General features: G+C 65.3%; 52 protein-coding genes and 1 tRNA gene (1 of these 53 cut by a window edge). 23 read left to right on the plus strand and 30 right to left on the minus strand.

The window, feature by feature from the left end:
* Positions 1-132: 132 nt before the first annotated feature.
* The 11 genes from tuf to GRI59_RS11565 form a co-directional block, all read right to left on the minus strand.
* On the minus strand, positions 133-1,323 hold the full coding sequence (gene tuf / locus GRI59_RS11515) for an elongation factor Tu (RefSeq protein WP_160761291.1): 1,191 nt from the start codon (positions 1,321-1,323) through the stop codon (positions 133-135).
* A 95-nt stretch (positions 1,324-1,418) separates the two neighbouring features.
* The gene (fusA, locus tag GRI59_RS11520; RefSeq protein ID WP_160761292.1) at positions 1,419-3,506 is read right to left on the minus strand and encodes an elongation factor G; all 2,088 of its coding nucleotides are present in this window, start codon (positions 3,504-3,506) and stop codon (positions 1,419-1,421) included.
* A gap of 119 nt (positions 3,507-3,625) precedes the next feature.
* Complete coding sequence (gene rpsG / locus GRI59_RS11525; RefSeq protein WP_160761293.1) at positions 3,626-4,096, minus strand: 30S ribosomal protein S7; 471 nt, start codon at positions 4,094-4,096, stop codon at positions 3,626-3,628.
* Between the two features lie 127 nt (positions 4,097-4,223).
* Positions 4,224-4,595 carry a 30S ribosomal protein S12 gene (rpsL, locus tag GRI59_RS11530; RefSeq protein WP_054118152.1) on the minus strand — a complete coding sequence of 124 codons (372 nt, stop codon included), beginning with the start codon at positions 4,593-4,595 and terminating at the stop codon, positions 4,224-4,226.
* Between the two features lie 927 nt (positions 4,596-5,522).
* On the minus strand, positions 5,523-5,750 hold the full coding sequence (locus GRI59_RS11535) for a hypothetical protein (protein ID WP_160761294.1): 228 nt from the start codon (positions 5,748-5,750) through the stop codon (positions 5,523-5,525).
* Between the two features lie 433 nt (positions 5,751-6,183).
* Complete coding sequence (locus tag GRI59_RS11540) at positions 6,184-6,975, minus strand: LysR family transcriptional regulator (protein WP_160761295.1); 792 nt, start codon at positions 6,973-6,975, stop codon at positions 6,184-6,186.
* Between the two features lie 40 nt (positions 6,976-7,015).
* Entirely contained in the window at positions 7,016-7,429 is a 414-nt protein-coding gene (gene apaG / locus GRI59_RS11545; RefSeq protein ID WP_160761296.1) for a Co2+/Mg2+ efflux protein ApaG, read from the minus strand.
* A gap of 112 nt (positions 7,430-7,541) precedes the next feature.
* Entirely contained in the window at positions 7,542-9,521 is a 1,980-nt protein-coding gene (locus GRI59_RS11550; protein ID WP_160761297.1) for an alpha/beta hydrolase family protein, read from the minus strand.
* Between the two features lie 138 nt (positions 9,522-9,659).
* Entirely contained in the window at positions 9,660-10,280 is a 621-nt protein-coding gene (locus tag GRI59_RS11555) for a 2-hydroxychromene-2-carboxylate isomerase (protein WP_160761298.1), read from the minus strand.
* A gap of 245 nt (positions 10,281-10,525) precedes the next feature.
* Complete coding sequence (locus tag GRI59_RS11560) at positions 10,526-11,743, minus strand: trans-sulfuration enzyme family protein (RefSeq protein WP_160761299.1); 1,218 nt, start codon at positions 11,741-11,743, stop codon at positions 10,526-10,528.
* An 11-nt stretch (positions 11,744-11,754) separates the two neighbouring features.
* Complete coding sequence (locus GRI59_RS11565; RefSeq protein ID WP_237440783.1) at positions 11,755-12,315, minus strand: TetR/AcrR family transcriptional regulator; 561 nt, start codon at positions 12,313-12,315, stop codon at positions 11,755-11,757.
* 75 nt (positions 12,316-12,390) lie between these two features.
* Here GRI59_RS11565 and GRI59_RS11570 point away from each other — a divergent pair, with 75 nt between their 5' ends.
* From GRI59_RS11570 to GRI59_RS11580, 3 genes are read left to right on the plus strand one after another with little or no spacing between them, the layout of a single operon-like run.
* Positions 12,391-12,798, plus strand: coding sequence for a hypothetical protein (locus GRI59_RS11570; RefSeq protein WP_160761300.1), 408 nt, complete (start codon positions 12,391-12,393; stop codon positions 12,796-12,798).
* 42 nt (positions 12,799-12,840) lie between these two features.
* Complete coding sequence (locus tag GRI59_RS11575; protein WP_160761301.1) at positions 12,841-14,175, plus strand: phospholipid carrier-dependent glycosyltransferase; 1,335 nt, start codon at positions 12,841-12,843, stop codon at positions 14,173-14,175.
* Complete coding sequence (locus tag GRI59_RS11580) at positions 14,175-14,543, plus strand: hypothetical protein (RefSeq protein WP_160761302.1); 369 nt, start codon at positions 14,175-14,177, stop codon at positions 14,541-14,543. The genes GRI59_RS11575 and GRI59_RS11580 overlap by 1 nt, the downstream gene beginning before the upstream one ends.
* Before the next feature lie 2 nt (positions 14,544-14,545).
* On the opposite strand, the gene GRI59_RS11585 is transcribed toward GRI59_RS11580, so the two are convergent.
* The 5 genes from GRI59_RS11585 to GRI59_RS11605 form a co-directional block, all read right to left on the minus strand.
* The gene (locus GRI59_RS11585; RefSeq protein ID WP_160761303.1) at positions 14,546-15,640 is read right to left on the minus strand and encodes a glycosyltransferase; all 1,095 of its coding nucleotides are present in this window, start codon (positions 15,638-15,640) and stop codon (positions 14,546-14,548) included.
* 127 nt (positions 15,641-15,767) lie between these two features.
* Positions 15,768-16,826: a 3-isopropylmalate dehydrogenase gene (gene leuB / locus GRI59_RS11590; protein WP_160761304.1), complete on the minus strand. Its 1,059-nt coding sequence runs from the start codon at positions 16,824-16,826 to the stop codon at positions 15,768-15,770.
* 11 nt (positions 16,827-16,837) lie between these two features.
* Positions 16,838-17,437 (minus strand): DNA repair protein RecO, encoded by a 600-nt coding sequence (gene recO / locus GRI59_RS11595; protein ID WP_160761305.1) that lies wholly within the window; start codon positions 17,435-17,437, stop codon positions 16,838-16,840.
* 15 nt (positions 17,438-17,452) lie between these two features.
* Positions 17,453-17,704 (minus strand): accessory factor UbiK family protein, encoded by a 252-nt coding sequence (locus tag GRI59_RS11600; RefSeq protein ID WP_160761306.1) that lies wholly within the window; start codon positions 17,702-17,704, stop codon positions 17,453-17,455.
* 141 nt (positions 17,705-17,845) lie between these two features.
* Positions 17,846-18,394, minus strand: a complete 549-nt coding sequence (locus GRI59_RS11605) for a TspO/MBR family protein (protein ID WP_160761307.1) — start codon at positions 18,392-18,394, stop codon at positions 17,846-17,848.
* Positions 18,395-18,691: 297 nt separating this feature from the next.
* On the opposite strand from GRI59_RS11605, the gene GRI59_RS11610 reads away from it, so the two are divergent.
* Positions 18,692-18,901 (plus strand): hypothetical protein, encoded by a 210-nt coding sequence (locus tag GRI59_RS11610; protein ID WP_160761308.1) that lies wholly within the window; start codon positions 18,692-18,694, stop codon positions 18,899-18,901.
* Positions 18,902-19,111: 210 nt separating this feature from the next.
* On the opposite strand, the gene GRI59_RS11615 is transcribed toward GRI59_RS11610, so the two are convergent.
* Positions 19,112-19,879, minus strand: coding sequence for a TlyA family RNA methyltransferase (locus GRI59_RS11615; protein WP_160761309.1), 768 nt, complete (start codon positions 19,877-19,879; stop codon positions 19,112-19,114).
* 35 nt (positions 19,880-19,914) lie between these two features.
* On the opposite strand from GRI59_RS11615, the gene GRI59_RS11620 reads away from it, so the two are divergent.
* The 5 genes from GRI59_RS11620 (at position 19,915) to GRI59_RS11640 (ending at position 24,215) form a co-directional block, all read left to right on the plus strand.
* Positions 19,915-20,469: a hypothetical protein gene (locus tag GRI59_RS11620; RefSeq protein WP_160761310.1), complete on the plus strand. Its 555-nt coding sequence runs from the start codon at positions 19,915-19,917 to the stop codon at positions 20,467-20,469.
* A gap of 801 nt (positions 20,470-21,270) precedes the next feature.
* Positions 21,271-22,347, plus strand: a complete 1,077-nt coding sequence (locus GRI59_RS11625; RefSeq protein ID WP_160761645.1) for a branched-chain amino acid aminotransferase — start codon at positions 21,271-21,273, stop codon at positions 22,345-22,347.
* A gap of 11 nt (positions 22,348-22,358) precedes the next feature.
* Positions 22,359-22,640: a hypothetical protein gene (locus tag GRI59_RS11630; RefSeq protein WP_160761311.1), complete on the plus strand. Its 282-nt coding sequence runs from the start codon at positions 22,359-22,361 to the stop codon at positions 22,638-22,640.
* Entirely contained in the window at positions 22,621-23,571 is a 951-nt protein-coding gene (gene trhO, locus GRI59_RS11635; protein ID WP_160761312.1) for an oxygen-dependent tRNA uridine(34) hydroxylase TrhO, read from the plus strand. Before GRI59_RS11630 ends, trhO begins: the two co-directional genes overlap by 20 nt.
* A complete protein-coding gene (locus tag GRI59_RS11640) occupies positions 23,568-24,215 on the plus strand; it encodes a glutathione S-transferase N-terminal domain-containing protein (protein WP_160761313.1) in 648 nt (215 codons plus the stop codon). The genes trhO and GRI59_RS11640 overlap by 4 nt, the downstream gene beginning before the upstream one ends.
* Before the next feature lie 71 nt (positions 24,216-24,286).
* Here GRI59_RS11640 and GRI59_RS11645 read toward each other — a convergent pair whose 3' ends face one another.
* The gene (locus GRI59_RS11645) at positions 24,287-25,183 is read right to left on the minus strand and encodes a LysR family transcriptional regulator (RefSeq protein ID WP_160761314.1); all 897 of its coding nucleotides are present in this window, start codon (positions 25,181-25,183) and stop codon (positions 24,287-24,289) included.
* A 131-nt stretch (positions 25,184-25,314) separates the two neighbouring features.
* Between GRI59_RS11645 and GRI59_RS11650 the strand changes: the two genes are divergently transcribed.
* The gene (locus GRI59_RS11650; protein WP_160761315.1) at positions 25,315-26,016 is read left to right on the plus strand and encodes a pirin family protein; all 702 of its coding nucleotides are present in this window, start codon (positions 25,315-25,317) and stop codon (positions 26,014-26,016) included.
* Positions 26,017-26,095: 79 nt separating this feature from the next.
* Entirely contained in the window at positions 26,096-26,692 is a 597-nt protein-coding gene (locus tag GRI59_RS11655) for an FMN-dependent NADH-azoreductase (protein WP_160761316.1), read from the plus strand.
* 72 nt (positions 26,693-26,764) lie between these two features.
* Here the strand turns inward: GRI59_RS11655 and GRI59_RS11660 are convergent, their stop codons facing one another.
* Positions 26,765-27,667: a DMT family transporter gene (locus GRI59_RS11660; RefSeq protein WP_160761317.1), complete on the minus strand. Its 903-nt coding sequence runs from the start codon at positions 27,665-27,667 to the stop codon at positions 26,765-26,767.
* Positions 27,667-29,760: an NAD(+) synthase gene (locus tag GRI59_RS11665; RefSeq protein ID WP_160761318.1), complete on the minus strand. Its 2,094-nt coding sequence runs from the start codon at positions 29,758-29,760 to the stop codon at positions 27,667-27,669. Before GRI59_RS11665 ends, GRI59_RS11660 begins: the two co-directional genes overlap by 1 nt.
* Positions 29,761-29,941: 181 nt before the next feature.
* Here GRI59_RS11665 and yghU point away from each other — a divergent pair, with 181 nt between their 5' ends.
* From yghU to GRI59_RS11680, 3 genes are all read left to right on the plus strand, one after another.
* Complete coding sequence (gene yghU / locus GRI59_RS11670) at positions 29,942-30,814, plus strand: glutathione-dependent disulfide-bond oxidoreductase (RefSeq protein WP_160761319.1); 873 nt, start codon at positions 29,942-29,944, stop codon at positions 30,812-30,814.
* Between the two features lie 86 nt (positions 30,815-30,900).
* Positions 30,901-30,975: transfer RNA gene (locus GRI59_RS11675), tRNA-Gln, on the plus strand.
* Positions 30,976-31,149: 174 nt separating this feature from the next.
* The gene (locus GRI59_RS11680; protein WP_160761320.1) at positions 31,150-32,469 is read left to right on the plus strand and encodes an MFS transporter; all 1,320 of its coding nucleotides are present in this window, start codon (positions 31,150-31,152) and stop codon (positions 32,467-32,469) included.
* Here GRI59_RS11680 and GRI59_RS11685 read toward each other — a convergent pair.
* The gene (locus GRI59_RS11685) at positions 32,466-32,837 is read right to left on the minus strand and encodes a tRNA-binding protein (protein WP_160761321.1); all 372 of its coding nucleotides are present in this window, start codon (positions 32,835-32,837) and stop codon (positions 32,466-32,468) included. The genes GRI59_RS11680 and GRI59_RS11685 overlap by 4 nt on opposite strands.
* A gap of 127 nt (positions 32,838-32,964) precedes the next feature.
* Here GRI59_RS11685 and GRI59_RS11690 point away from each other — a divergent pair, with 127 nt between their 5' ends.
* Complete coding sequence (locus tag GRI59_RS11690; RefSeq protein ID WP_160761322.1) at positions 32,965-33,414, plus strand: MAPEG family protein; 450 nt, start codon at positions 32,965-32,967, stop codon at positions 33,412-33,414.
* A gap of 11 nt (positions 33,415-33,425) precedes the next feature.
* Positions 33,426-33,872 (plus strand): MAPEG family protein, encoded by a 447-nt coding sequence (locus GRI59_RS11695; RefSeq protein ID WP_183363599.1) that lies wholly within the window; start codon positions 33,426-33,428, stop codon positions 33,870-33,872.
* A 21-nt stretch (positions 33,873-33,893) separates the two neighbouring features.
* On the opposite strand, the gene trxB is transcribed toward GRI59_RS11695, so the two are convergent.
* The 3 genes from trxB to GRI59_RS11710 all read right to left on the minus strand — a co-directional run bounded on the left by trxB (position 33,894) and on the right by GRI59_RS11710 (position 37,503).
* Positions 33,894-34,865: a thioredoxin-disulfide reductase gene (gene trxB, locus GRI59_RS11700; protein WP_160761323.1), complete on the minus strand. Its 972-nt coding sequence runs from the start codon at positions 34,863-34,865 to the stop codon at positions 33,894-33,896.
* 56 nt (positions 34,866-34,921) lie between these two features.
* A complete protein-coding gene (locus tag GRI59_RS11705; protein ID WP_160761324.1) occupies positions 34,922-35,737 on the minus strand; it encodes a tyrosine-protein phosphatase in 816 nt (271 codons plus the stop codon).
* A 107-nt stretch (positions 35,738-35,844) separates the two neighbouring features.
* Positions 35,845-37,503 (minus strand): acyl-CoA dehydrogenase family protein, encoded by a 1,659-nt coding sequence (locus GRI59_RS11710; RefSeq protein ID WP_160761325.1) that lies wholly within the window; start codon positions 37,501-37,503, stop codon positions 35,845-35,847.
* A gap of 393 nt (positions 37,504-37,896) precedes the next feature.
* On the opposite strand from GRI59_RS11710, the gene GRI59_RS11715 reads away from it, so the two are divergent.
* Positions 37,897-41,229 carry a TonB-dependent receptor domain-containing protein gene (locus GRI59_RS11715; protein WP_160761326.1) on the plus strand — a complete coding sequence of 1,111 codons (3,333 nt, stop codon included), beginning with the start codon at positions 37,897-37,899 and terminating at the stop codon, positions 41,227-41,229.
* A gap of 64 nt (positions 41,230-41,293) precedes the next feature.
* On the opposite strand, the gene GRI59_RS11720 is transcribed toward GRI59_RS11715, so the two are convergent.
* Positions 41,294-42,460, minus strand: coding sequence for an acyl-CoA dehydrogenase family protein (locus tag GRI59_RS11720; RefSeq protein WP_160761327.1), 1,167 nt, complete (start codon positions 42,458-42,460; stop codon positions 41,294-41,296).
* 241 nt (positions 42,461-42,701) lie between these two features.
* On the opposite strand from GRI59_RS11720, the gene GRI59_RS11725 reads away from it, so the two are divergent.
* The 3 genes from GRI59_RS11725 to GRI59_RS11735 all read left to right on the plus strand — a co-directional run bounded on the left by GRI59_RS11725 (position 42,702) and on the right by GRI59_RS11735 (position 45,371).
* Positions 42,702-43,067, plus strand: a complete 366-nt coding sequence (locus GRI59_RS11725; protein WP_160761328.1) for an ArsR/SmtB family transcription factor — start codon at positions 42,702-42,704, stop codon at positions 43,065-43,067.
* A 13-nt stretch (positions 43,068-43,080) separates the two neighbouring features.
* The gene (locus GRI59_RS11730) at positions 43,081-43,746 is read left to right on the plus strand and encodes a carbonic anhydrase (protein ID WP_160761329.1); all 666 of its coding nucleotides are present in this window, start codon (positions 43,081-43,083) and stop codon (positions 43,744-43,746) included.
* 62 nt (positions 43,747-43,808) lie between these two features.
* The gene (locus GRI59_RS11735; RefSeq protein ID WP_160761330.1) at positions 43,809-45,371 is read left to right on the plus strand and encodes a SulP family inorganic anion transporter; all 1,563 of its coding nucleotides are present in this window, start codon (positions 43,809-43,811) and stop codon (positions 45,369-45,371) included.
* Positions 45,372-45,397: 26 nt separating this feature from the next.
* Here the strand turns inward: GRI59_RS11735 and GRI59_RS11740 are convergent, their stop codons facing one another.
* Both GRI59_RS11740 and GRI59_RS11745 read right to left on the minus strand, forming a co-directional pair.
* Positions 45,398-45,763, minus strand: coding sequence for an ArsR/SmtB family transcription factor (locus tag GRI59_RS11740; RefSeq protein ID WP_160761331.1), 366 nt, complete (start codon positions 45,761-45,763; stop codon positions 45,398-45,400).
* Between the two features lie 12 nt (positions 45,764-45,775).
* A complete protein-coding gene (locus tag GRI59_RS11745; RefSeq protein ID WP_160761332.1) occupies positions 45,776-46,939 on the minus strand; it encodes a hypothetical protein in 1,164 nt (387 codons plus the stop codon).
* Between the two features lie 200 nt (positions 46,940-47,139).
* Here GRI59_RS11745 and GRI59_RS11750 point away from each other — a divergent pair, with 200 nt between their 5' ends.
* The 3 genes from GRI59_RS11750 to GRI59_RS11760 all read left to right on the plus strand — a co-directional run bounded on the left by GRI59_RS11750 (position 47,140) and on the right by GRI59_RS11760 (position 51,893).
* Positions 47,140-49,119, plus strand: coding sequence for an alkyl/aryl-sulfatase (locus tag GRI59_RS11750; RefSeq protein WP_160761333.1), 1,980 nt, complete (start codon positions 47,140-47,142; stop codon positions 49,117-49,119).
* Positions 49,120-49,257: 138 nt separating this feature from the next.
* A complete protein-coding gene (locus tag GRI59_RS11755; protein WP_160761334.1) occupies positions 49,258-50,721 on the plus strand; it encodes a DUF1800 domain-containing protein in 1,464 nt (487 codons plus the stop codon).
* Positions 50,722-50,726: 5 nt separating this feature from the next.
* Entirely contained in the window at positions 50,727-51,893 is a 1,167-nt protein-coding gene (locus GRI59_RS11760; RefSeq protein ID WP_160761335.1) for a DUF1501 domain-containing protein, read from the plus strand.
* Here the strand turns inward: GRI59_RS11760 and GRI59_RS11765 are convergent.
* The 3 genes from GRI59_RS11765 to GRI59_RS11775 all read right to left on the minus strand — a co-directional run.
* On the minus strand, positions 51,890-54,268 hold the full coding sequence (locus GRI59_RS11765; RefSeq protein ID WP_160761336.1) for a glycoside hydrolase family 3 protein: 2,379 nt from the start codon (positions 54,266-54,268) through the stop codon (positions 51,890-51,892). The genes GRI59_RS11760 and GRI59_RS11765 overlap by 4 nt on opposite strands.
* Positions 54,269-54,361: 93 nt before the next feature.
* Positions 54,362-55,561, minus strand: a complete 1,200-nt coding sequence (locus GRI59_RS11770) for an MFS transporter (protein ID WP_160761337.1) — start codon at positions 55,559-55,561, stop codon at positions 54,362-54,364.
* Positions 55,558-56,174, minus strand: the 3' portion of a protein-coding gene (locus tag GRI59_RS11775; RefSeq protein ID WP_160761338.1) for a LacI family DNA-binding transcriptional regulator. The gene runs 475 nt beyond the window's last position; 617 of the gene's 1,092 nt are visible here — the last part of the coding sequence; its start codon lies off the right edge, out of view; it ends in the stop codon at positions 55,558-55,560. The genes GRI59_RS11770 and GRI59_RS11775 overlap by 4 nt, the downstream gene beginning before the upstream one ends.

Genomic DNA, 56,174 nt, shown 5'->3' on the forward strand with positions numbered 1-56,174 from the left:
GGTCGCGCGTCCATACTGAGGAACCCGCAACCACTTTTGCGAGGCATACGCCTCACACAAAAAGGCCCGGCAGCTCAGATGAGCGGCCGGGCCTGCTTTGCGTTCAGTCAGCTCCCAGACGGGAGCAGAACCTTACTTGGTGATCTTGGCAACGACGCCCGAACCCACGGTGCGGCCACCTTCGCGGATTGCGAAGCGCAGGCCTTCGTCCATGGCGATCGGTGCGATCAGCTTGACGCCGATCGAAACGTTATCGCCCGGCATCACCATTTCGGTGCCTTCGGGAAGGATCACTTCGCCGGTCACGTCGGTGGTGCGGAAGTAGAACTGCGGGCGATAGTTGGCGAAGAACGGCGTGTGACGGCCACCTTCATCCTTCGACAGCACGTAAACTTCGGCTTCGAACTCGGTGTGCGGCTTAACCGTACCGGGCTTGCAGAGAACCTGGCCACGCTCAACGTCTTCACGGGCAACGCCGCGGATCAGGGCGCCGACGTTGTCGCCAGCTTCACCGCGATCGAGCAGCTTGCGGAACATTTCCACGCCGGTGACGGTGGTCTTGCGGGTGTCCTTGATGCCGACGATTTCGACTTCTTCGCCCACGTTGACGATGCCGGTTTCGATACGGCCGGTCACCACGGTGCCGCGACCCGAGATCGAGAACACGTCTTCGATCGGCATCAGGAACGGCTTGTCGACCGGACGGTCGGGCTGCGGGATGAAGCTGTCGACAGCTTCGATCAGCGCAATCACCGAATCCTTGCCGATGTTGTCATCGCGACCTTCGAGAGCGGCCAGAGCCGAACCCTTGATGATCGGAATGTTATCACCGTCAAAATCGTACGACGACAGCAGTTCGCGGACTTCCAGTTCGACGAGTTCGAGGATTTCCTCGTCATCGACCTGATCGACCTTGTTCATGTACACGACCAGCGCCGGAACGCCGACCTGACGGGCGAGCAAGATGTGCTCACGGGTCTGGGGCATCGGGCCGTCAGCGGCGTTCACCACGAGGATCGCGCCGTCCATCTGGGCAGCACCGGTGATCATGTTCTTCACATAGTCAGCGTGACCCGGGCAGTCGACGTGAGCGTAGTGACGCGCAGCCGATTCGTACTCGACGTGGGCGGTCGAGATGGTGATCCCGCGCTCACGCTCTTCCGGAGCCTTGTCGATGTTGGCGAAATCGACAGCAGCGCCGCCGTAAGTTTCAGCCATCACCTTGGTGATCGCGGCGGTCAGCGTGGTCTTGCCATGGTCAACGTGACCGATGGTGCCGATGTTGCAGTGCGGCTTATTCCGCTGGAACTTTTCCTTAGCCATTTCTCTGGTGTACCTTCTTGAATGAAACGATGTGTTCGCGGGAAAAACGGCGGTGCCCGCTGAATCAGGCGCCGCCCCTAGACTGCCGAAGCAGCTTAGGCAAGTTTCTCCTTGACCTCGGCTGCGACGTTGGCCGGAACCTCGTCATAGTGCGAGAATTGCATTGAGTAGTTCGCGCGTCCTTGCGTGAACGAGCGCAGTTCATTGACGTAGCCGAACATGTTGGCGAGCGGCACGAAGGCCTCGACCGCCTGAGCATTGCCGCGGGTGTCAGTGCCCTGGATCTGCCCACGCCGCGAGTTGAGGTCGCCAATCACGTCACCGAGATATTCATCCGGGGTGATGACTTCAACCTTCATGATCGGCTCAAGCAGCTTGATCCCGGCCTTCTGAGCGACTTCACGCATTGCACCCCGCGCGGCGATTTCGAACGCGATCGCGCTCGAGTCGACGTCGTGGTACGCACCATCGGTCAGCTTGATGCTGAAATCGATGATCGGGAAGCCGACCAGGTGCCCGCTGGCAGCCTGTTCGCGGAAGCCCTTTTCGATCGCCGGGATGTATTCGCGCGGGATGTTCCCGCCCTTGATCACGTCTTCGAAGATCACGCCCTGGCCGCGTTCACCGGGGATGACCGTGACCTTGACGCGGCCGAACTGGCCCGAGCCGCCCGACTGCTTCTTGTGGGTGTAATCCACGTCAACTTCGCGGGCGAGGTATTCACGGTAAGCCACCTGCGGCGCACCGACATTGGCCTCAACCTTGAATTCGCGGCGCATGCGATCGACGATGATGTCGAGGTGCAATTCGCCCATGCCCTTGATGATGGTCTGGCCGCTTTCCTGATCGGTCGAGACGCGGAACGAGGGATCTTCAGCCGACAGGCGGTTGAGCGCGATGCCCATCTTTTCCTGGTCAGCCTTGGTCTTGGGCTCCACCGACAGTTCGATCACCGGCTCAGGGAATTCCATCCGTTCGAGCACGATCGGCGCATTGGCAGCGCAGAGCGTGTCACCGGTGGTGGTTTCCTTCATCCCGGCAAGCGCGATGATGTCGCCCGCGAAGGCTTCGTCCACATCCTTACGCTCGTTCGCATGCATTTCGAGCATACGACCGACCTTTTCCTTCTTGTCCTTCACCGAGTTCAGGTAGGTGCCCTTGCCGAGCGTACCGGAATAGATGCGGATGAAGGTCAGGCTGCCGACGAACGGATCGTTCATAACCTTGAACGCGAGCGCGCTGAACGGCGCTTCGTCGGTCGCGGGGCGGCTGTCAGCCTCGTCGCTGTCCATCTTGACGCCCTGGACATCAGGAATGTCGAGCGGCGAAGGCAGGTAGTCAACCACAGCGTCGAGCAGGGGCTGAACGCCCTTGTTCTTGAACGCCGAGCCGCAGCACACCGGCACGAACGACTGGTTGAGCGTGCCCTTGCGGATCAGCGCCTTCAGCGTCGCCGTGTCAGGCTCGTTGCCTTCGAGATAGGCTTCCATCGCCTCGTCGTCCTGTTCGACGGCGAGTTCGATCAGTTCGCTGCGATAGACTGCAGCTTCGTCAGCCAGATCGGCCGGGATCTCTTCATAGAAGAATTCAGCGCCCAGCGCTTCGTCCTTCCAGATGATCGCGCGGTTGTGAACGAGGTCGATCAGGCCCTTCAGATCGGCTTCGAGGCCGATCGGAATGTAGAGCACAGCCGGACGCGCACCCAGGCGATCGATGATCGACTGGACGCAATACTTGAAGTTGGCGCCGGTGCGGTCGAGCTTGTTGATGAAGCACATCCGCGGCACGCCGTACTTGTCGGCCTGACGCCAAACGGTCTCGGACTGGGGCTCAACCCCGGCCACGCCGTCAAAGCAGGCCACGGCGCCGTCGAGCACGCGCAGCGAACGTTCGACTTCAATCGTGAAGTCCACGTGTCCCGGCGTGTCGATGATGTTGATGCGGTGTTCCGGACCATCGGCGACCGACCAGAAGCAGGTCGTGGCGGCCGAGGTGATCGTGATCCCGCGCTCCTGCTCCTGCTCCATCCAGTCCATCGTCGCCGCGCCATCGTGCACTTCGCCGATCTTGTAGGACTTGCCGGTGTAGAACAGGATCCGCTCGGTCGTGGTGGTCTTGCCGGCGTCGATATGCGCCATAATGCCGATATTGCGGTAGCGGTCGATCGGATGGCTGCGTGCCATGATGAATTCCTTGGTGTTGGAGAAGCGGCCCGGTCCTGCAAGAGGCCCGCAGCGCGCTCCATATAGTGATGATTGTGACAGCCGGAAGACCCTTCCCCCGGCTGCCCACAATCAGCGTGTTACCAGCGGTAATGCGAGAAGGCGCGGTTCGCATCCGCCATGCGGTGCGTGTCTTCGCGCTTCTTCACCGCGTTGCCGCGGTTGTTGGCCGCATCCAGCAGCTCACCCGACAGACGCGCTGCCATGGTGGTTTCCGGACGACCGCGCGCGGCGGTGATCAACCAGCGGATCGCCAGCGCCTGAGCACGCTCAGGGCGAACTTCCACCGGCACCTGGTACGTCGCACCACCAACGCGGCGGCTGCGCACTTCGACCTGCGGCTTCACATTGTTCAGCGCATCATGGAACAGCTGGATCGGGTCCGCCTTGGCCTTGGCCTCGACAGTCTGGAGCGCGTTGTACACGATACCTTCAGCGACGGCCTTCTTACCATCATACATCAGGTTGTTCATGAACTTCGACAGGATCTGATCACCATACTGGGGATCGGGCAGGATGACCCGCTTTTCGGGACGACGACGACGTGACATTGATTTGTCTCCAAATTCTTGAATTCCCCTCCCCGGGCTTGACCCGGGGCCCCGCTTCTTTCCCGGCGCCCTTGAGAGCGGCTCAGGTAGCGGGATCCCGGGTCAAGCCCGGGACGGCGGAAAGGCCTTACTTCGGACGCTTGGCGCCGTACTTCGAGCGGCTCTTGCGGCGGTCCTTCACACCCTGGGTGTCGAGCACGCCGCGCAGGACGTGGTAACGCACGCCGGGAAGGTCGCGCACACGCCCGCCGCGGATCAGCACAACCGAGTGCTCCTGCAGGTTGTGGCCTTCACCGGGGATGTAGCTGATGACTTCGCGCTGGTTGGTCAGGCGAACCTTGGCCACCTTGCGCAGCGCCGAGTTCGGCTTCTTCGGGGTCGTCGTGTAGACGCGGGTGCAAACGCCGCGCTTCTGCGGGTTCTGCTCCATCGCAGGGACCTTGGACTTGGCCTTCTGCGGAACGCGGCCCTTGCGGACCAGCTGGTTGATTGTCGGCATTAAGTTCTCACTTCACCTGATGAGGGTGGAACGGGTGCCGGACGATGTTGGGGGAGAAGAATAAGCCAATTCGTCATCCCGGGCTTGACCCGGGACCGCTATCCGCAAGCGCATGGCCAGCGGCACAAGATCCCGGTTTTCGCCGGGATGACGAAGAGACTGAAACGCTCCACCCGCATATCCGGCCCTTCGGCCACCGGGTTACTTTGACGATTGCCCCCACGAAGGAGACGCACCGCCAATGTTCAGCTCAAACCGGGAATGACCCCGGAAGATGCGCGCCCTTAGGCGGGTTTGGGTGGGGGGTCAAGGCGGGAGTTGGATGCATCCAACGTCCGCGACGGTGGCACCAAGCGGCGGCCAAGAACGGCGCGTTTGCCACTGCTACGGCGGCGCAGCCGCCGCAAGGCCGACCGGCCGCCGCGCCTTATGGCGCGTAAGCCAAGGTGGACGGACGTCCACCGCCCGGCGCTTGAGGGCGAAAACAAACAGACTCGCGGAGCCACTGCCCCTCGCGTTCGTCACCCCGGCGCAGGCCGGGGTTTGGATTACTTCCTTGGCGAAGGCGGGCTGCTTGGGGTCAAGGGTGTCAGCGATGACCCTCGTCTGCCAAGGGATTGCCCAATCGACCTTTGGTCTTTCGCGGAGCCTTACTGTCACCCACGTAGCTTGTCCCGTCCGGCATCCGCTCCCCCTTCCGTGGGTGAGCTGGCATCTTGGAGGCTTCTTTGATCGCCTTAAGTGCATCAGGATTGCGTCGAAGGTTGGTAACGTCCGTCTCGGCGATCAAGTAAGTATTTTCGACTTGAATAGACCGGACCAGTCCACGCGTAGCCATCGCCTCAACTTTCTTGGTCGTAGAGTTCAGTAGGCCAGATGCGTAGCGCGCGCTAAACCACCACTCTCCTTCGATCTGTTGTATGGCCTTCACAGCAACGTCTGCTGCTTGTCCGCATCGCCCTTGGCCGCAGCCTTCTTGACTGTATCGGTGCGCGCCCAAGGAAGATCGAGTCGACGCGCCGGGCGGCCATTTTCAACGTCGGGGAACATCTCGGCAATGGTCACCACCTGCAACCGATCATATTCGCGTCCGATGGTCGGATGGACATACTTGCCTGCCGCCGTCATTTCATCGCGCATCGCCTTGGTGGGCATAGGCCCCTCTGCGTCTCTCTGCTCCTCTGCGGTCTCTGCGTGAACCCCGCTGCCCCCCGCGCCGCCCTCTTCGCGTCTTCGCGTCTTCGCGTGAAACCCAAGAAAGCCTAGCCCCGGATCGCCGGCCTGCGTCGGGGCAGGCAAGCCCGGGGTGACGAACAAGGGAGGACGGACGCCGCCCTCCCCCCTGAAGACGAGGGGGCTTTGCGGTTTCCTACTCCGCCGAAACCTGCAATTGCCCCGCGCGCCATGACCCGCCAGCCCGCCCCCTCCCCTCGCCTCGCGTCCGTTGCCGAACGGCGCGGCGGCAGCGTTCGCGCGGGGGGCGGTTTTTGGTTTCTGCACCGTGTCTCCTGTGTCTCCAACAGCGCGTCAGCTGAACGGGGCGGAGGCGCGGCGGTAACGGCGCGGCAACTTGGGCCGGCGTGGGAGGTCAGTCGGCGGCCAGATACCCGACCAGCGCGCGCACCTTCTTGGATCGCCATTGCGGCGGGGGGGCGAGCAGCCAGTAGGCGCGGGTGCCAGGCTCGGGCTCGGTCAGGGCGGTGAGGGTGCCGCTGGCGATGGCGCGCTCGGCCAGCGCGAGGGGGAGGATCGTGCGCCCCATCCCCGCCAGCGCTGAGGCGAGCGCCTGTCCGGGGGAGCCGGCGCGGATGCAGGGGTTGATGCCATCGGGCAGCGTCATGCCCGGCCAGTCGATCCACGCCTCGCGGTACTCCGGCGCGGCGACGGTGACGCGCATGGCGGGGGCGAGTTGCACGCCCTGGAGCTCGCCCGGCCCGTCGACCAGCCGGATCGCGAGATCGAGGTTCGCCTCGGTGAAATCGGCGTGCTCGTCGGGTGCGAGGATGTACTGGACGCCGGGGGTGTCCGCCTGGAACTTGGCGAGGCGGGGGGCGAGCCACTCGGCGTAGAACTCGCGCGGGACGGCGATGGTGTAACGGTCGGAGGCCTGGCCCGCCTGCATCGCGGCGACGCTCTCCTCGAACCGCATGAACCCTTCGCGCAAGGGGTCGAGCCCGGCCTCACCCTCGGGCGTGAGTTCGAGGCCCTTGGAGGTGCGGCGGAACAGGACGACGCCGAGGACGTCCTCGAGCGCGCGGATCTGCTGGCCGACGGCGGCGGGGGTGACCGCCAGCTCGTCCGCAGCACGGGTGAAGGAGAGGTGCCGCGCAGCGGCATCGAACACGCGCAAGGCGTTGAGGGGCAAGTGGGTGCGCTTCACGGGAGATGCGATTAGGCCCGCTTTGCGCCTATCGCAAGAGTCAGCGCGGCGTGCGGCCCTCAGCCGTTTCCGGCGCGGCGAGCGGGAAGAACGGGATGCGCACTTCGGTGGGCGAGCCATCGGCGCGCTCGAAGGTGTAGAACCCCTCCATCGAGCCGAACGGCGTCGTCAGCGGGCAGCCCGAGACGTAGTCGTGGCTCTGCCCCGGCGTGAGCAGCGGCTGTTCGCCCACTACGCCTTCGCCATCGACATGGTTCACCATCCCGCGCCCATCGGTGATGCGCCAGTGGCGCGTGCGCAGGCGCATGGCTTCGTGCGAGGCGTTCTCGATGCGGATGTGATAGACCCAGAACCACTTGCCCGCCTCCGGATGCGACTGTTCCGGCAGGTAGTTGACGGCTACCCGGACAGTGACCCCATCGGTCGTGGCGGCGTGCTGGAAAAACTCTTTCATATCGCCTCGCAAGTTAGCGATTCTTCGCCGGGTCACAAGGGGGGCAACGCGCTTAGTCCCAGCTGTGTTCCGAATGGCGGAGAGTTTTTGCCCCTCACCCGACCCAGACCCATCAGGGCGCGCTTGCGGCGGCGACCGTTACCGGCGCCGGATCGGGCGGATTGTGCTTCGCCAGAAACCCCGTCAGCGCCTCGTACCATTGCTGCTCGTTCTCTGAGGTCGAGAAGCTGTGGCCTTCGTCCTTGATCACCAGCGTCTGCGGGCGCATCGGCGCTTCGCGGGTGGCCTTTTCGAACATGTTGTACTGGCTAAAGGGCACCACAATATCCTTGGTCCCATGCGCCAGCAGCAGCGGGCGGTTGAGCTTGGCCGCGTGGCCCATCGGTGAGACCGTCTTGACCTCAGCCACGCCCTGCCCGCGCACCCGGTCCCGCCAGCGCTTGTATCCGCCGCGGCTGAAGGACTGGCTGTCGTAACGCAGCTGCTTCTCCAGATCGGTCACCCCTGCCCAACTCGCCGCGCAGCGGTAGCGTTCGGGATTGCGCAGCACCGCCCACATCGCGGCATAACCGCCATAGGAGCCGCCGACGACACACACCCGCGCCGGATCGGCAATGCCCTCCTTCACCGCCCAATCCATCGCGTCGTCGAGATCGTCCTGCATCATGCGCCCAATCTGCCCGGTGCCAAGCTCGAAGAACGCCTCGCCATACCCGCCTGACCCGCGGAAATTGGGTTGCAGCACGGCATAGCCACGGTTGGCGAGCAGCTGGACCTCGTCGTTATAGGTAAGCTTGTCGCGAATGCCGTAAGGCCCGCCGTGAGGCATGATGATCAGCGGCAGGCCCTTGGCTTCGCGTCCGCGCGGCAGGGTGAGATAGCCGCGGATCACCGCGCCATCGCGCGCAGTGTATTGCATCGGCTTGGGGCTCGCGAGCGCCTGGAAATCGAGCGTGGGGCGGTATTGCGCCATTTCCTTCAGGATCTTGCCCGCAGGCTCGTACATATAGAGCACGCCGGGATCGGCCTCGTTCCCGGCATAGACCAGCATCCGCGAGCCGTCCTTGGCGCGGCTGGGCACCCACACCTCGACATCGCCGAGCGCCTTGCGCAGGGCCGCGTGCTGCTTGCGCACGGCGGGGTCGAAGTAGTGTACCTCGTCCCGGTCAGCAGTGTAATAGGCGGCGTAGGGCTGGCCGTCTTTCAGCCCGACGCTATCGATGTCCCATTCGGGGTGTTCGTAGATCGTCTCGAGCATTTCGCGAGTGGCGAAGTTGTAGCGACGCAGACCGACGCGCCCGGTCTCGCCTTCAGACAGGACATAGCCTTCGTCCGATCCGCCAAGGATCTGGACCGCGTCCCAATACCTGTCGGTGGTTTTCTCGCTTTCCTTGACGCGGGCGACGAGCTTCAGCTCGCCGGTGGCGTCGGAGCGGTAATAGACCTTCAGCCGCCCATCCAACCAGCCCGCGCCCATCCGCACCACGCCGTTATTGTCGGCGGTCCAGTTCCACACCCCGTCGCGCGGCTGCTGGACAGTGGTGACCTTGCCGTCAGGCATCAGTTCGTGGCGCATGACCGAGGGGTAATCGTAGATCGTCTTTTGGATCGAGACGAGGATGTAGGAGCCATCCTCGGCATAGTGGATGACATTGTCGCCTTCGACCACATTGGTGCGGCCGAACAAGGGGCTCATGACGCCGGTGGTCACATCGACGAGGATCAGGCGGGTGTAGCGCACATCCTCGCCCATGAAGGTGCCGGCGGTTGAGACCGAGAACAACAGCTTGTCGTCGCTAACCCAGTTGTACCATTCGAACTGGTCGGAAGGGTCCGTGCCAAAGGCGTGCACCAGCTTACGGGTGGAAACGTCAGCGATGATGAACTGCGTGTTCCCGTCCTTGCGGCGGAGGTAGGAAAATTTGCTGCCGTCTGGCGAAAGCTTGCCGTCCCAGAAGGCCGAGCGCCCGGCGAAGTCCTTGATCGCGATCTGCGGCGGCGGGAGTTCCAGCGGCGCGCGCGCGTCTGTGGCGGCCGCTACCGGCGTTGGCGCCGGCTCTTGCGCAGCGCCACCGATGCCTGACGCCAGCATCAGCCCGGCGACAAGCGCTAAACCCCTACGGAAAATTCTCTGCACGCGCGCCTGATCCCTTGCTTCCGCCCTGATTCGCCAAGCCTATGTTTTGGCGCATCAATGGCAAGCGGAATGCGATAGTGCGCGGGCGCGATGTCAGCCCTTGGCGAGCAGTTCCTCAATCTGGCCGAGGCGTTCCTTGCCAAAGAACATCTCGTTTGCCGCGCCTTTCGGCCCCACGAACATTGTCGGGATACCGAAGGCCCCGCGCGCGACCACCGCATCGGTGTTGGCGACAAGGCCTTGCTTGACCGCGTCGGTCTGCGCGCGGGCGAACAGATCGGCGGCGTCAAAGCCCGCCGCAGTCAGCGCCGCGCCGATCGCTTCGGGTGAGGTGATGTCGAGGCCGTCCTCCCAGATCGGGCGGAGCAAGCCTTCCACGAACTGCACCCCGCGCCCGTCCTGATCGGCGGCGAACAGCATCCGCTGGAGCGTGATCGAGTTGAACGGGAACTGCGGATGGAGGCGATACTTGCCAAGCCCGTGCCTCGTGATGAAGCGGTTCATCTCCAGCATCGCGTATTCGTTCTTCCCCTTCACCTCCGCATCCCGGATCATCGGCGGCGCATTGCCGGTGAGCTTGTGCATCCCGCCGAGGAACACCGGAATAACATCCAGTTCCGCCTCATAACGGTTGACGAGTTCGCGCAGCGGCCACCAGATCAGATAGGCGTTGGGGCTGACGAAATCGAACACGAGTTCAACGCGGTTGGCCATTGGTCAGGTTCCTTGTTGTTACGGAAGTGAAGGGGTTTCTCGCAGAGACGCAGAGGAAAGAGAGACGCAGAGGAAAGAGAGACGCAGAGGAAAGAGAGACGCAGAGGCGATCGTCTGCGCCGCAGGCACCGACACGCTTGATCGAATGTCGCGGCGGCCCCGATGCCTGAGCGCGGCTCCGCCGCCGGTGCCAACATCTCCGCGTCCCTCCTTCTTCTCCGCGTCTCTGCGAGAAACGAACTTTTCTACATCCCCGCCGCGCTAAGCGCCTGATCCATGTCCTCGACCAGATCGGCGATGTCTTCCAGCCCGACGTTGATCCGCAAGAGCCCCTCAGTCACGCCCATCGCCGCGCGCGCTTCGTCGCCCATGTTGGCATGGGTGCTGGAGGCCGGGTGGCACATCAGGCTGCGCGCATCGCCGATATTGTTGGAGATATCGACCAGCTTCAGCGCATCGAGCACCGCAAAGGCGCGCGCCCGCGTGCCGACGTCTAGCGCGAAGATCGGGCCGGTTGCGTCCATCTGGGCCATCGCCAGATTGTGCTGCGGGTGGCTCGGCAGGCCGGGGTGGAGCAGGTGCCCGCCCGCCTTGGTGACGCGCGGTTCGAGGAATTCGCCCAGCGCCACGGCTTGTTCGGATTGCTTGAAGGCGCGCAGCGGGAGCGTCTCCAGACCCTTGAGCACCACCCAGGCGTTGAAGGCAGAGAGCGTCGGCCCGGTGTTGCGCTGAAACGGCATCAACACCTCGTCGATCCACTGCTTGCTCGAACAGATCGCGCCCGCCAGCACCCGGCCCTGCCCGTCCATCAGCTTGGTGGCAGAATAGGCGACCACATCCGCGCCATATTCCATCGGCCGCTGCAACACCGGCGAGGCGAAGGCGTTGTCGACCACGGTGGTGATCCCGTGCGTGCGGGCAAGGCCGCAGACGTAAGCGAGATCGACGATGTCGAGCGTCGGGTTGGCCGGGGTCTCGAAGAAGAACACCTTGGTGTTGGGCCGGATCGCGGCCTCCCACGCGGCGTTGTCGGCGCTGTCGATGATGGTGACGTCGATCCCGAACTTCGGGAGCAATTGATCGCAGAGCCAGCGGCAGCTCCCGAACGCGGCGCGCGCGGCGACCACGTGATCGCCCGTCGCCAGCTGGCACAGCAAAGCCGCTGTCATCGCCGCCATCCCGGTCGCCTGTGTGCGGCAGGCCTCGGCCCCCTCCATCAGCGCAATGCGTTCTTCCAGCATCGCCACGGTCGGGTTCTGGAGGCGCGAATAGGTCATGCCCTGTGCCGTGCCCGCAAAGCGGTCGGCGACGGTCTGGGCGTCGTCATAGGTGTAGCCCGAGGTGAGGAACAACGCCTCGCTGGTCTCCCCATGCTCGCTGCGCCAGGTGCCGCCGCGCAGCGCGCGGGTTGCGGGGCGCCAGTTTGCCGTGGCGGCGCGGTCCATGCCGGTGGTCTTCTTCATGGATTGGGCCTCTAGGACGGCAAAAGCCCGCCCGCAAGCAGGCCTTGCTGCGCGGTATCGCCGTGGCCGACAGCGGTGAGCATCGCGGTCCCCTCGATCACAGTCATCAGATAGCGTGCGCCGCCTTGGGGATCGGGGTCGCCTGCGGGCATTTGCCCTTCCAGCCAGCCGAGCAGCTCGGCCATCATCGTCTGCGCCGCTATCTGGTATCCGGGCAGATCGCGCGCGGCGCCTGCAACAATCTCCCACCATAGCCGCATGAACGGCTGCATCGCGGGCGCATCGCCGTGGGCGAGAATGCGAGCGACCACATCGGCGCGGGTGGCGGCACGCTCGCTCCCCATCGCGGCGTCGAGCGCGGCGGCATAGACCTTGGCGATATAGCCAAGCAGATCGACGATCAGCGCTTCCTTGGTGCCGAAATGGTAGATCAGCATCCGGTCCGACGTGCCCGCCGCTTTGGCCAGCGGCCGTAGGCTCGCTCCGCCCAGCCCATGCGCGAGCACATGCGCGGTCAGCAGCGGCAGCAGGCTGTCCTTGGTCATTGGGGGCTTTTTTGGAGCATCGGCCATGAGGCGCTTGTAGCGGCGGGAGGGGCTTGCTACAAGTTCACGTAGCAGTCGCTACATATCAGGAGGATCGCGCTCATGCCCACTGAACTCACCCCCTTTCTTGCGCTCGCCGGCGGCGGGCTGGTCTTTACCGTGGCCGCCGTGCTGACCATGTTGCTGCGCCCCGAGGCGCCGGGCAATGCGCTGCTAGCGGGCGCGCTCTCCGCAGGCTTTTCGGCGTTCAGCGCCGTCACCATCGCCGCCGAAGGCGTGTTCCCGGTGGTGCTCAATCACACTAGCAATCTGTGGGGCGTGCAGGTTTGGTGGGACCTGCTGTTCTCGCTCAGCGTCGCCTATTTCCTGATCCTCCCGCGCGCCAAGGCGCAGGGGATGAACCTAATCCTGTGGACCCTGTTCATTCTGGCGACCGCGAGCATCGGATTGCTGGCGATGTGTTCACGGTTGTTCTGGCTGGAGGGACAGTCGACCACACGCGCCGCCTAATCGACGCTTGCTCTGGCGCGCGGCCCTCCCTAATCGCGCGCCATGGCCGAGGCGCAAGCGTCCCCCTCTCACCCTGCCCACTCGCCGCCGCATCCGCGTGATCCGCTGGCGTGGGTTCTGGCGCTGACCGGGCTGTTCGCCTTGCTGACCGGGTGGCGGCTGGCGATCCCCTCGATCCCCTATTTCGACGAGGTCCACTACCTCCCCGCCGCGCGCGAAATCCTCTCGCTGTTTACCGAAGGCCAGGGCGCATATCTCAACCGTGAGCATCCGCTACTCGCCAAGCTTCTGATTGCGCTAAGCATGGGCGTGTTCGGAGACAATCCGCTGGGCTGGCGGATCATGCCGTGGCTGTGCGGGATGCTGGCCTATTTCGCGGCTGTGCGAACGCTGTGGTACGCCAGTGCGGACCGTTTTGCCACGCTGGCTTTCGCAGTGCTGCTGGCAACCGGCTTCCACCTGTTCATCCACGCACGGATCGCGATGCTCGACATGGTGATGGTCGCGGGGCTGTGTGTAGCCGCGTGGCAGTTTGTCGGTGCCTGCGCCCAGCCGGAGACCGGGCGGCGTAGGCTGGCTTTGACCGGGATCGCCATTGGCTGCGCCCTCGGAGCCAAGTGGAACGCGATCCCGCTCGCCATAGTGCCGGGGCTGACGTTCTTCATCGCCCGCGCGCTCGCCGGACGCCGCCGCCTGCTGCTCAGCCGCCGGGGCGCGCCTGTGCCGGGGATCACGCTGGTCGAGGCCTTCGTGTGGCTCGGGATCGTGCCGCTGGTGGTTTATGCCCTCACCTTCCTGCCCGGCTATTGGCTGGCCGAATATCTCCGCCCCTCGCCGCTGGCCGAGAAAGGGTTGATCGGCTTTCACCGCGATATCTTCGCGCTGCAAAGCCAGCTGATGACCCCGCACCGCTACATGAGCACCTGGCCGCAATGGGTGCTGAACCTGCGCGGGATCTGGTATCTCTACGAGCCGATCGACGGGGCGCAGCGCGGTGTGCTGCTGATCGGCAATCCGCTGACGATGTGGCTGGGGCTGCCCGCGCTGCTGTGGTGCCTTGCGCGGGGCGTGTGGGTGCGAGACTGGGCGCGGCTGGGTGCGGTGATCGGCTACGGCGCGAGCCTCGGCCTATGGCTGATCGCGCCGAAGCCGGTGCAGTTCTATTACCACTACTTCGTGCCGAGTTTCTTCCTGCTCGCGGCGCTGGCGCTGGCTTGCAGCGACCTGCGCCGCCTGCCGCGTGGCCGGTGGCTGGCTTGGGCCATCCCGGCGGCATCCGCGGCGGTGTTCGCGTGGTTCTTCCCCATTATCGCCGCCCTACCGCTGGCGCGCGCGGACGCTTATGTTGCGTGGATGTGGCTGGATGGGTGGCGGTGATGAACCCTATTGGTCTGATGCTCGTTCTGCTGGCACCAGCACTCATGGATGATCAGTTCAATTGCCCGCAGATCGCCGGGAAGGTGATCGTCGACCAACAAGCCATGAACAGGGCGACGCCAATGCATCTCGACCGGCTGGCACCGTCGCCTTGGGTGATCGACTATGCCTGCGCGGTTGATGCCAATGGTCGGATGACGCGCTGCCGCTTCGCCTCGCGCCAAGCGCTAACGCCCGCGCAGAAGCAACTGATGCTCAGAATCATGCCGAGGATGATGGCGGCGGTCAGCACCGATGTTCCGAACCAACGCTGCGTTGCCGGCAAAATGACTTTCGCAGTGCCTCCTGCGCCCAGCAGCGGTGAGTAGGCCTAGAACCGCCCCCACACAAAGCGGCTGGACAGAGCGTAGTTCCACACCGACCCCACCACGATCCCCGCCAGCGCCGCCAGCACCCAGTGGATGCCGCTGCCTTCCATGAAGGTCGCAATCGCCACATTGGCGAAGGCCCCAATCGCGCAGGTTGCGATGAAGCCCAGCCAGCCGCGCAGCAGCGCCACCGCGCCCACCAACCGCTTGTCGCGATAGGTAAGCCAATTGTTGAGCCAGAAATTGAAGCTCATCGCCACCAGCACAGCCGCGGTCTGCGCAATCGCGAACCGCTCGCCCAGCGCGAACAGCAGCACGCTCAGCACCACGAAATGCACCAGCACGCCGAACGCGCCGACGGTCCCGAACAGAGCAAAGCGGGTCGGGATCACCTTGCCGAGCGTCTTGTCGTAAAGCCCGGCGAGGAAATCGAACAGAATGGCGCGGTCCAGCTTGCTTTCTCCTTCGCGGCGGGCCGCGAAATTGAGGGGGAATTCCTTGACGGTCATCGGCGCATCGGCGGTTGCGAGCAAGTCGAGCAGAATCTTGAACCCGATGCCTGACAGGCGCGGCACCAGCGCGCGCGCGGTCGCGGCGGGGAGCATGAAGTATCCGCTCATCGGATCGCTCAGCTCCACGCCGGTGATTTTGCGGGCGAGCGCGTTGGCGTAAGTCGACAGCTTCTCACGCTCGGGCGCAGCCCACTCGGCAGTGCTGGCGCCCTCGGCAAAGCGGCTGGCGACGCAGATTTCGGCCTCACCCGATTTCAGCGCGGTGAGCATCCCCGGCAGGAGCGCCGGATCATGCTGGTGGTCGGCGTCCATTACCGCGACATACGGCGCGGCGGTCGCGCAGAAGCCTTCGATGGCCGCGCTCGCCAGCCCGCGCCGCCCAATGCGCTGGATCACTCGCACGCGGGGATCGATCAGCGCCAACACGCGCGCTTCGTCCGCCGTGCCGTCCTTGCTGTCATCATCGACGATGATCACTTCCCACACCGCCGCCGTCCCGATCGCGCGGTCGATCCGCTCGACCAGCGGGCCGAGATTGCCGCGCTCGTTAAGGGTCGGCAGGATGATCGCGAGGTCGAGCGTCATGGCTTCTCCCACCGCGCGGCGCGGCGTTGCTCGGATGCTGGCGGTGCTTGGAAGGGTCCCATATTCCATCGCCCCCTCATGCACGATAGTTCTTTATAAACCATAACTCGCAGGCTCACCGGGGGCGCTACAGCCGCTCCCGCACCGCAGCGCCGATGGCCGCTGTGCCGTGACTGCCGCCCAGATCGCCGCCGAGGATGCCGTCCGCCAGCGCTGCGGCCACGGCGGTCTCGATCCGCACGGCTTCAGCCTCCAGCCCGAAGGAATGGCGCAGCATCATCGCGGCCGACAGGATCGTCGCCATCGGGTTGGCCTTGCCCTGCCCGGCAATATCGGGCGCACTGCCGTGGATCGGTTCATAGAGGCCGAAGGTGCCAAACTCGGTCTCACGCTCACCTAGCGAAGCGCTCGGCAGCAGGCCGATCGAACCCACCGCCGCGCTCGCCAGATCGGAGAGAATATCGCCGAACAGATTGCCGGTCAGCACCACGCCGAAGCGTTCCGGGTGGCTCACCACCTGCATCGCGGCATTATCGACATACATGTGGTCGAGCGTCACGCCGGGGTATTCGGCAGCCACTTCCACCACCACATCACGCCACAACTGGCTGGTTTCGAGCACATTGGCCTTGTCGACGCTGATCAGCGGCAGGCCCGAACTTGCCGCCGCGCGGAAAGCGACATGGGCAATGCGGCGCACTTCGCTGTCGGCATAGGACATCGCGTCCCAGCCTTCACGCTCGCCTGCATCATTGGTGCGCTGGCCTTTGGCGCCGAAATAGACATCGCCGGTCAGCTCGCGCACGATCAGCATATCGAGCCCCGTCGCGATGTCAGCCCGCAGCGGCGAAAGGCGCTCCAGCCCCGCAAACACCCGCGCCGGGCGCAAGTTGGCGAACAGGCCGAGATGTTTGCGTAAGCCCAGGATCGCCTGCTCCGGGCGCAGGTGGCGCTCCAGCGCGTCGCAGGCCGGATCGCCCACCGCGCCGAACAGGATCGCGTCCGCCGCGCGCGCCATGACCAGCGTCTCTTCGGGGAGCGGGTGCCCGTGGCGATGATAGGCCGCGCCGCCGACATCGCCGGTAAACAGCGTCAATCCCGGCAAACCGAGCGCCTCCAGCACCGCCACCGCCTCTGCCGTGACCTCAGGGCCAATCCCGTCGCCGGGCAAGACTGCGATTTTCATGGTAACGTCTTTCACCCCATGCGCGCCAACCGTTCGGTCAGCAGCCTGCGCGCGCCCATAACATCGCCCTTGTGACCTGCAAGCAGGTAGTGCGAGAGTTGGCGCTCGAGTATCCCCAGCAAAGCGGCTTGCGCGGGCCAATCGGGCGCATCGGGCAGCGCGCCGCCGCCGTAGCCCAATTCGCGCAGCAGCATCGTTTCGTAAGCAATCAGCCCGCTCACCCACCCGCGCGCCGAAGGAGCCACGGCAATCGCCCCCAGCAGAGCGTCGAGCGCTTCATAGAGGTCGGGATAGGCCTGACGTTCGGGCAAGGCGGTCGCTGAAAGCCCGCACACCCACTGGATCGCGGCGGCCGGCAGCGGCTCGGTCATCAAGGCGGCGCGGGAGTGCTCCAGCTCCAGCCGCGCGAAGGGCAGCTGGTTGGCCGAACGGCTGGTGAGTTCAACCGCGACCCGGTTGCCCGGCACCATCACCGCGCGCATCTGCCGCCCGCGTCCGCCTGCGACATAGGCGGCGATTAGGCCATGCTCAGCCGTCAGCAGCCGCGCAAGCGCCCCGGTCTCGCCCTGGTGGCGCGACGCAAGCAGAATGGCAGGCGCGCGCAGGTTCATGCCCGCGCAACCCGCTTACTTGGAGGTATTCTTGGCTTCCAGCGCAGCCAGCCGGGCTTCGAGCGCATCGGCCTGTTCGCGGGCCTTCTGGGCCATCGCCTTGACCGTTTCGAATTCCTCGCGGCTCACGAAATCGATCCCGCCGAACGCTTCACGCAGCCGCTCGCGCGCGCTTTCGCGGGCCTCGCGGCTCATGCCCGCCATGGTTCCGGCGGCGCTGTTGGCGAGTTTGACGAGGTCGGCGATGATCGGGTTCTGGCTTTGCATTCTGTCTTTTTGGGGATGCTTGCCCTGAAGTGCAAGCATCCTCCTCGCTTTCGCAATCTGGCGATTGCTTCGCTGCGGGCGCCCGGTCGGGCTTGCGGACGCGCTACGCCGTCCGAGAATACACAATACAAATCCTGAGACCTACAATTGCACCCGCGTGGCTGCGCCGTCGGCGCCTTGTGGCCCACCGTCGGGGTTGGCGGCGATGAACTGGTAGTTGAGCGCCGTCGCAAAGCACAGCCAAGCGAGATAGGGCATCAGCAGCAGCGCCGCCGGGCGTCGCACCCGCCACACCAGCGCGAGCGCGATCAGCAGACTCGCAATACTGAGCCCCAAAACCATCAGCCCGGCCATCATGTCCTGCTTCCCGAAGAACACCGCGGTCCAGCTTTGCGAAATGACGAAATGCACCCCGAAGGCGATCAGCGCGACACCGCGGCCATGGGCGCCCCATGCGCTCGCGACCATTGCCAGCGCCACGCCGATCATGATGAACAGCGCCGTCCATACGATCCCGAAGGTTACGGGCGGCGGATAGATCGCGGGCTTCTCCAACCCGGCGAACCACGGCGTGTTCGGCCCACCCAGCTGCCCGGCGGTAAAGCCGATCAGCAGGATCAGCGGCACCATGAACAGGGCCCAGCGGATGAAGCTGGCGCGCAATTGAGCAGGGGAAGCAAGGACGTTCATGGTTTCTCCAGGGTCCGCACGCGGAAGCGCGGCGATACCAGAGCCGCGCGTGTCATGCCAACTTATTGCCTGTGAGTTGCCCCGCAATGAACCATCCGGCCACGGCGCGCCCGAGGGGAAAGACAAAAATGTGGTAAAAATTGGGCAAGAGGTCACGAAACGCTTTGGGGTCTGCGAATCTTCCTGCTAGAGGCTGCCTTATTCCTGCCGTGATTCGAAAGTGCGTAGGCGGCAGGAAGATCAGAATAACGCGCTTTGCTCATTACTGGCCCGCTTGGGTCCATAGGGGAATACACCATGAAGAAGACCTTTGCGCTCGTCGCCGTTCTCGCCCTCGCCACCGCCGCTTGCTCGAAGCCGGCTGAAGAAGCTGCGACCGAAGCTGACACCACCGCCGTTGCTGAAGAGCCGATGGCTGCCGAAACCCCGATGGCTGGCGAAACCCCGGCTGCCGACGCTATGGCTGCCGAAACCCCGGCCGCTGCCGAGACCCCGGCTGCTGAGTAAGCCTTAACGGCTTGCCGGTCCCGACCTAGTGTCGGGAGCACGGACAAGAAACAGACCGGCAGCAACCTTCGGGTTGCTGCCGGTCTTTTCTTTTGGGCGGCAGGTTCAGGCTTGTCTTAGCCCAAAGCGCCCAGCGCCACGGCCACGCCCAACGCGACAGCCACCAGTGCGGCGATCATCATACCCTTGTTCTTCATCGGACTTCCCCCCTTATGCAGTGCGCCGGGCGGCGATCAGGAATTCGACATTGCCCTGCGGCCCGGTGATCGGGCTTACCACAATTCCCTGAACCACCCAGCCCAGCCCTTCGATCCAGCCGCGCACATCTTCGCAGACGCGCGCGTGCAGCGCAGGATCGCGCACCACCCCGCCCTTGCCCACTTCCTCGCGGCCGACTTCGAATTGCGGCTTGATGAGCGCGACCAACTGGCACGGCGTCGCCGCCAGCCGGAGCGGAACGTCGAGCACCTTGGCCAAGCTGATGAAGCTCGCATCGCACACCACCCAATTGCAGGGGCGGTCGATCAGCGTCGGCGTCAGAATGCGCGCGCTTGTCTGTTCGAGCACGGTGACGCGCGGATCTTCGCGCAGGCGCCACGCCAGTTGGTTGGTGCCGCTGTCGACGGCAAAGACGTGCTCCGCGCCATGTGTCAGCAGCACATCGGTGAAGCCTCCGGTAGACGAGCCGATATCCATCGCGGTCGCGCCCGCCGGGTCGAGGCCGAAATGTTCGATTGCATGCGCCAGCTTAATCCCACCGCGGCTGACCCATGGATGATCGCGCCCGCGCACGGTTATCGCGATGTCGTCGGCCACTTGTTGCCCGGGCTTGTCGACCTTGTTGTCGCCAATGAACACCAGTCCGGCCATCACCAGCGCCTGCGCGCGCGCCCGGCTTTCGGCGAGCCCGCGTTCGACCAGCAGCTGATCGACACGGCGCTTTGCAGGCTTAGCGGGGCGAGATGGGGTTTCAGGCATGGACAAGCGGAGGCTCTAGCGCGCAAAGTGCAGGCATGAAAGCTGCTCTGCCCGCCCTTGTCTCGATCCTTGCACTTGCGGCCTGCGTGCCATCCACCAAGGCCCCGCCGCCCAGCACACCGACACCGGCCCAGCGGCCAGCTCCGGCACGGCCCGCACCGGCCCCAGTGATTCAGGCTCCGCCGAGTACCAACTGGATCGACGCACCGCTGACGCCGGGGTCTTGGGTCTATCAGGACTTCGGGCCCGGCAATGGCAAGCGCAGCCTGTTTTCCAATCCTGAGAACACCTTCTACTTCAGCGTCTCATGCGCCACCGGGCCGGATGGTGTGCAAGTCCAGTTCAGCCGGACCGGCACGCCGTCCAAGCGTTATCTGGCAATGACGATCCGCACAGAAACTGCGCAGCGCACGCTGACGGGTGAGCGGTTCGGCGCGCAAATGATAATCGCTGGGGTTCCGGCCACCGACCCTCTGCTTGATGCGATGGCACTGTCCAAGGGGCGCTTTGCTGTCGAGGTCGAGGGAGAGGCCCCGCTTTATGTCCCCAGCCATGCCGAGGTCAGCCGAGTGATCGAAGACTGCCGGTAACGCTCGTCATTGCGAGGAGCCGGAGGCGACGCGGCAATCCATGCCCTGCCGTTCCGCCGAGCGGAAACGGCAATTCATGGATTGCTTCGCTTCGCTCGCAATGACGAACAAAACGGAACTCCCCGCACCCGGTCCGATTCTATACATTAATATCCACAGGCTTGCCCCCAGCCTGTCCACAGCCCGAACCTGAAATGAAAAACGCCCGAGGTTTCCCTCAGGCGCACACCGCCACGGCTTTACGCGGCGAGGAACGACTATGACGGCGGAAAAGATTTATTCAAGTCTTGTCCTTTCGCGGCCCATGAATCACATTGCATCTTGAGGCCAGCGGCGCGCGCGGCTCTCGGCCCCCGGTGAAACGGTCGGGTCTGCTTACAAGCTTGAAAGGAGGTGATCCGATGTCTCATGGTTCAGTAGCGAGGTCGGTGAAGATCCCTACGGAGCATACTCGGTAATCCTCAAGCCAGAGTAAGGCTTCGTGAGCGGCACTTCCGGCCGCTGACCATGAAAGGGCGTTTCCACCGACAGGCTGGAAGCGCCCTTTTCATTATCTGTGTTCCGCATCGCATCCGCGATGCGAAATCCTCGCTCACACGCCCGGCGGGCGCGTCACTGCGGGCGGCCGATCGGCCTTGCGGGCCTGCGGCCCGAACCAGAGAACACCTCCAAGATTGCGCGCAACCACATCCTCCCCTTCTGGAGAGGGGGACCATGCGCAGCATGGTAGAGGCGCGCGCGGCGTTGATCCCACCCAACACGCGTCTTGCCCAAATCCGCGCGCGGGATTAGGCGCGAATGATGCACTTTGACAGCCTGCCTCACCCCTCGCCCACGCCTGATGCCACCCGCACGCAGCTGATCGCCGATCCCGGTTTCGGGACGGTGTTCAGCGATCACATGGTAGTGGTCGATTATGACGAGTCGCTCGGCGGCTGGCAGACTCCGACCATCGGCCCGCGCCAGCCGATCCCGCTCGATCCGGCGGCGAGCGTGCTGCATTATGCGCAGGAAATCTTCGAAGGCCTCAAGGCCTATCGCCACCCCGATGGCGCGCTCGGACTGTTCCGGCCCGAGGCCAACGCCGCACGCTTCAATGCCTCGGCTGACCGGCTGGCCATGCCGCATGTCCCGCCCGAATTGTTCATCGCAAGCATCCGCGCGCTGCTCGACGTTGATGGCAATTGGTATCCGGCGGTCGAGGGTGGCTCGCTCTACCTGCGGCCCTTCATGATCGCGACCGAGGCGTTCCTCGGCGTGCGCCCGGCGAAGAAGTACAAGTTCATCGTCATCGCTTCGCCTGCGGGCAATTACTTCAAGTCGGGTGCCAAGGCGGTCAGCATCTGGATTTCCGACTACACCCGCGCCGCTCCCGGCGGCACCGGGGCGGCCAAGTGCGGCGGCAACTACGCCGCCAGCCTCGTGCCAACCGGACAGGCCTTCGCCAAGGGCCACGACCAAGTGCTGTTCCTCGACGCGGTCGAGCGCAAGTGGGTCGAGGAGCTGGGCGGCATGAACCTGTTCTTCGTCTTCGCCGATGGCACCGTCATCACCCCACCGCTGACCGGCACGATCCTCCCCGGTATCACCCGCAACAGTCTGATGGCGCTGCTGACCGAGCAAGGGCTTTCGGTCTCGGAAGCGCCCTACTCCATCGATCAATGGCGCGCGGATGCGGAGAGCGGTCATCTCGTCGAAGTGATGGCCTGCGGCACCGCTGCGGTCGTCACTGCGGTCGGCACGGTTGCGGGGCCGGACGGCGCGTTCACCATCGGTGCAGGCGGCATCGGCCAGACCACCGCGAAGCTGCGCGAGACGCTGGTCGGCATCCAGACCGGACAGATCGCGGACACCCACGGCTGGGTGATGCGGGTTTAGGAGACGCGACGATGCTGGGATTGACCTTTGCGGCGCTCGCCATGCTGGAACAGGCGAGCGCGATCATCTGGAAGAATGACGGGACGGTCGAGATCACCACCAGCTTCGTCGCGACTGATCCGCGTAACCCGTTTCCGCAAGGCACGGTCCTGCTCCTGAGCAAGGCCAAGGAAGCCTGTGGCGACAAGGGTGCACCCGTGCCGGTGGGTGAGCCGGTGGTGGTCGGAATCACGATCGCGGAGGGCAAGCCGCAAGTCGCCATGAGCGGGACCTATGCCTGCCGCCAAGGCTGAGGCCGCCCTTCAGGTCGCCGCGCTCTACCGCTTCACCGCTTTCGCCGACCCCGAAGCCCTGCGCGCGCCCTTGCTGGCGGCGTGCGAGGCGGCGGGTGTCAGAGGCACCTTGTTGCTCGCGCGTGAGGGGATCAACGGCACCATCGCGGGCGAGGCTGCGGCGCTGGCGGCCGTGCTTGAGCACATCCGCGCTCTCCCCGGCTGCGCTGACCTTGATGTGAAGTTCTCCTCCGCCCCCGAAATGCCGTTCCACCGCACGAAGGTGCGCGTGAAGCGCGAGATCGTCACCATGGGCGAGCCGGACATCGACCCGACGCTTGCCGTCGGCCACTATGTCGATCCGCATGACTGGAACGCGCTGATCGCCGATCCGGACACGCTGGTGATCGACACTCGCAATGATTACGAGGTCGCAGTCGGCAGTTTTGCGGGCGCAGTCGATCCGCAGACGCCGAGCTTCCGCGATTTCCCCGCATGGTTCCGCACCCACCGCGAAGAGCTGCTGGCCGGCAAAAAGAAAGTCGCGATGTTCTGCACCGGCGGCATCCGCTGCGAGAAATCGACCAGCTTCCTGCGAGCCGAAGGGGTGGACGCGGTCTATCACCTCAAGGGCGGCATTCTGAAATATCTCGAACAGGTGCCTGAAAACGAAAGCCTGTGGCAGGGCGAATGCTTCGTGTTCGATGAACGCGTGACGGTGCGCCACGGCTTGGGACAAGGCACGTTCCAGCTATGCCGCGCCTGCCGCCGCCCGCTCGATGCCGCGGCGCTGGCCCATCCCGATTTCGAGGGCGGGGTGAGCTGCCCCGCCTGCATCGACGAGCGCACGCCCGAACAACGCGCTGGCTATGCCGAGCGCCAGCGTCAGGAGGCCCTCGCCAAGGCGCGTGGGGAATTACACGTTGGCTCGGTGCGCTCGCCGAAGGAATGAACGAAGCGCCGCTCCTCTATTCCTTCCGCCGCTGCCCCTATGCGATGCGGGCGCGGATGGCGCTGTGGGTGGCGGGCATCGTGGTGGAGCTGCGCGAGGTGAAGCTCGCCGCCAAGCCACCCGAACTCATCGCTGCCTCACCCAAGGGCACCGTGCCGGTGCTGGTCCTGCCGGATGGAACCGTGATCGATCAGAGCATGGCGATCATGCGATGGGCGTTGGCGCAGAATGATCCGGAAAGCTGGCTGACGGGCGATGATGCCGCGTTGATCGCGGCGAATGACGGGCCGTTCAAGCACCACCTCGACCGCGCGAAATATCCCGGGCGCTACGAAGTGGACGGCGTGACCGACCACCGCGCCGCCGCGCTCGCCCTGCTCGCTCCGCTGGAGGCGCGGTTGGAGGCGGCGCCGTGGCTGTGTGGGGAAAGCCGCGCCCTTACGGACATCGCGCAATTCCCATTCATCCGCCAGTTCGCCGCGATTGATTCCGAATGGTTCGCGGCCCAGCCCTTGCCGCGTTTGCAGGGGTGGCTGGAAGGTCTGGCGCGTTCGGAGTTGTTCGCCAGCGTCATGCCCAAATTCACCCCGTGGCAGGAATACGACGCGCCGGTTCTACTAGGGCCAACCCCACCCCGGACTTGATCCGGGGCCCAGCTCTTTTGTGGCACGCAAGCGGGGTCCCGGGTCATGCCCGGGATGGGGAGATTTGATAACTATTTCTCCCCCAACCCCTCCCGAAATGCATCGACCAGCCAGCTTGCCGCCGGGCCAAGCCGCGTATCACGGCGCCACAGCGCGTTAAGGCCGTAATGCGCGCCGGGCCTCTCCGGCAGATCGAGCTCGACCAGCGCACCGCTCGCCAGATCGGCCGCCACCATCGCGCGCGGCATATTGCCCCAGCCCAACCCCTCTTTCAGCAGCGAGTGCTTTGCGCCCAGATCGCCGAGCCGCCAGGTCAGCGGGCTGAGCACCGAGAACTCGCGCCCCTCGGTCAGGGGCGAACGGTCGGTCAGCACAAGTTGCAGATGGCGGCGGCTCTCCCCCGGGGCGATTCCGGGACGCGCGAGGGGATGGGACGGCGCGGCGACGGGGATCAGGTCGATCTCACCCACCGCGCGGCGTTCCAGCGCGGGCTGATCGCCGATCACCGGGCCGCCGATGGCGAGGTCCGATCCGCCGTCGATCACGCAGGCCGCGACGGCGCCCAGCCCCTCGATCCGCAAGGTCAGCGCGCAGGTCGGGAACATCCGCCGGAATTCGCCGAGCACATGAGCGGTGATCTCGCCCGGCACCATCACGTCGACCACCAGCGTCAGTGACGGTTCCTGCCCGGCATGAAGCGAGCGGGTCTTGGCGAGCAGCGCGTCCACCCCGTCAGCAATCCCGCGGGCTTCGGCCAGCAAGCCCTCCCCCGCCGCCGTCAGCACGGGTCGGCGCGAGCCCTCACGGTCGAATAGGCTGAGGCCGAGCTGCGCCTCCAACTGCGCGATGCCGTAAGACACTGCTGAGACCGCGCGGCCCATCGCCTTGGCCGCGCCGCCGAAGCTGCCATGCTCCGCCACAGCGATGAAGATGCGCAATTGATCGAGACTGGGTTCGCCGAGTTTCATGGGCTGTATGTTCAGATAATCCGAATATCTTGGCAAGTTTTATCGCACTTATCCGTTCATCACCCGTGGCCTATCTCCCCCTCAACAGAGCGAGCCCATCAGCGGGCCACTCCGAACCAAGGAGAAACGCCATGATCGAACTTCGTCCTTTCAACACGCTGGGCGCCGCCAACCACGGCTGGCTCGACGCGCGCCATCACTTCTCGTTTGCGAACTACCACGATCCGGCCCGCGTCCACTGGGGCGCGCTGCGGGTCTGGAACGATGACAAGATCGCTGCGGGCACCGGCTTCCCGACCCACCCGCACAGCGACATGGAGATCATCACCTATGTCCGCACCGGCGCGATCACGCACCGGGACAGCATGGGCAACGAAGGCCGCACCGAAGCGGGCGACGTGCAGGTGATGAGCGCTGGCAACGGTGTGCGCCACTCGGAATACAACCTCGAAGGCGAGGAAACCACGCTGTTCCAGATCTGGATCATCCCCGATGAGCGCGGCGGCGAACCCAGCTGGGGCGCACGGCAGTTCCCCAAGGACGACCGCAACGGCGCCTTCGTCCCGCTCGCCAGTGGGGTCGCGAATGACAATGACGCACTCAAGATCCGTGCCGATGCCCGGGTGCTCGGGGCGACGATCAAGGCGGGCGAAAGCGTGACCTACACGCCCCGCACCGCTGACCGTCACCTCTATCTGGTGCCCGCCACCGGCAAGATCCGGATCGACAACGTCGAAGCGAATGCTCGCGACGGCGTAGCGATCACCGCGCTGGCAAGCGTGACGATCACCGCGCTCGAAGACAGCGAAGTCGTGCTGGTCGACGCAGCGTAACAGCCCCCCGGAGCCGGCCGGTCCCCCCCATCCCCCTGCCGGCCGGCTCCACCCCTCTTTGCATCGAAAGAACACCGCCATGAGCAACATCCTCTACATCACCGCCAGCATCCGTTCGGACAGCGAGAGCGTGTCGCGCAGCCTTGGTCAGCGCATCGTTGACGGTCTCGCCACCAAGTCGGGCGCGAGCGTTACGACTCGCGATCTCACTGCCAAAAACCTGCCTTACGTGAGCGCCGAGCGCTTTGCCGCCAACCTCACCCCGGCGGCTGACCGCACGCCCGAGCAGGCCGAGCTTGCCGCCATTGCAGACACGCTGATCGCCGAACTGCAAGCCGCCGACACCATCGTGATTGCCAGCCCGGTCTACAATTTCGGCCCGCCCGCCACGCTCAAGGCCTGGGCCGATCTGGTCGCCCGCACCGGCACCACCTTCCGCTACACCGCGACCGGCCCCGAAGGCCTGCTGACCGGCAAGAAGGCCTACCTCGCCATCGCCAGCGGCGGCACCCCGATAGGGAGCAACATCGACTTCATGAGCCGCTGGCTGACCTTCTTCCTCGGCTTCCTCGGCATCACCGATGTCGAGCTGGTCGCAGCGGACGGGATTATGGGCATCGGCGGCGAAGCCAAGATTGCCGCCGCCCGCGAAACGGCTGAGCGTCTGGCTGCGTAAGTTTTAGAGGGGGCGGCTGCCAGGGTCGCACCGCCCCCTTCTCACCCTCTGATGCTGGCCGTCAGTCCGGCCCTAGTCCCTCGGCCGCGCCAGCTGCGGTTTGAACAGCGTACGGCTCGGGCGGATAACGATGATTGCCACGCCCACCAGCGCCATCCCGCCGCCGATAATCAGCGGCCAACCGATCGTATCGCCCGTCAGCCATGTCCCGAAGGCAATCGTCAGCAGCGGGGTGAGCAGCGTCAGCGGCACGATCAGGTTCGCATCATGCGTCTGAAACAGTCGGAAATAGGCCGAGTGCGCGCCGACCGAAACAATCACCCCGGCAAACAGCACACATCCCGCCACCGCCAGCGGCGCGGCTTCGACGGCGGCGATCTGGCCGGTTTCCAGCAGCAGGGTCGCAGGCAGCATCACCCCCAGTGACGCGAGCCCCGCCCAAGCCTGAAGCGCTACCGCGCCGATCTCGATCCGCTTGACGAAGACCGAGGCAAAGGCCCCGATAAACACACCCGCAAAGGCGAACCCAAGGCCCACCGGATCGCCCGCGTCGGACGGCGCGCCAATCGCGAGGCCCACGCCGCCCAGCGCCAGCGCCATGCCGATCCCGCGCCGCCAGCGCACCTCCTCGCCCAGAAAGATGATCGCGAACAGCACCGTCAGCGGCGCGCCTGACAGGTTGACGATCCCGACGGCTGAGGGGCTCGCCGTCTGAAGCCCCACGAATTGCAGCCCGAAGCTGCCCCCGGTGATAGCAAAGCCGATCAGCAGCACCAGCGGCAGGCGCGCAGGCCGCTGACGCAGCAGCAGCGGGAACAGCACCAGCAGCACGGTCCCCGACCGCAGCACTGTGTAGAACAGCGGCGGCAGGCCCAGGGTGCTCACCGCGATCTTGCTGACCACGATGTTGAGCGCCCATGCGACATTGCAGAACAGCATGATGCCGAGCGCAGAGAGTGGCGGGCTTTTCGGCATCAGGGGGAAGGGCTGCCGAATACCTCGCGCACGACGTCTTCGGGCAGATTGTCACGCAGTTGCTCGCGCCACACGGTTGCCACCGCATCGGACGGCGCACGCCAGTCTCCGCGCGGGCTCAAGGCGCCCGCCGAGGACACCTTCGGCCCATTGGGCAGCGCAGACCGCTTGAACTGCGAGAAGCCGAAGAACCGCGCGCAGAACTTGTCCATCCAGCGCGCAATGGTGGCGAGGTCATAGGCGTTCTTGCCCGCGTCCGGGAAACCCGCCGGCCACAGCCCGCCGCTCCCGTCCTTCCACGCATGCCAAGCCAGAAACGCGACCTTGGAGGGGCGCTGGCCGAAGCGGATCACGTGGTGCAGGAAGAAGTCGTTGAGCTCATATGGGCCGACAAGGCTCTCGGTCGATTGCATCGCCCCGTCCGCGGTCGGCGGCACGAGTTCCGGGCTGATCTCGGTGCCAAGCACATCGCTCAGCACCTCGCCGCAGGCGTCGGTGAACTGGCCGGTGCGGATCACCCAGCGGATCAGATACTGGATCAGCGTCTTGGGCACACCCGAGTTGACGCCGTAATGGCTCATGTGGTCGCCCACACCATAGGTGCACCAGCCGAGCGCCAGCTCGCTGAGGTCACCGGTGCCGACCACGAAGCCACCGTGCTGCCCGGCAAGGCGGAACAGGTAGTCGGTGCGAAGGCCCGCCTGCACGTTCTCGAAGGTCACGTCATGCACCGGCTCGCCTGCCGCAAAGGCGTGGCCGATATCTTCCAGCATCTTCGAGGCGGCAGGGCGGATGTCGATTTCGCCGGAGGTAATCTCCATCGCCTCCATCAGCCGGTGAGCGTTGGTCTTGGTGCCATCCGAGGTCCCAAAGCTAGGCATGGTATAGCCCCGGATCGCGGTGCGCGGCATGCCGAGCCGGTCACACGCCTTGGCCGCCACGATCAGCGCATGTGTGCTGTCGAGCCCGCCGGAGATACCGATCACAAGGCTCTTGGCACCCGTCGATTCGATCCGCCGCATCAGTGCGTCGACCTGGATGTTGAACGCCTCGTAGCAATCCTCATCCAGCTTTTCCGGCCGGTCGGGGACGAAGGGGAAGCGCGCGACGGGACGAACCAACCCGATGTCACCCTCGGCATAGGCGTGTTCGAACACGATCCGGCGGTAGCTATCATCCGGCCGCCCGGCCCATTCCGCCGCATCGGCGAAGGTCTGATTGCGCAGACGTTCAGCGGCGAGGCGTTCCGTGTCGATGTCGACGATGGTGAGTTCGCCGCTGCGGTCGAAGCGCTCGCTTTGCGCCAGCAGGCTGCTCATTTCGTAGATCACGCCCTGTCCGTCCCACGCGAGGTCGGTGGTGCTCTCGCCGTAACCGCTGGCCGAATAGACGTAAGCGGCGATGGCGCGCGAGGCCGAGGAACGGCAGTGCAGGTGGCGATCATCCGCACGGCCGATGGTGACAGGCGAGGCCGAAAGATTGCACAGGATCAGCGCGCCAGCGAGCGCGGCGGTCATTCCCGGCGGGATCGGAGCCCAGAAGTCCTCGCAGATTTCCACGCCAAAGCGGAAGCCCGGCAGGTTCGCGGCGGCGAAGACCAGATCGGTGCCGAACGGCACTTCCTCGCCCGCCACCCCGATCCACAGATCGGTGCACCCGCGCCCGTGGGCGAAGTGGCGCTTCTCGTAGAACTCCCGGTAATTGGGCAGGAAGCTTTTGGGGACCATACCCAGAATCTGCCCATGCGCGATCACCACCGCGCAATTGTAGAGCTTGTCCGCACGGCGGAGCGGCGCACCCACGATCAGCACCGGGTGCAAGTCAGCCGACGCTGCGACCACCTCGGCCAAAGCCTGCTCGACCCGCTCGATCAGCGCGTGCTGGAGCAACAGATCGTCGATCGCATAGGACGACAGGGTGAGTTCGGGAAACACCACCAGATCGACGTTCGCTTCATGCGCCTTCCGCGCTTCGGCCAGCACGCCTGCTGTGTTGTAGGCGACGTCCGCCGGTCGGCTGCACGGCGTGGCGGTCGCCACCCGGACAAAGCCGTGCTCGTGCATATCGAAAAAGGGGTGCGAGGTCTCGCTCATGGTCGCAGCTGCGCTCCGGGTGCTTGGCCCTTGACCTCTAGCGCCTAATCCCCGCCGTTCCTAGCAGGTCGCCGCAAAAGTCCTGCTATCCTGCGCCAAAGCCGATCCATGCGCGCCCGGTGCTTGCACCGCGGCGGGCGAGCCGCCAAGTGTCAGGACAGACCCAACCGGAGCTACAATCATGGCCGATGCCACCTACACCCCGCCCGCCGTCTGGAGCGCCGACACTGTCTCAGGCGGGCGCTTTGCCAACATCAATCGCCCGACCGCCGGCGCGCGTGAGGAAAAGGCGCTGCCTGTCGGCGCCAACCCCTTCCAGCTCTACTCGCTCGCCACGCCCAACGGAGTGAAGGCGACGATCATGTTCGAGGAACTGATCGAAGCCGGACACACCGGCGCGGAATATGACGCGTGGACGATCAACATCGGCGATGGCGAGCAGTTCACGAGCGGCTTTGTGGGCGTGAACCCCAACTCCAAGATTCCTGCCCTGCTCGACCAAAGCGGGTCGGAGCCGTTCCGCATCTTCGAAAGCGGCGCGATCATCGTCCACCTCGCCGAGAAATTCGGGATGTTCCTCCCCACCGATCCCGCGGCCCGCGCCGAGGTGCTGAGCTGGGTGTTCTGGCAGGTCGCCAGCGGCCCGTTCATGGGGGGCGGCTTTGGCCATTTCTACGCCTATGCGCCCGAGAAATACGAATATCCGATCAACCGCTATGCAATGGAAACCAAGCGGATCTTCGACGTCGCCGACAAACGTCTTGGCGAGAGCCGCTTCTTGGCGGGCGACGAATACACTCTCGCTGACATCGCCAACTTCCCCTGGCTGGCGCCGTTTGTGGCAGGGCAGATCTACAACGATGCCAAGTCCTTCCTCAGCATCGACGAATACAAGAACGTCGCGCGCTGGGTCGCTGAGATCGGTGCCCGTCCCGGCGTGCAGCGCGGGCGGATCGTCAACAAGGTGTGGGGCGATGAAGACACGCAATTGCGGGAACGCCACTCGCCCGCAGACTTCGTCGGCAAGCGGTTGGTGACCAGCGCCCCGCAATAGGACGCAGGCGGGGGCGGAGGCGCAAAATTCTGCGCCTCCGCCCCCTTCCCATATGCATTTCAGCCGCTATAGAGCGCGGCTCTTGCTGGGGCGTAGCCAAGCGGTAAGGCACCGGTTTTTGGTACCGGCATGCGAAGGTTCGAATCCTTCCGCCCCAGCCAACAGAAGTTGCAGGTTGTCGCAATAGGTCGCCTGCCCTACCCTCAACCTTCGGAAATCAAAGCGAATGGTGCGGCAAGGAACGCCGAGCCGCGCGTTTGCCGCTGATCGAGCTTTGACGCGCGTCAGTCGGGCAGCCCTCGCGCACTCTGCCGCCTTGTGCCACATCCGCCACCATGTCGCAGCCTCGCGTCTTCCATCTGATTCTCGTCAACAACCTCGTCCAGAACCTCGTCAATTTCACGGTGTGGTTCGCGCTGGTGTTCTGGGCGTTTCTCGAGACCCGTTCGGTGTTCGTCACCGGGATGATCGGCGGCATCTATCTGGTGCTGGGCGCGGTGCTGGCCCCGTGGTTCGGCAGCCTGGTCGATCACCACGCCAAGCGGACGGTGATGCTCGGATCGAGCATCGCGTCCTTCTTGCTCTATGCCGTCGCCCTCGGCGTGGTTCTGATCGCCCCGCCCGCCGCGCTGTCGCAGGTGGATAGCGCACCCTTGTGGGCGTTCACCGGCATCGCGATGCTCGGCGTGATTGCGGGCAACCTCAGGATGATCGCGCTGCCGACGCTGGTGACGGCGTTGATCCCGCCGGAGGGACGCGACAAGGCCAATGGGCTGGTCGGCATGGTATCGGGCCTCGGCTTCCTGATCACCTCGGCGATCAGCGGCTTTCTGGTCGCGTGGGACGGGATGCGCGGCACGCTGGCGCTGGCACTGGCGGCGACGGTGCTCGCTTTCGGCCACATGTTGACGATCCGGCTGACAGAACCCCGCGCCGACCGGGCCGAGGATGACGCGCCGCGCCGTGTAGACCTGTCCGGCACGCTCGCGGTGATACGGGCCGTGCCAGGGCTTGGCGCGCTGATCCTGTTTGCTTGCTTCAACAACCTCTTGGGCGGCGTTTTCATGGCGCTGATGGATGCCTACGGCCTGTCGCTGATGAGCGTCGAGGCGTGGGGCCTGCTTTGGGCGGGGGCTTCGTCGGCCTTTATCGTTAGCGGGTTGATCATCGCTAAGGCCGGGCTTGGCGCCAATCCGCTGCGCACGCTGATGCTGGTGAACCTTGCCGTTTGGCTCGTGGCGGCGCTGTTTTCGGTGCAGTCCTCGATCCTGCTGCTCGGGATCGGCTGCGTGCTGTGGCTGGCGCTCAGCCCTTTTGCCGAGGCTGCCGAGCAGACCGCGCTGCAACAGGTCGTCCCGTTCGAGCGGCAGGGCCGGGTGTTCGGCTTTGCCCAAGCGGTCGAGAACTCTGCCGCGCCTCTGATGGCGGTGCTGATCGGGCCGGTGACGCAGTACCTCGCGATCCCCTTCATGACCGACGGCGCGGGCGCTTCCGCGGTGGGGCATTGGTACGGCACCGGGCCGGAGCGCGGGATGGCGCTGGTGTTCACCCTGACGGGCGTGGCAGGCATGGCGCTGACACTGGCGGCGATGGCCTCGGGATCGTACCGCGCACTGTCAGCAGCGTTGCGGGAGGCCTCGGCGCACCCCGCCTAGAACAACCGCGCGCCCAGCGGCACTTCGGTGTCCGGCGCAAACAGCACCACGTTGCCCGCCGTGTCAGGAAAGCCGAGCGTTAGTACCTCGGACATGAACTTCCCGACCTGGCGCGGCGAGAAATTGACCACCGCGGCGATCATCCGTCCCTCCAGCGTCTCAGGCGTATAGAGCCCGCATACTTGGGCGGAGGAACGCTTGATCCCTACGCCGGAGCCAAAGTCGATCGTCAGCTTGTAAGCCGGTTTCCGCGCCTCGGGAAAGGGATCAACTCGAATGATCCGGCCGACGCGGATATCGACATTGAGGAAGTCGTCAAAGGCGATGGGCGCCTCAGCCGGGGCGGCGGGATCGTGGACCATGTGCATGGCCGGAAAGCTAGCGCAGGGGCACTCGGTATGTCCAATGCCGCAGGATGATAGGTTGCATTTGACAATCAATCGCCGCTCTCGCAGTCTGCGCGCCTGAGAGAGGCTCTCGAAGGGGATCGAAGTCATGCAAGCGCAAATACTCGCGCCCGCCGCCGTGTTGGTGGTGTGGTCGCTCATCATGCTGTTCTGGATGGCGGGCGTGCGCCTGCCCGCCCTAAAGAAGGCCGGGATCGATCTGGGTGCGCGGCCCGGCGGCCGGGGGCAGGACCTCGAAGGTGCGGTCGAGCCGCGCATCAACTGGCCCGCGCATAATTATTCGCACCTGATGGAGCAGCCGACCGTATTCTATCCCACGGTCGTCATCCTCGCGATCATGGGAGCGGGCGCAATCGATGTGACGCTGGCGTGGGTCTATGTTGCGCTGCGGATCGTCCATTCGATCTGGCAGGCGACGGTGAACAAGGTGCCGGTGCGTTTCCTGCTGTTCCTCGTCTCAAGCTTGGCGCTGCTGACGCTGGCGATCCGCGCAGCGATGGCGACTTTGTTCGCCGACCCATCCGCACTGCCCATTTAAGGAGAGACTAGATGATCGGAATGGACATTCTCCAGCCCGTGGTGGTGCTGCTGGCTTGGACGATGGTGATGTGGGTGTGGATGTATGCCACCCGCATACCGGCAATGCTGAAAGCGGGCATCGACGCCAAGGGGATGGTCGGCTCGACGGGCGCAAGCCTGCGGGCGCAACTGCCCGATAACGTGAGCTGGAAAGCGGACAATTACAATCACTTGCACGAAGCTCCTACGCTATTTTATGCAGTAGCGATTGTGCTCGCGATCATCGGTCAGGGCGACGGCCCCAACACTATGGTCGCCTGGGCCTATGTCGGGCTGCGGATCGCGCACTCAATCGTGCAGGTGACCGTCAACCGCGTCGCCGTGCGGTTCGCGCTGTTCGCGCTGTCAAGCATTGCGCTGATGGTGTTGATCTTCCACGCGATTATTCCCGTGTTCGATCTGCACCTGCACGGCTGAACGGCACAGCGGGGCGGCGAGTTACTCCGCCGCCACCGCCTCTTGCACCGCATGGGCGCGCGCGGCGAGGAAGCGCTCGCCATCCAATGCGGCCATGCAGCCCATGCCTGCGGCGGTGACCGCTTGACGATAGACATGATCAGTCACGTCTCCCGCTGCAAAGACGCCGGGGATGACGGTCTTGGGCGTGCCGGGTTCCGTCAGCAGATAGCCGCTCTCATCCATCGGCAGTTTGCCAACAAACAGCGAGGTCGCCGGCGCGTGGCCGATCGCGACGAAGGCTCCGTCGACTTCCAGCGTGGAGGCCTCGCCTGTCACCGTATCGGTCAGCGCGAGGTGGTGGAGCATTCCGTTGTCGCCGGCCTCGAAGCTGTCGACGCCCTTGTTCCACAGCACCGTGATCTTGGGATTGGCGAAGAGGCGTTCCTGCAGGATCTTCTCGGCGCGCAAAGAATCACGGCGGTGGATCAGGGTCACGTTGTCCGAATGGTTGGTAAGGTAGAGCGCCTCTTCCACGGCGGTATTACCGCCGCCGATCACCGCCACGCGCTTGCCGCGGTAGAAGAACCCGTCGCAGGTCGCACAGGCTGAAACACCCTTGCCGCCCAGTTCCATCTCGCCCGGAGCACCCAGCCACTTGGCCTGCGCGCCAGTGCAGATGACGAGGCAATCGGCGATGTATTCGTCCCCGCTGTCACCGATGGCGCGGAAGGGCGAGCCGTGGTCGAGATCGACCGAGACGATCGTGTCCCAGATCATGCGCGTGCCGACGTGTTCGGCCTGAGCGCGCATTTCCTCCATCAGCCAAGGGCCCTGCACTACGTCGCGGAAGCCGGGGTAATTCTCGACATCGGTGGTGATGGTGAGCTGCCCGCCGGGCTGAAGTCCTTGGACGACAATCGGTTCCAGCATGGCGCGCGCGGCGTAGATCGCGGCGGAGTAGCCTGCCGGGCCGGAGCCGATGATGAGCATCTTGGTGGTGTGGGTCGCCATGACGGGTGCCTCTGGTGGATTTCAGGGGAGCGATATGGGGATTTCGGACGCGATTGTCACGCCACCAGCTTGGCTCTGAGACGCTGTTTTCTTGCCTCATCCACACCTAATATTGTCGCCAGATAGGCATCAAGCGATCCGTGATCGCGTGTCACTTCTGCGATGTAAGTGTCGATATATTCAGGCAAAACACCCATCAGATTGTGCAGCGCCTCAGGCTCGATCGCGCCGTAATGCGCTTCCATCCGCGGGAGCGATTGGCGTTCAAGGATCTCGCGGGTCGGCGCATCATTGGTGAGCAGAAATTCTCTCACGATATCATCGTGATGCACGCCGAGGACATGGAGCAGCAGGCTTGCCGCGATGCCGGTGCGGTCTTTCCCGGCAAAGCAATGGACGAGGCTACCACCGTCATTTTCATCCAAGGCATTGAAATAGCGCGTGAACATCGCGATCATCGCCGGATTGACCGGCATCCGCGTATAGACCGCCAGCATCCGCTCGCGCGCCTTCTGCGGGGTCATTACCACCTGCCCGCCCCCGCCTTCATGGGGAGGAGAATTACTGGTTTCTCCATCATGCGCAATGACTTGTGCCGCAAAGTTCGGATGGCGTCTGCACGGAAATCCCTCCCGCTCGCTCACCCCGCGCAGGTCGATCACGGTACGGATGTCGAGCGCATGGAGCAGCACCAGATCATCGTCGCTCGCTTCCATGTGCTGGCCCGAGCGGAACAGCACGCCGGTCCGCACCCGTTCGCCGCCCGGTATGGCGTAGCCGCCATAATCTCTCAGATTATGAATACCTTGTGTGAAAAAGAAGGGGCCGATGCGGGCGCTGTTGGGCGCCGCTTCAAGAGAATCGCTGATCATCACGGGCGACAGTGGCAGTGCGACACAACCGGGGCAATACCGCGACATAACCCGCCGATAGCGGGGCAACCACTGGGATACGGCCCGCCGATAGCGCACCGCGTGCCTTATGCCGCAGCCGCCTGCCTCTGCCCGGCCAGCAACCCGCGTCCGATCACTTGCGCCTGAATCTCAGCGGCGCCTTCGAAGATATTGAGAATTCTCGCATCGCACAGCACCCGGCTGATCGGATATTCGAGCGCATAGCCATTGCCACCGTGGATCTGCACTGCATTGTCCGCCGCGCTCCACGCCGTCCGCGCGCCGAGCAGCTTCGCCATCCCAGCCTCGATATCGCAACGCGCGCCGGAATCCTTGGCGCGGCCGGCGGCATAGGTCAGCTCGCGGGCCATGACGATTTCCGCCGCCATCAGCGCCAGCTTGTCGGCGACGCGCGGGAACTCGGTTAGCGCATGTCCGAACTGCTTCCTCCCCAGCGCGTAATCCAGCGCCAGATCGAACGCGTTCCACGCCACGCCCACCGCGCGGGCGGCGGTCTGGATGCGGGCGCCTTCGAAGGTGCGCATCAGCTGCTTGAAGCCCTGACCCTCCGCCCCGCCGAGCAGACCGTCCGCCGCCACCGCAAAGCCATCCAGCCCCAGCGCATATTCCTTCATGCCCCGGTAGCCGAGCACTTCGATCTCGCTCCCCTCGATCCCCGCATCGGGGAAGGGCGCGCCGTCGGTTCCGCGCGTTTTCTCGGCGAGCAGCATCGACAGCCCAGCATAGCCCGGCACGGCGGGATTGGTGCGCACCAGCATAGTCATCAAATCGGCGCGGGCGGCGTGGGTGATCCATGTTTTCGCGCCGGTCACCTGCCAGCTACCATCGCCCTGCCGCTCGCCGCGCGTGCGCACCGCTGCGAGGTCGCTCCCGGTATCGGGCTCGGTGAACACCGCGGTCGGCAGGCAGGAGCCATCGGCAATCCGGGGCAGATATTTCGCCTTCTGCTCGGGCGTCCCGTTCTCGGCGATCAGTTCGCCTGCAATCTCCGAACGCGTGCCGAGGCTCCCGGCGCAAATCCATCCGCGCGACAATTCTTCCGAGACCACCGCCATCGCCAGCTTGCCCAGCCCCAGCCCGCCGTGCGCCTCCGGGATGCACACCCCGAACACGCCGAGCGCCGCCATCTCGGCGATCACGGCATCGGGGATCAACGCGTCGGCCAAGTGCCATTGGTGCGCATGGGGCGTAATCGCGTTGGCGGTGAAGGCGCGCAGCTGGTCCCGCACCTGATCGAGCGCATCGTCACCCAAGGATTCATCAGGCCGCACGCCATCTGCCAGCAGCGCGGCCAAGGCGGCGCGGGTTCCGGCGCAGTTGCCCTCAGCCAGCAGCCGCGCGGTGGCCGGATGCGCGGCGAAGGCGCGGGCTTCGGCCTCGGTGCCGAATGCGGACGGGCGCACCACCTCATTCGCGCTCATCGGCAAGCCGGAAGCGATCTGGGCGAGATATTCGCCAAAGCCGATCCGCAGCACGAGTTCCTCGGCCGCACCGAACCGCCCGGCAGCCTCGGCCCGCACCGCCCAGTCCAGCGTGGCTTCCAGCGCCGCGATGCTCGCCGCGATCCAGGCAAAGCCGTGGACCCGGTGCTGCTCGCGCGCCAGCAGCGCCGGATCGACCGTCCCGCGGGGCGCAACCACGCCCGCCACAGCCAGCCGGACAGATTCCGAATATTTGCGCGCCGCTATCAGGGAAGCGCGCGCCACTGCCATCCATTCGCTCATGCCAGCCGTGCTAGCAGAGCAGGCGCCCGCAAGCGAACCCGCAAAATTGCGCCAGAATTTCACCTATGTTGCTGATGGGTGACAGTTTGCCCCGCGAATGCTGCTGCCGCCCGCATATACGTAGAATGACCACTTACCACCGAAACCCCCAACCGTAATACCGAGTGAGACGACGCCGGGGGCGCTGGCGCGCGTCGCAACGCAATTGGGGTAGGCAGGCAAAGGGCGACAACGCCCGGCCACCGACCTCGCGCAGGAAGGACCGTACAGGGCACGCTCGACGGGGGATTAACCCTCGTATCGGGGCGGCGCATCTGGCGACGACGGCACGGTACTGCAATGCCACGTAGCATCGCAGGCCTTGTCCCGGTCACACCTACGCGAGGACACATCATGCGTATTACGAAGCTCTCTCTCCAGTCGTCGTCGCTTCCCGCCATCGCTGCGGCCCTGCTGGTCGCCGGTCTGGCGCCCGCGCAAGCCAGCGCGCAGGACAGCGTGGCAGAGGAAGACCCTGCCGCCGAACCCGCGGAACAGATCGTCGTCACCGGTTCGCGCATCGCGGTTAATGCGGCGACCGAATCCACCAGCCCGATCACGGTGATCGACGCTGAAAGCATCGCGCTCAGCGGGCAGGCCGATCTGGCCACGCAGCTGCGCAATATTCCCGCCCTGCAAGGCTCCCTGCCCGGCACCGACTCGGTCAACCAAGCGGCTGCGGGCGACAGTTCGGATCTTGGCCTCAGCCTGTTGAACCTGCGCCAGCTCGGATCGGTTCGCACGCTGGTGCTTGAAGACGGGCGCCGCCACGTGCCGGGCACCGGCGGTTCGGCTGCGGTCGACATCGGCGCGATCCCGCAGGGACGCATCAAGAGCGTCGAAGTGCTGACCGGCGGCGCGTCTTCGGTCTACGGCGCTGACGCGGTCAGCGGCGTCGTCAACTTCACCTTGCGCTCGGGCCGCGACTTCGACGGGCTCGAATTCAACGTTCAGGGCGGCGTTTCCGACGAGGGTGATGCCGAGAACTACTCGGTCAGCCTCGCAGGCGGCGGTGAATTCGCCGACGGACGCGGCAGCGCGGTGTTCTCGGTCGATTACAGCAAGCAGAAGTCGCTGGTCGCCTCCGACCGCAGCTTTGCGGGCACCGGGATTTTCGGCCTAGGCTTTGCCAATGAAGCGATCTTCAACCAGCTCGGGCTCAAGGATGGTGACTTCGGCCTGCCCGCGGGCCAGCGTCCCAGCCAGGCCTTCTATCCCAACGTCACCCTACCGGTTTCGAGCCGCTTCGGGATCATCGCGATCGACAACGGCTTTGCCAGTGCCTTCGATGCGGTCAACGGGATCTTGCCCAACGGGACTGTGCCGCGCCTTCCGGGCACCAACATCCCGATTGCGCAGGTGTTTGACGGCACCACGCTGCGCGCCTTCAACCCGGGCACATTCGTCGATGCTTTCAGCGCATCGGGCGGCGACGGGATCGGCGCAAACGTCAACGAGCTGATCCTGCCCGAACTGGAACAGTTGGTCTTCTCCGCCGGGGCGGATTTCGAGATCACTCCGGGGATCGAGGCCTTCTTCGAGGGCAAGTACGCCTTTACCAATGGCGTTGATGCCACCGGCACGCCGTTCAACGATGACATTCCGATCCGGCTCGACAACCCCTTCATCCCGCAGGCGCTGGCGGCGCAGGTCAGCCAGCTTCAGGGCCTCGGCCAGAGCCCGCGGATCGTGGTGTCGCGCGACATTCAGGATATCGACGTGCTGCCGCAGGAAGAGACTGAGCGTTCGACGCTGCGCTTCGTGGCGGGTCTGCGCGGCGAATTCGAGAAGCTCGGTTGGAAGTGGGAACTTTCCTATAACTATGGCCGTACCGAGGTGGAATCGGTGTTCAGCAACACCCGTTTGGATGACCGCTATTTCTACGCGATCGACGCGATCGCGCTGAACGCTGGCAACCTCGCCGGCTTCCGGGCCAACAACCGCACCGTCACGGCCATCCGCGGTGGTCAGAACGTGCAGATCAATCCGGGGACGGCGCAGGCAGGCGACATCATCTGCCGCAGCGAGCTTGATGGGACCGCGCCGGGCGTCTCGCCCTTCCCCCGTCCGCCGCGCAACCCCGATGGCACGGGCCGGGCGATCAGCTTCACCCCGCGCACCGGGGTCTGTGCACCGATCAACATCTTTGGTCCGGATTCGATCAACGGCGCCGGGGCTGACTTTGCCTTTGTCGATATCACCAACTCGACCATTCTGACCCAGCAGCAAATCCTCGGCTCGCTGGCAGGCGACACGGCGGAGTTCTTCGAGCTGCCCGGCGGCCCGATCGGCTTCGCGGCAGGCTTCGAGTATCGCAAGGACACCTCGTTGTTCACGCCTTCGCCGCTGCAAAACTCGCCCGGCATCACCAGCGGCGTGGTGTCGAGCGGCTCTCCGGTACGCCCCTCGCCCGATGCGCGCTTCCAAGACCCTTCGATCGAAGTCTATGAAGGCTTCGGCGAACTGCGCGCACCGCTGCTCGCCGACATGAAGTTCGTCGACCTGCTCGAAGTGAACGGCGCGATCCGCTACTCGGATTACAACACCATCGGCAAGACCCTCGCCTGGACGGCAGGCGGCCGGTACAAGCCGATCGACACGCTCACCATCCGCGGCACCTATTCGGTCGCGGTGCGTGCGCCCAACCTCGCCGAGCTTTACGGCCCGGTCCGCGCGGCAACCATCGGCCTGCTGGCCGACCCTTGCGCCGCTGCGAACGTCAACTCGGGGACGTCATTCCGTCCGGCCAACTGCCTCACCTTTGTGTCGGCCGGCTTCAACCCCGCCAACTTCGGTTCGGCCTTCCGTCCGGGCACCACGGGCGGCAACCCGAACCTGCAGGAAGAAGAGGCCAAGACCTTCACTGCCGGCTTCGTGTGGCAGCCGCGCGGGATGCTTAGCGGCCTCAGCGTGATCGCGGACTACTACGACATCGAGATCACGGGCGCGGTCGGCTCGCTGACTGGCTTGCAGATTGCGGCGGCCTGTGTGGACCTTCCGACCACCGACAACCAGTTCTGCCGGCAGATCACCCGCAACCCGACCAACGGGCTGATCGAGAACTTCACCGCGGGTAACGTCAACCTCGGCTCGCTCGCGGTGCGTGGTATCGACTTTGCCGCGACCTACACCTTCGACGTGCCGTTCGGCCCCGATCTCGGGTCGATCGCTCTGGCGTTGACCGGCACCCGCTTCCTCGAGGATACCCAGATCTTCGACGCGACGGGCGGCGCGCAGTTCGAGAGCATCACTGATCCGGTCGCCAAGGCCGTTGCACTCAAATCGGCAGCGATCGACAACGACAACCTCGGCGAGTTTGGCAACCCGGAATGGATCGCCAACCTCGGCGTCACCTGGAACAAGGACGATTTCACGCTCGGCTGGACGGGCCGGTTCGAAAGCAGCCAGCTTTCGCCCGGGATCAGCAACATCCAGGTGGTCGAAGTCGCCAGCGCAAGTGGTCAGGTGACGGTCACCGACGACAACACCTTCGTGCCGCTGGCGCAGCGCGACACCGGGGATTCGTTGGTGAGCGACTTCTTCGCGAGCTATGATTTCGCCGACAAGTTCAGCCTCTACGGCGGGATCAACAACGCCTTCGACCGCGAACCCTACCTCGGCAGCCTTGTCCGTCCGGCGGGTGTGCGTGGCCGGTTCTTCTACGTCGGCCTGCGCGGCAAGTTCTGAGGCCTGAAGATGTAAGCAGCAGGGGGGCGGGACGGCTTGGGGGCCGTCCCGCCCCTCTCGCATTCTACTCGTAAGTGCCGAGCAAGCCGCGCGCGACAACCCAGTTATGGATCTCGCTCGGGCCGTCGTAGATGCGCATGGTGCGCAGCTTGTTGCTCATCAGATAAAGCGGCAATTCGCGGGTCATGCCCATGCCGCCGAACAATTGCATCGCGTGATCAACGATCTCGTAAGCGCTTTCGATGCAGAAGCTCTTGATCATCGAGATTTCGCTACGGGTGTCGCGGCCCTCGTCGATCTTCCACGCGCAGTCATAGGTCATCAGCCGCATCGCGTGGATCTTGGTCGCGGCGTCGGCGATCCAGTTCTGCACGGTCTGGCGCGACGACAGCGGCTTGCCGAAAGTGGTGCGCTGCGGCGCGTAGTCGATCATCATGTCGAGCGCGCGCTGCGCCATGCCGATCGACCAGGACGCCATCTCGATCCGCCGCGTGCCCAGCCGCACCTGCATCGGCGCAAAGCCCTGGCCCCGCTGGCCGAGCAGCTTCCACCCCGGCACCCGGCAATCGTCGAGCGCGATTTCATAGGTCGACGTGCCGTCGATCATCGGGATCTTGCGCAGCACGTTGAAGCCGGGGGTACCCTTGTCGACCAGAAACGCCGACATGCCGTTGCGGCCATTGGGGTTTTTGTCGGTCACCGCCATCAGGATGGTGAAGTGCGCCTCGGCCCCCTTGGTGATCCAGATCTTGCGGCCGTTGATGATCCAGTCGTCACCATCCTGCACCGCAGTGGTGATCATCCGCTGCGGATCGGCCCCGGCGCCGGGTTCCGAAATGCCGATCGCGCTGATCGTCTCGCCGCGCACATAGGGTTCGAGATAGGCCTCGCGCTGGCGCTCGTCTGCGGCGACCATCAGCATCCGCAGGTTGGGCGAATCGGGCGGCAGGTAATAGGGGACGACGGTCTTGCCGAGCTCCTCGCTCACGCCGACCATCGCCACCATCGGCAGGTTCATGCCGCCGACTTCCTCCGGCGCGTCGAGGCCCCACAGGCCCAGCTCGCGGCTGACGGCGTCGACCTTCGCGGTCTCCTCGGGCGTCAGATAGGTGCCCTGCCCGATGTTTTCGCGGGCAATCACCGCCTGTTCGAACGGCATCAGCTGATCGCGCACGAACTTGCCGACCAGATCTTTCAGCATGGCGTGTTCGTGACTGAGCTCGAAATTCATTGCCTCTGTCCCTGCATGTTGGGGTGTCTGCTGGCCCCCTGACACCACACAATACGCACCCTGTCATCCGCAGGATTGAGAGGGGACGGCGATTTTTCGGCGCGGCCTCGACGTTGCGCCACAGGTCCCGGCGTCAGCACGGCTGGACAGCCGCCAGAGCAGGCACGCTTGACGCACTATACAAAGTCACATACCTGCATAGGTGCAAGTCTGCGACAATTTGCAGGCTTTGGAGGTTACCATGCCCAGTCGGCTGATCGTGTCGCGCGAACTTGCAGACCTGCTGAAACTGCTCGCCCATTGCGATCGTCTGCGCCTGATTGAAGAGCTCCGCCTCGGCGAAAAGGACGTGACGAGCCTTGCTGTTGCCCTTCAGCTGCCGGCCACCCGCGTCTCCCAGCACCTTGCGCTGCTGCGCGCGCACCGCCTTGTTGAAGAACGGCGCGATGGCCGTTCGCACTTCTACCGCCTGGCTCACGCCCATCTGGCCGACTGGATTCTCGACGCGCTTCCCTTCGTCGACATTCGCAAGCGGCTGGGAGAGGCCGACCATATCGACACCGCCCTCGCCCTGTGGGGCGTGCCGGACCCCAACTCGACTCACTGAAAAGGATACCCCGATGCCCCATTTCGCCCAAGGCGTGGTCAAGTTCCAGCGCGAGGTGTTCCCGGAAAAGGCCGAGCTGTTCGAAAAGCTCAGCAACGGTCAGAGCCCGGAAGCGCTGTTCATCACCTGCTCGGACAGCCGGATCGAAACCGCGATGCTGACCCAGACCGATCCGGGTGAGCTGTTCATCTGCCGCAACGCGGGCAACATCGTGCCGCCGCACACCAACCAGACGGGCGGCATGACCGCCTCGATCGAATTTGCCATCGGCGCGCTCAAGATCCCGCACATCGTGATCTGCGGCCATACCGAATGCGGGGCGATGAAGGGGGCGATGAACCGCGCGGCCCTGACCACCCTGCCCCACGTGCGCGAATGGCTGGGCTATTCGCAGGGCGCGGTTGATATTACCGAAGCACTGGGCGCGGGCCTCGATGCTGATGGCAAAATGCGGATGCTGCTCGAACAGAACGTCATCCTGCAATTGCAGCATTTGAAAACCCACCCCGTGGTCGCCGTGGCGCTCGCGCAGAAGGCCGTGCAGCTGCATGGCTGGGTCTATGACATCAAGACCGGCGAAGTCTCCGCCTATGACGATACGACCGGGACCTGGATTTCGGTCGAGGAGCGCTATGCCGCGGACATCGCCGAAACCGTGATCGGCAAGCACGCCTGCTGATCGGGCACCCCTGCCCCTGCCCCCTCGCTCCCCCGCTCACTCTCGTTTCGGACGCCACCGCTATGAACGCGCCTGCCGCTGACCGTTTGACCTCTGCTGTGGTGGGGCGCGATTTTCTCGCCTCGATCGTGGTGTTTCTGGTGGCCCTGCCGCTGTGCATGGGGATCGCAATCGCCTCAGGCGCGCCGCCCGCGCTCGGTCTGATCACCGGGATTGTCGGCGGATTGGTGGTCGGCAGCATTGCCGGATCGCCTTTGCAGGTCAGCGGGCCGGCTGCGGGCATGGCGGTGCTGGTCTATCAACTGGTGCAGGAACACGGGCTGATGATGCTCGGCGTGGTCGGGCTGATCGCCGGTGCGCTGCAACTGCTCGCCGGGGTGTTCAAGCTGGGCCAATGGTTCCGGGCGATTTCGCCATCGGTGATCCACGGGATGCTGGCCGGGATCGGCGTGCTGATCTTTGCCTCGCAGCTCCACGTGATGCTCGACGACGCGCCGCGCGCGAACGGCTTGCTCAACATCGCCGCCATTCCTGAAGCGGTGATCAAGGTCTTCCCGGTCGATGGCTCGGTGCACCACCTCGCCGCGATGGCGGGGATTGTCACCATTGCCACGATCATCCTCTGGAACCAGTTCAAGCCCAAGGCCTTGGCGCTGATCCCCGGACCGCTGCTCGGCGTCATCGTCGGCACCGCCTTCGCCATGGTGTTTGCCTTGCCGATCACGCTGGTGAACCTGCCCGCCACACTGGCGAGTGGCCTCAACATCCCCACCGCCGAAGCGCTGGCCGGGTTCACCAATCCCGACATCCTGACGCTTGGCCTCGTCTTCGCCTTCGTCGCCAGCGCCGAGACGCTGCTGTGCGCCACCGCAGTCGACAAGATGCACATCGGCACGCGCACCGATTACGACAAGGAACTGCGCGCGCAGGGCATCGGCAACATGATCTGCGGCGGGTTCGGCGCGCTGCCCATGACTGGCGTGATCGTGCGCTCGGCCGCCAATGTCGAAGCAGGGGCGACGACGCGGATTTCGGCGATCATGCACGGCGCATGGCTGCTGCTGGCGGTTGCCGCCTTCCCCTTCGTGCTCAACGCCATCCCGACCTCGGTGCTGGCCGCGATCCTTGTCTACACCGGCTACAAGCTCGTCAATGTGGCCCAAATCCGCAAGATCGCCGAATTCGGCCGGCAGGAGCTGGTGATCTACTTTGCCACACTGGTGGGCGTGGTCGCGATCGACCTGCTGACCGGCGTGATCCTCGGCTTCGGGCTGGCGACGTTGAAGCTGGTCTATACCTTCTCGCACCTCGAAATCCGGCGCGAGCATGATGCGCAGACCAACCGGGTTGACCTGTGGATGACGGGTTCTGCGACGTTCTTCTCGATCCCGCAGCTGGGCCAGGCGCTCGAAAGCTCGCCCTTCGGGTCAGAGGTGCACATCCATGTCGAAAAGCTCGATTATATCGACCACGCTTGCCTTGAAATGCTGTCGTCGTGGGAGAAGCTGCACCAGTCCGGCGGCGGATCGTTGGTGGTCGAATGGAGCGAGCTGGTGGAGCGGTATGGCCGCCGCTCGGAAGAGAAGACCGAAATCCCCGGCCTGATGATCCGCCCCGCCGCCTGATCGGCGGCCGGGAGCGGGGGCGGGCGTCAGATCACGGTTTCGACCGCTTCGGCCCGCCACAGCATCTTCGCCTGCTCGATATCGACCGCGCTCGCCCGGCTGAGACGGTGGGCGACAAAGTCGATCCCATCAATCAGCCACAGCGCCAGTTCAGGCTGGGCGAGGCGGTAAACACGCTTCTGCCCGTGGGTTTCGGTCTCCACCAACGCGATGGCGCGCAGCACACCCAGGTGCTGTGAAACGCGGGTCGGCGAGATTTCCAGCAGGTCTCCCAACTCGTTCACCGTCTGGTCGCCCGCTTGCAGCTTAAGCAACAGCCGGATGCGATCAGGGTGCGAGATCTGCCGCAGGACATGCGCCAATTCGTTTGCAACAATCTTGCGGCTCGGCATGTCGGAAACCTTTCATAGGTTAGGGAATGGCGACGTTGAAGCGACAACGCGCAATGTCGGTAAATGGCCCCCGGAATTTGCAATTTGTGCATTTTTCAATGCGCGCCACGGCATTTGCGGGCGCTTGCTAACGGCCCCGTCGCGGCAAAGCATGGTGAGAAACGCGTCATCCGCGACCGCCGAAACATAGGGCGCATCCGTGCCGCGGCCCATGCTTGTCACCCCGCTATCGCGCAGCCGCGCCCAAGCGTCATGCAGCCGCCACGCAGCACGGCCCATCCCAGCTTCGTGCAAGGTCAGGGCCAGAGCATGGATCAGCGCCGGAGCATCGAGGGGCAGTCGGCTCACCCCTTCGCCCGGCGTTTCGCACGTGACCAATTGCAAGCCCCGCCCGAACCACAGCATCGGCCAGGCGCGGCGTACGCCGCTGGTCTCGGCGAGGAGGGTGAAGACGGTGCTGCGCAAATCGGGCATCGCGATGATCGCATCCCACAGCATCGCGCCGGACATCAGCGGCACCAGCGCATCTTCGATGGTGAGGATGTCGAGCTCGAGGCCGTCACGCGTCAGGCCCTTGCCCGCTGCCAACAGGTGCCGGGCGACAACATTGCGCTGGCGAGCGTGGCAGATGATCGCAACCCGCTCGCGGCCCTCGGCGCGGGCGGCCCGGATCATCGTCCGCAGCACGGCGGCGCGCGGCGTGGGGACGTCGCCCGCCGCTTCGGTGATGCAGACAGCGGGGTGCGGAGACATCAACATGATATCCGTGCCGCCGCGCGCAGCGGGCGCACCGCGAGCGTGGTCGATCAGGTAGCTGGCGACATACTGCGCCTGCGGCAATCCGGCGAGGCCGCCGTGCTGGAAAGCCGACGGGCTCCACCCGATCCACGGCGCGAACACCGGTGCAGGCGCTGTCAACTGTCCCGCACTCGCCGCCCAATCGGCCATCCGGGCCAAGCGCCCAGACGGGCGGGCGGGCGTGAGGAATTCGGTTTCGACCCCAAGCCATTCGAGCAGCTGCGCCAAGCCTTCGCGCCAAGCCTCGGGCGCGGGATCGGCAGGCTCGGCCAGCTGGAACCGCGATGTGACCAGCGCCAGCGTCGGCCCGCCAATCGCGCGCGCGGAGCCGGGTGCGGCGGGCTCAAAGCTGTCGGCGATCGGGCTACTCTGGTCCATGGTGCGGATCCTTTGCCTGTGCGGAAGGGAGAGTGGGTGTCTGTTAGCCGCCGGCCGCCAATCGGGAAAATTCAATCTTTCTTCGCAAACGTTCTAAAATATGAATGATTGAAGATAGGCGCCTGCGCATCGCGCGCGCGGCTTGAAACCTTGGCCCTGCGCAGGCATCACAGGCGCGGGAGAAGAGGGGAATTACGATCATGACCATTGCTGGATTGCGGACAGGCGCGGCTCTCGCGCTGCTGATGGCGCTGCCATGCGCGCCGATGCTGGCCGCGCAGGAGACGCCGCCGTCGCCCACCGCGAGCGAGGCGACCCGCGCCGCGCAGGCCAAGGTTGCTGCCAACCTGCCTGCCGAAGGCACGCGCGACGCCGCGTTTTCCACACGCGGCTTCCTCGCCACCCGCACCGATCCGGTGATCCTCAATGCGGCGGGCAAGCCGGTCTGGAACCTTGCCGCCTATGCCTTTGTCACCGGCCCTGCCCCGGACACAGTCAACCCCAGCCTGTGGCGGCACATGACCCATCTGAAGCACCACGGGCTCTATCAGGTGGCGGCGGGCGTATGGCAGGTGCGCGGCTTCGACGTGTCAAACATGACGATCATCCGGGGGGCGACGGGCTGGATCGTGATCGACCCGCTCACCAGTGTCGAAGCGGCGCAGGCGGCGATGGAGCTGGTCAACGCGACGCTGGGCAAGCGGCCGGTCAGCGCGATGATCTATTCGCACAGCCACGGAGACCACTTCGGCGGCGCGCGCGGCGTGGTCGATCCGGCGGACGTGACGGCGGGCCGCGTCCCCGTGATCGCGCCTGAAGGCTTCATGGAGGAAGCCACCTCCGAAAACGTTATGGCCGGACCTGCGATGATGCGACGGGCGGCCTTCCAGTTCGGCACTGGCCTCGTACCGGGCGCGATCGGGCAGATGGGCAGCGGCATCGGCATGGGGATTTCGGCAGGCACGCTCTCGCTGATCCCGCCGACCGACACCGTCGCTGCGACCGGTGATACGCGGGTGGTGGACGGCGTCGCGCTCGAATTCCAGATCGTTTCGGGCACTGAGGCGCCGGCCGAGTTCAACGTCTTCATCGCGCCCGAAAAGACCTTCCTCGCTGCCGAGATCGCGACCTGCTCCTTCCACAACATCCTCACCCCGCGCGGGGCGAAGGTGCGCGATGCGCGGGCTTGGGCGCAGTATCTCGACGAGGCGGCCACCCGCTATGCCCCGCAAAGCGATGCCGTGATTTCGAGCCATTGCTGGCCGATCTTCGGGCGCGAGGCGGGGACGGCATGGCTTTCCGCTCAGCGTGACAATTACCGCTGGCTCCACGATCAGACCGTGCGCCGGATGAACCGCGGCGAGACGATGCACGAAATCGCCGAAGGGCTGGAGAACGCGGCTCCGCCGGGGCTGGCGGCGGAATGGTCGACCCACGGCTACTATGGCACGGTCAGCCACAACGCCAAGGCGGTCTACCAATTCTACCTCGGCTGGTACGATGCGGTGCCAGCCAATCTCCACGCCCACCCGCCGGTCGAACGCGCCAAGCGGCTGATCGAGGCGCTGGGCGGCGCGGACCGCACGCTGGCGCTAGCGCAGAACGCGATGGCAGGCGGCGATTATCGCTGGGCGTCCGACCTGCTCCAGAACCTCGTCTTTGCCGCGCCGGACAATGCGGCGGCCAAGGCGATGCTGGCGAACAGCTACCAACAGCAGGGCTTTCAGGCCGAGAGCGCGATCTGGCGCAACCAGTTCCTCTCAGCCGCATCCGATCTCACGCGTGGTCGACCGCAGGCGAGCGCGGCGCAGAGCAACGACATGATCGCCGCGATCTCGACGCAGGAATTGCTCGATTCCGCCGCGACCCTGTTCGCGCCCGAGCGGCCCGGACGACGCGGCTTCACGGTTGCGATTGACCTCTCTGATCGCAAGGAGACCGCGATGCTGGAGGTCGGCGAGCAGGCGATCATCGGCCGCATGGGCGCGCTGCCCGCCAAGGCCGACGTCACCTTCCGCGGCCCGCGCCGCGCGATGCTGGCGCTGTTGTTCGTGCGGATGCCGGTCAGCGCGGTGGCGGGAATGGAGGGCGTGACGATTGAGGGCGATCAGGCGGCGTTGCAGGCGCTGGTGGATGCGCTCGATCCAATGCCGCAGGGCTTCGATATCGTCACACCGTAAAATTCCGGCAACCCCGCGCGAAGGATCGGGCGCATTCAGGCGTTGATCAGGGGCAGCATGGCCAGTGGCCGTGCAGCCCCATTTCGCTGAGCGAGGAAGCCATGCCATGCGTCTGACCACCACCAGCACGGCCCGGCGATGAGCCCGGCCAGCATTGCGCTCAACCGCTTCGGCTATGGCTTAAGCGCGAAGGACGCCGCGGTGGGCGATCCGCGCGCTTTCCTGCTGTGCCAGTTCGATGCCTTCGACCCCTCGCCCCCCGCCATTGCTGCGCGGCTCGACACTCGCGCCAATACCGGCGAAATGCTCGAACTGCTGCGGCGGTTGCGACAGGACACCCGGGCGATGACGGCGATGGAGCAGGCCGGCACGCCCGCGATGGCGGAAGGGATGACGCGGCAGGAAGCCCGCGCCGTCGCACTTGACGGTCTGCCGCCCGAATATCGCGAACAGCTGGTCGAGGCCCGCCGGGTGCTCGCCGATGACATTGCCGTGCGCGTGAACACCGTGCTCACCAGCCCCGCCCCGATGGTTGAGCGGCTGGTGCATTTCTGGTCGAACCATTTCAGCGTCTCGGTCGGCAAGCCCGGCACCCAGTTCGAGGCTGGCCCGCACGAATTCACCGCGATCCGCCCGCATGTGCTGGGACGGTTCAGCGATATGCTCAAGGCGGCCGTGCTGCACCCGGCGATGCAGATCTATCTCGACCAGTTCCAGTCGATCGGCCCCAATGCGCCCTTCGCGCAGCGGCGTGCGCGGCGGGGCGGCGATCAGCAACGCCCGCGCGGGCTGAACGAGAATCTCGCGCGTGAAGTGTTGGAGCTGCACACGCTGGGCGTCGACGGCGGCTACAGCCAGACCGACGTGACCGAGCTTGCCCGTGCGCTCACCGGCTGGACAGTGCCGGGGATTGGCCGGGTGGGCCGCTTTGCCGAAGATCAGCCGAGCGGCGCGGCGTTTGTCGCGCTGGTGCATGAACCGGGCGCGCGGCAAGTGCTGGGCCGCTCCTACCCGGCGGGCGAGGCGAAGCAGGCGCTGGCGATCCTCGACGATCTCGCTGCGCATCCGGCCACAGCGCGCCATATTGCGACCAAGTTTGCGCGCCACTTCGCTGGCGACACGCCGCCGCCCGCGCTGGTGGCGCGGCTGGAAGCGGACTTCCTGAGGTCGGACGGCGATCTCGCCAGCCTCACCCGCACCCTGATCGAAGCGCCCGAGGCGTGGACGCCCGGCCCGGTCAAGTTCCGCACCCCGTTCGAATGGCTCATCGCCGCGCTGCGCCTGACCGGCACCACCACGCTTCCGCCGCAGCGGATCGTCGGCGCGCTGACCGAGCTGGGGCAGGTGCCGTGGCGCGCGCCTTCGCCTGCGGGGTACGACGATCTCGCCGCCAGTTGGGCCGGGCCGGACGCACTGATCCGCCGGGTCGAACTGGCCGAGCGGATCGCGCGCAATGCCCCGCAGGACGGGGTGATCGCCCGCGCGGAAGCGGCCTTCCCGGGCGCTTTGGGCGAGGCCACCATCACCCAATTGAAGCGCGCCGAAAGCGGGCAACAGGCCCTCGCACTGCTGCTGGTCTCGCCTGAAATGATGCGGAGATAGACGCCATGACCGCCGGATTTGATCGCCGTTCGCTGCTCGCCGGATCGCTGCTGGGCGCAGGCAGCCTCGCCCTTCCCCGCCTCGCCTTTGCGCAAGGGACGGGGAGCCGCAATCTGCTGTTCGTGCTGCTGCGCGGCGCGGCGGACGGGATGGCAATGCTCGCGCCAGTGGGCGACCCGGGCTTCGAGGCTTTGCGTGCCGCAACCCTCGCCGATTACGAGAACGCGCCGCGGATCGGCAGCTTCTTCGCCGTCCACCCGGCGCTGGCTGAGATCGCCAAGTCGGCGGCGGCGGGCGAGGCGCTGTTCGTCCATGCTGCTGCGACCGCCTATCGCGAGCGCTCGCACTTCGATGGGCAAAACCTGCTCGAGAGCGGCGGCACCGCGCCTTATACCACCAAGGACGGCTGGCTCAATCGCTTGGCAGGGCTAATGAATGAAGGCGCTCCAGCGCCTTTGCGTGCGCTGGCGATTGCGCCTGCCGTGCCGCTGGCGCTGCGCGGCGATGCACCGGTCTCGAACTACGCGCCCTCCGCTTTGCCGCAAGCGAGCGAGGATCTGCTGGCGCGGGTCAGCCTGCTTTACGGCGCGGACGGCGAGCTTGGCCCGCTGTGGGCGCGCGCCTTGGAGACGCGGGCGATGGCGGCGGATGACGGGCTGACCAACCTGCGCGATGCCAGTGCGGCGGGGGAGCTAGCTGCCTCGCTGATGCGCGGTGAAGGTGGTGCACGGATCGGGATGATCGAGCTTGGCGGCTGGGACACCCACGCCAACCAGCGCGGGGCCTTTGCCCGCTCTGCGCGGCAGCTTGACGCGCTGCTCGCCGCCTACAAAGCTGGGATGGGTGCGGGCTGGGCCAATACGGTGGTGGTGGTGGCGACCGAGTTCGGCCGCACGGCGCGTCTCAATGGCACCGGCGGCACCGACCACGGCACGGCTTCGGCGGCGCTGGTGATGGGCGGCGCGGTGCGCGGCGGGCGGGTGATTGCCGACTGGCCGGGGCTGGCGGACGGTAAGCTTTACGAGGGCCGCGACCTTGCGCCCACCATCGCGCTAGAAAGCGTGATCGCAGGCGCGGTGGCCGAGCATCTGCGGCTCGATCCCAAGCTCGCAATGGCGCGGCTGTTCCCCGGTCGCGGCGATGCGCCGCTATCGGGGATTATCCGCGCCTAGAACGAGCACTCCGCTTCTGCGGCGCCCTCATCGCGGGCGATCTCGCTGATCTGCACCGTGAAAGCGCCCTTGGACGCGAAGGTCAGCTTGCTGCCCGTCGTGCCAAGGCACTTCGCGCTCAGCACCATCTCGCGCCAGCCCTTGCCCTCGGCGACCGAGAGGCCTTGGGTAATGTCGAGTGCCTTGCCGCCCGCCGTCACCGTCACGGCCGAGCCGGGACGCGCGGTCACCTGATAGGTGATGCGCCACGCGGCGGCACTGTCCGGCCCGGTCAGGGAGAGCTTGGCACGCGGCGCAAAGGCGATCTTGCGCGCGTCTTCCTGGGCCTTGCGATCAACGCCGGTTGCGGTGATGCCGTTGCCCGCGCCGCGCAGGTCGGGGAGCAGCGCATTGTCCGCCACCGCCTGCACCTGCATACCGAGCTTGCCGTTGGCGAACCACACCGCGCCGGTATCGGCGGTGAGCGCCGCGCAGGTCTCGTCGAGCGGAGCCAGCGGCGCGCTGGCACCGAGGTCGAGGCCGTAGCCCAGCGGGAACAGCGCGCCATCGGGGCCATTCACCGGGGTGCCGTCGCAATGTGCCGGCCAGCTGAACGACAGCCGCCCCGTGGCAGGCCGCCTTCCGAACAATACGTCAGCCACGCCCGCCCCTTCGCTGCCCGGCAACCAGGCGGCGACGAAAGCGTCAGCGGCGTTGAGCTCACGGTTCACCCACAAAGGGCGGCCCGAAAGGAACACGGCGACCGTCGGAATGCCGCGTGCGCGGTAGGATTTGAGCAGGGTCAGGCCTTCTTCGTCGCGGAAGGCGAGATCCTTCCTATCGCCAACGAATTCAGCATAGGGTTCCTCGCCGAAGACGACGATGGCTACGTCGGGCTTGCTGGCGGCGTTGCCCTTGGGTGCCAGCACAGCCTCGCTCCCACCCGCCTTGGCCGCCGCGGCGATGCCCGCATAGATCGAGGTCGCGCCGGGGAAATCGGCTGCGGTCAGATCACCGCCGCCTTGCCATGTCACCGACCAGCCGCCCGCCTGCTGCGGGACATTATCCGCGGCAAGCCCAGCCACTTCGATCCGCGCGCCCGCCTTCAACGGCAGCACGCCCGCGTTCTTGAGCAGCACCTGCGACTTGGCCACCGCCTCGCGCGCAATCGCGCGGTGCTCGGGCGAGCCGAGCATGTCCCACTTACCGCCCAGAGCGCGGGCAGATGGCTTCACCTCGCCAGCGAAAATGCCGAGCTGCTGCTTCAACCGCAGCACGCGCAGCACCGCTTCGTCCAGCCGTGCCATCGGGATCGTGCCGTTCTTGACCTGCTTCAGCAGCGAGGCGTGGAGCGCCTTCCAGTCCTCGGGCACCATGTAGACATCGAGCCCCGCGAGCAGCGCCGCCGAGCAATTCGAATTGGTGCAGCCATCGACCTGCCCGTGACCGTTCCAGTCGCCCACCACCAGCCCGCCAAAGCCGAGCTTGCCGCGCAGCTCGCCGGTCAGCAGCGGCGCGTTGCCGTGCATCTTGGTGCCGTTGATCGAGTTGAAGCTCGCCATCACGCTGGCGACTCCGGCGGTGATCGCGGCCGGGTAAGGCGCGGCGTGGATCGCCATCAGCGCCTTGAGATCGCCGTTGACGTCGCCCTGGTCGACGCCTTGCGCGGTGCCGCCGTCGCCGAAGAAGTGCTTAGCGGTTGCGGCGACCTTGCCTTCGCCGAGGAAGCCGGGTTCGCCCGGACGGCCTTGCAGGCCTTCGACCATCGCTGCACCCAGCTTGCTGACCAGCGCGGGATTCTCCGAATAGCTTTCGTAAGTGCGGCCCCAGCGATCATCGCGCGCCACGGCAATCGTCGGCGCGAAAGTCCAGTCGATGCCGGTCACTTCGATCTCGACCGCAGTGGCCGCGCCAATGCGACGGATCAGGTCGGCATCCCCGGTCGCGCCGAGGGCGATATTGTGCGGGAAAACGGTCGCGCCGATGACATTGGCGTGGCCATGCACAGCGTCGGTCGCCCAGACCGCCGGGATCGCCGGTTCGCCCTTGGGCAGCGGAGCGGTGGAGGCCGCCCAATACTCGTCAGCCAACTTCAGCCAATTGGCCGCCGGAGCCTGGTCATCGCCATAGGGGCCGGAATTGCCGCCGTTGAGGATCGTGCCAAAGCGGTATTTGCGCACATCGGCCGGGGTGATCGAGCCGATGTCCGGCATCACCAATTGCGCGACCTTGCGCTTGAGGCTCATGCGCGCGAGCAGACCCTCGGGCGTGTTCGCGTCCGCCGCAGCCGGGACCGTCTCGCTTGCCGAGCGCACCTGCGGTGCCGTGCTGCATCCGGCCAGAAGCGCCGCCAGCGCTGCCCCGCAGGCCAGCTGACCAAACCCGTTTCGTGCCATGCACTCAGTCCCTCCCAAGACCGCGATTTTCTTTGTGAACGTTATCAATCTATGCCGCCGCCCATCCGCTTTGGCAAGCATCAAGCGCAGATGTCACCTCCGGCGGACAAAGCCCGCCAGCAGCACTGCGCTCGCCAGCGACAAGGCGGCAAACAGCACGAACAGCGCGCCATAGCCGAAGCGCGGCACTAGCAACACGGTGAACCACGGCATCACCATTCCCGGCACGGTGTTGGTGAGGTTGAACACGCCGAGATCGCGCGCCCGGTGCTGCGGGGCGGGCAGGACGCGCAGGGTCTGGCTGGCATGAAGCGCGAGGAAGATCGCCGCCGCGATAGCGAACAGGACATAGCCCGCAATCGCCAGCACCAGCGTGTCCGCCGCCGCCATCACCAGCATCCCGCAGGCGCATAGCACCGCCGTCGCCACCAGCGGCTGGATCGGGCGGCCGTGGCGGTCGGACCAGCGCCCGAGCAGCAGCGAAATCGGCACCGCGCAGACCAGCACGGCGCTGAAGACATTGGCCGCACCGTTCTCTGGATAATCGGGCGAGAGCGAGCGCAGCCAGTAAAGCAGGAACGCGAACATCCCGCCTTCGGCGACCTGCACCAGCAGCCGCGCGGCCCACATCCGCGCGACCACCCGTTGGCGGAACGGTCGGGGTTCGCGGGTGCGCAGAACGGGCGCCATCAGCGCTGGCCGCTCCCGCCCCTTGCCCAGCACCACCGCGGGCAGCACCAGCGCGCTGACCAGCACCGCCACAAGCATCAACCGCGCTTCGGGCGCAACCAGTCCCGCATAGGTCACCAGTGATCCGGCCAGCGCGCCCAATGCGGGTGAAAGCGCCAACGCGCCGCCCAGCACGCCCTTCTGTTCGTCCGGAAAGCAGTCCCCCGCCCAAGCCATCAGCGGGGCGAGCATCAGGTTGAGCGCGACCTGCCAGACCATCACCAGCACCACGATCTCCGCTACGCTCTCAGCCCTGCCCACCGCCAGCAGCAGTAAGTTAGAGGCGATCAGCCCGGCGATGATCCACGGACGCCGGGTGCGCGAGCGATCGCTGAGCATACCGACCGCGATATTGGCGATGCTCGCCATTAGCGCGCCGAGGAAGGTAACCTGCGCCAGTGCGGCGACATCTTCGCCCCCTTGCAGATCGGCGATCCGCTGCGGCAGCAGCACGGTCAGCAGCGGGACATAGGCGACCGCGCCGCCAGCCGCCGCCAGCGCAAACAGCGCGAGGAACCAGCGCGACTGGCGTTGCGGCGGCGTGTCGGTAGGGGCGGCGTTCAAGCCCGGCCCGGTGCGTGGGCCTGAGCCTGAGCAGGAGCCTCGACAGGGGGCGGCGCGGTGGAGTAGCGCTCGACCAGCCCGGCGGGGACTTCGATCACCGCGTCATCATCGCCATCCGGTCCGCGCGCGATCAACTGTTCGACCGCGCGGCTGACCGTCTCGGCAATCGGCTGATCCACCGCAGTGAGCGGCGGCTGCGAGAAACGCACGATTGGGGTGTTGTCGAAGGAGATGAGCGACAGGTCATGCGGCACGGACAGCCCCCGGTCACGCGCGACCTCCAGCGCGGCAAGAGTCATCTGGTCGCTCGATCCAATGATCGCGGTCAGATCGGCATGGCGATCCAGCAAGGCGCGTGCAGCGCGGGTGCCGGAGGCGTAGCCAAAATCGCCCACTTCCAGCAGCCCGTCATGCGGCAGGCCCGCCTCGTCCAGCGCGCGCTTCCAGCCATCGATACGCCAGCCGCTCAGGCTGTATTGCGGCGGCCCAGCGATCATCGCGATGCGGCGATGGCCAAGCTCGATCAGACGCGAGGTGGCGAGATGCGCTGCGCTCTCATCGCCCATGGTGAGCGGGATGCCTGGCCCCGGTGCGTTAGAGCCGATGCGGGCAA

Source organism: Erythrobacter ramosus (genome assembly GCF_009828055.1).
Taxonomy (GTDB): Bacteria; Pseudomonadota; Alphaproteobacteria; order Sphingomonadales; family Sphingomonadaceae; genus Erythrobacter; species Erythrobacter ramosus.

Bases quoted from the DNA above. Each gene is read 5' to 3' on its own strand.
- GRI59_RS11535 (WP_160761294.1), bottom strand. From the start codon at position 5,750: ATGCCCACCAAGGCGATGCGCGATGAAATGACGGCGGCAGGCAAGTAT.
- GRI59_RS11715 (WP_160761326.1), top strand. From the start codon at position 37,897: ATGCGTATTACGAAGCTCTCTCTCCAGTCGTCGTCGCTTCCCGCCATC.
- leuB (WP_160761304.1), bottom strand. From the start codon at position 16,826: ATGAAAATCGCAGTCTTGCCCGGCGACGGGATTGGCCCTGAGGTCACG.
- GRI59_RS11655 (WP_160761316.1), top strand. From the start codon at position 26,096: ATGAGCAACATCCTCTACATCACCGCCAGCATCCGTTCGGACAGCGAG.
- yghU (WP_160761319.1), top strand. From the start codon at position 29,942: ATGGCCGATGCCACCTACACCCCGCCCGCCGTCTGGAGCGCCGACACT.
- GRI59_RS11585 (WP_160761303.1), bottom strand. From the start codon at position 15,640: ATGACGCTCGACCTCGCGATCATCCTGCCGACCCTTAACGAGCGCGGC.
- GRI59_RS11735 (WP_160761330.1), top strand. From the start codon at position 43,809: ATGAACGCGCCTGCCGCTGACCGTTTGACCTCTGCTGTGGTGGGGCGC.
- GRI59_RS11620 (WP_160761310.1), top strand. From the start codon at position 19,915: ATGAAAGCTGCTCTGCCCGCCCTTGTCTCGATCCTTGCACTTGCGGCC.
- GRI59_RS11685 (WP_160761321.1), bottom strand. From the start codon at position 32,837: ATGCACATGGTCCACGATCCCGCCGCCCCGGCTGAGGCGCCCATCGCC.
- GRI59_RS11730 (WP_160761329.1), top strand. From the start codon at position 43,081: ATGCCCCATTTCGCCCAAGGCGTGGTCAAGTTCCAGCGCGAGGTGTTC.
- GRI59_RS11680 (WP_160761320.1), top strand. From the start codon at position 31,150: ATGTCGCAGCCTCGCGTCTTCCATCTGATTCTCGTCAACAACCTCGTC.
- GRI59_RS11660 (WP_160761317.1), bottom strand. From the start codon at position 27,667: ATGCCGAAAAGCCCGCCACTCTCTGCGCTCGGCATCATGCTGTTCTGC.
- GRI59_RS11565 (WP_237440783.1), bottom strand. From the start codon at position 12,315: ATGGCCGATGCTCCAAAAAAGCCCCCAATGACCAAGGACAGCCTGCTG.
- GRI59_RS11760 (WP_160761335.1), top strand. From the start codon at position 50,727: ATGACCGCCGGATTTGATCGCCGTTCGCTGCTCGCCGGATCGCTGCTG.
- GRI59_RS11550 (WP_160761297.1), bottom strand. From the start codon at position 9,521: ATGCTGGCGTCAGGCATCGGTGGCGCTGCGCAAGAGCCGGCGCCAACG.
- GRI59_RS11630 (WP_160761311.1), top strand. From the start codon at position 22,359: ATGCTGGGATTGACCTTTGCGGCGCTCGCCATGCTGGAACAGGCGAGC.
- GRI59_RS11755 (WP_160761334.1), top strand. From the start codon at position 49,258: ATGAGCCCGGCCAGCATTGCGCTCAACCGCTTCGGCTATGGCTTAAGC.
- GRI59_RS11600 (WP_160761306.1), bottom strand. From the start codon at position 17,704: ATGCAAAGCCAGAACCCGATCATCGCCGACCTCGTCAAACTCGCCAAC.
- rpsL (WP_054118152.1), bottom strand. From the start codon at position 4,595: ATGCCGACAATCAACCAGCTGGTCCGCAAGGGCCGCGTTCCGCAGAAG.
- GRI59_RS11690 (WP_160761322.1), top strand. From the start codon at position 32,965: ATGCAAGCGCAAATACTCGCGCCCGCCGCCGTGTTGGTGGTGTGGTCG.
- GRI59_RS11720 (WP_160761327.1), bottom strand. From the start codon at position 42,460: ATGAATTTCGAGCTCAGTCACGAACACGCCATGCTGAAAGATCTGGTC.
- GRI59_RS11695 (WP_183363599.1), top strand. From the start codon at position 33,426: ATGATCGGAATGGACATTCTCCAGCCCGTGGTGGTGCTGCTGGCTTGG.
- tuf (WP_160761291.1), bottom strand. From the start codon at position 1,323: ATGGCTAAGGAAAAGTTCCAGCGGAATAAGCCGCACTGCAACATCGGC.
- GRI59_RS11650 (WP_160761315.1), top strand. From the start codon at position 25,315: ATGATCGAACTTCGTCCTTTCAACACGCTGGGCGCCGCCAACCACGGC.
- GRI59_RS11765 (WP_160761336.1), bottom strand. From the start codon at position 54,268: ATGGCACGAAACGGGTTTGGTCAGCTGGCCTGCGGGGCAGCGCTGGCG.
- GRI59_RS11725 (WP_160761328.1), top strand. From the start codon at position 42,702: ATGCCCAGTCGGCTGATCGTGTCGCGCGAACTTGCAGACCTGCTGAAA.
- recO (WP_160761305.1), bottom strand. From the start codon at position 17,437: ATGAACCTGCGCGCGCCTGCCATTCTGCTTGCGTCGCGCCACCAGGGC.
- GRI59_RS11570 (WP_160761300.1), top strand. From the start codon at position 12,391: ATGCCCACTGAACTCACCCCCTTTCTTGCGCTCGCCGGCGGCGGGCTG.
- trxB (WP_160761323.1), bottom strand. From the start codon at position 34,865: ATGGCGACCCACACCACCAAGATGCTCATCATCGGCTCCGGCCCGGCA.
- GRI59_RS11605 (WP_160761307.1), bottom strand. From the start codon at position 18,394: ATGAACGTCCTTGCTTCCCCTGCTCAATTGCGCGCCAGCTTCATCCGC.
- trhO (WP_160761312.1), top strand. From the start codon at position 22,621: ATGCCTGCCGCCAAGGCTGAGGCCGCCCTTCAGGTCGCCGCGCTCTAC.
- fusA (WP_160761292.1), bottom strand. From the start codon at position 3,506: ATGGCACGCAGCCATCCGATCGACCGCTACCGCAATATCGGCATTATG.
- GRI59_RS11645 (WP_160761314.1), bottom strand. From the start codon at position 25,183: ATGAAACTCGGCGAACCCAGTCTCGATCAATTGCGCATCTTCATCGCT.
- GRI59_RS11580 (WP_160761302.1), top strand. From the start codon at position 14,175: ATGAACCCTATTGGTCTGATGCTCGTTCTGCTGGCACCAGCACTCATG.
- GRI59_RS11740 (WP_160761331.1), bottom strand. From the start codon at position 45,763: ATGCCGAGCCGCAAGATTGTTGCAAACGAATTGGCGCATGTCCTGCGG.
- GRI59_RS11575 (WP_160761301.1), top strand. From the start codon at position 12,841: ATGGCCGAGGCGCAAGCGTCCCCCTCTCACCCTGCCCACTCGCCGCCG.
- rpsG (WP_160761293.1), bottom strand. From the start codon at position 4,096: ATGTCACGTCGTCGTCGTCCCGAAAAGCGGGTCATCCTGCCCGATCCC.
- GRI59_RS11615 (WP_160761309.1), bottom strand. From the start codon at position 19,879: ATGCCTGAAACCCCATCTCGCCCCGCTAAGCCTGCAAAGCGCCGTGTC.
- GRI59_RS11710 (WP_160761325.1), bottom strand. From the start codon at position 37,503: ATGAGCGAATGGATGGCAGTGGCGCGCGCTTCCCTGATAGCGGCGCGC.
- GRI59_RS11665 (WP_160761318.1), bottom strand. From the start codon at position 29,760: ATGAGCGAGACCTCGCACCCCTTTTTCGATATGCACGAGCACGGCTTT.
- GRI59_RS11625 (WP_160761645.1), top strand. From the start codon at position 21,271: ATGCACTTTGACAGCCTGCCTCACCCCTCGCCCACGCCTGATGCCACC.
- GRI59_RS11705 (WP_160761324.1), bottom strand. From the start codon at position 35,737: ATGATCAGCGATTCTCTTGAAGCGGCGCCCAACAGCGCCCGCATCGGC.
- apaG (WP_160761296.1), bottom strand. From the start codon at position 7,429: ATGAAAGAGTTTTTCCAGCACGCCGCCACGACCGATGGGGTCACTGTC.
- GRI59_RS11750 (WP_160761333.1), top strand. From the start codon at position 47,140: ATGACCATTGCTGGATTGCGGACAGGCGCGGCTCTCGCGCTGCTGATG.
- GRI59_RS11610 (WP_160761308.1), top strand. From the start codon at position 18,692: ATGAAGAAGACCTTTGCGCTCGTCGCCGTTCTCGCCCTCGCCACCGCC.
- GRI59_RS11745 (WP_160761332.1), bottom strand. From the start codon at position 46,939: ATGGACCAGAGTAGCCCGATCGCCGACAGCTTTGAGCCCGCCGCACCC.
- GRI59_RS11640 (WP_160761313.1), top strand. From the start codon at position 23,568: ATGAACGAAGCGCCGCTCCTCTATTCCTTCCGCCGCTGCCCCTATGCG.
- GRI59_RS11555 (WP_160761298.1), bottom strand. From the start codon at position 10,280: ATGGCCAACCGCGTTGAACTCGTGTTCGATTTCGTCAGCCCCAACGCC.
- GRI59_RS11560 (WP_160761299.1), bottom strand. From the start codon at position 11,743: ATGAAGAAGACCACCGGCATGGACCGCGCCGCCACGGCAAACTGGCGC.